Here is a 57,671-nt window from a genome sequence, read left to right as displayed (position 1 = left end):
TCGAGTACTGGTGCTGGGTCGCAGCGTCCGTGCTCGCCGCGCGTGATCCCTCGCTCCCCCGGTTCGGGAAAGCGATTTCCCTTGAATCGTGTCAATCCTCGCCCGCGGCGCGCGGTGAGTCAAGGGGTGTCGTGAGATGACGGCAAGAGCGCACGTTCGGCGCTGGAGATCCTGAATCCGAGCGCGCCGGCGTGACGAGGCAGCTTCGGCGACCGCCGACCCCCCGACTCAGTGCGACAGCTTCGGTGACGCCGGGACCCGCGCCCCGTCGGCGACCCCGTCGAGCACCTCGCGCAGCGCGGACGTCGAACTGCGCCGGGGCTCCCACCCGAGCACCGAGCGCGCGCGCTCGGTCGACATCACGGGCACGTTCGTGGCGATGTCGATCCACCCCGGGTCGGAGGCCTGCAGCCGCAGCTTCCACGTCACCCACATGATCGACCGCAGCACGGCGAGCCGCATGGGGATCGCCCGGCGCGCGCCGACCACCTCCGCGAGCGCAGTGGGGTCGAGCACCGGCTCGCCGGCCACGTTGAACGCCCCGCCGGCGCGCTGCTCGAGGATGCGCGCGAAGGCGTCGGCGAGGTCGTCGGCGTGCACCGCCTGCGACACGACCTGCACGGGAACGGGCAGGACCGGTGGCCGAACACGACCGAGCCACCGCGATGGGAAGTGCGCGCCCAGGAACAGCCGCGCGACCTCGCTCGCCGCGTCGCGCTGGAAGACGAGCCCCGGTCGCACGCGAGACACGACGACCTGCGGATGCCGCGCCTCGAACTCGTCCAGCGCGCGCTCGTTCGCCGCCTTGTGACGGCTGTAGTGCGAGGTGTGGATGCCGCCCGTCGGCCACTGCTCGCTCACCCGCGACCCCTTCGGCCCCCGGCTGTACGCGCCCACCGATGACGACACGACGACATGGGGAACCCGAGCGGATGCCACGGCCGCGAGCAGGTTCCGCAGTCCGACGACGTTCGTCGCCCAGAGCACCCGCTCGTGGTGGTTCGGCTGCAGCAGCCAGGCGAGGTGCACGACGGCGTCGGCGCCGACCAGGATGCGGGTGAGCCGTTCGACGGCGTCGGGCGCGGCGACATCCGCTTCGTGCCACTCGACGTTCGCATACGGGACGACCGTGTCGTCGGGCAGGTGGCGGGCGATGCCGACGAGCTCGTGCGCGCCGACGTGGCGGCCGGAGCCGGTGATGCCGGCCTCTTCGCCAGGAGACCCCGCACCCTGGGCGCCCGCCGCGCCCGTGCCGTCCGGGCCGTCTGGGCTCGCGACATCCTGATGCAGCCGCCGCAGGATCGCGGTGCCGATGTTGCCGGTCGCTCCGACGATGACGATGCGCATGGGGGCCTCCGCTCGCGTACCAGCACGCTACGTCACGAGACTCCGGCGCCCACGGGGGTTGACGAGCCGCGTCCACCCGTTGCTGCACGGATGCCCCAGCGTTGGTGATATCACCGCGATATACTCGCCCCATGACCACCCGTGAACCGGATGCCGCGACGCTCGTGCGCCGGGCGCGAGAGGACGCGGGGCTCTCGCAGCGGGCACTCGCGACCCTGGCCGGCATCAAACAGCCCAACCTCGCGATGATCGAATCCGGGGCCCGAGTCCCCAGCGACGAGCTCCGCGAGCGCATCCTCCGGGCCGCGCGCATGCGCCCATCCATTCCCCTCGAGCTCTTCGCCGAGCGCATCCTCGAGCTCGCCCCGAAGTACGGCGTGAGCGACATCCGCGTCTTCGGCTCGGCCGCTCGCGGAACCGACACCGCCGACAGCGACGTCGACCTGCTCGTCGGTGCCGGCCCCGACGTCGACTTCCTCACGCTCGCGGCGTTCCGTCAAGAGGTCGCGAACCTGATCGGGTTTCCGGTCGATGCCGTCGTCGACGACGACGCGGATCCGGTCGTCCGCGCACTCCGACGCGAGGCGGTTCCGCTGTGACCGACGGCGACGCCGACGCGCCGCGCGGCCGCTTCAGCGCACGGCCGCGCGTCGAGCCTCAGGGCTCGGAGCACTCGCAGTTCTCGGAGCGCTCGCGCGAACGCCTCTCCGACGAGGTCGCACGACTTCGCTCGCGCTTCGAGCGCGCCACCCGCGACGGACGCGCGAGCTTCGCGGATGCCGACTCGGACGCCTACGACATCGGTATGCTCGCGGTCATCCACCTCGCCGATCTGGTGAACCGCCAGCTCCCCGCCGAGATCGCGGACACCCTGCCTCGACTCGCGCGCGACGGGCTCCGGGCAACCCGCAATATCGCCGCCCATAACTATGCCGGCCTCGACAACGCCCGTCTGTGGGAGACCGTCTCGACGCATGCACCCGCGCTGCTCGACGCGATCGAAGCCGCGCTTCAGGCGCCGTCGGCATCGAGCGCCCCCGGATAGAGCTCGTCGAGCAGCCCGAGCGCCAGCTCACGCAGCACCTCCTCGAGCTCACGCTGCACACGCTGCACCCGCTCCTCGCCGTCGCCGCGCCGCGCCCAGATCGCCGCGAGCCGTTTCTGCTCCGCCACGACCGCGTCGACCACCATCGGGCGCCAGTGCTCCGGGTACTCGCCCTCGCGCCAGGCGCCGCGCCCGCGGCCGTAGTGCGCGACCGCGAGGTAGCGCAGCAGCGCGGAGGTCACGAGCCCGTCGAGGAACGCCTCCTCCCAGCGCAGGCTCGACTCCGTGCGGCCGCGCACGACGTTGACGCCCTGCGCGACGCCCGCCCCGCCGAGCGCGCCGATGATCGCGCCGGCGACCATGCCCGCGCCGAACGTGAGCCCTCCGGCCAGCAGATCGGCGCCGAGTCCCGTCAGCGCCCCCGAGACGACACCACCGAGCGCGGCGGTGCGGGTGCCGTCGAGCGGCGCGTCGAGGTGCACGCCGTCGGCCACGCGCTCGAGCACCTCGTCGGCGGCCCGCCCCTCGAGCCGGTGGATCGCGATGAGCTGCTCCATGCCCCACCGCAGGTCGACCTGCAGCCGGGCGGCCATCTCGTCGGTGGCATCCGATCGCGCCTTGGTGCGCGCCGCATTCGGCAGGCCGAACGATCCCGTGACCCGGTTGGTGAGCGGTTCGGCCGGCAGCACGACCCGGTCGGCCGCGGCCCGCGCGATCGGCCCGGCGAGCGCGGCCATGGACGCGTCGAACTCGCCCATGCGCAGGTCGCGCCACGCGGCCGAGAGTCGCGCGAAGGCCCGCTCCGAGGCATCCGGAACCAGCGGTTCGATCGCCCGGAACAACGTGAACTCCTGCACCCAGCAGCGCGCGAACGCGTCGAAGGCGAGCACGTCGCGCACGTTCGTGGACGGGCCGAGCGCGGCACGCCAGCGCGCGGCATCGGCTTCTTCAGCAGCCCGCTCGCGCGGCGGACCCGTCTGGTTGAGCAGCACGAGCACGGGCTTGCCGATCCACTCGAGCACCTCGAGCTCGGGGGCGAGGTAGCCGGCGTCGGCGGGCGCCTCGGCGGCGTTCACGAGGTAGAGCACGACGTCGGCCTGCTCGGCGACGTTGCGCACGGCGAGCTGGCTGAGCCACAGCGCGCGGTCCTGGTAGCGGTCCCACACCTGCGTGAGGAACCAGCCGATGGGGTTGCGGTCCTGCCGCAGCCGCCGCGCGAGGCGCACGCTGTCGCCGAAGCCCGGTGTGTCCCAGAGCGTCAGCAGGTCGCCGTCGGAGGTCTGCACGAGCGGGAACGGCGTCGCCTCGACGGTGACGTGCGGGGCGTCGCGCACCTCACCGACATCGCGGCCGAGCAGCGTGCGCGCGAGTGTCGTCTTGCCCGCGTTGGTGTGCGAGATGAGCGACAGCGACACCGCCCCCGCGTCGAGCCCCGGCACCTCCGGCGGTCGAGTAGGCAGCGAAGCAGCCGTATCGAGCCCCCCCGGCGGTCGAGTAGGCAGCGAAGCAGCCGTACCGAGACCCATTTCTCGATCCCCATCGGATGCCCCGTGCCCACTCATGCCAGCCACCCCGCCCCACTCGCGGCACTCCCGCCACCCTCACGAGCGGATGCCGCGGCCACGAGCTGCGCCTCGGCCGCCGCCAGGTCGGGGTCGGCGAGGTCGACGAACACCGGCACGGCGCCCCGAGCCTCCACGAGCTCACGCCAGGCGACCCGGCGCTCCTCGCGGCGTGGCGCGTCGTCGCCCCAGCGGGCGAGGAACGGCGACTCGTCGACGAGCACCACCGAGGGGGCGGATGCCGCGAGGAACGCGCCGTGCGCATCGTCTTCGGGCGTCGCGGTGAGGTTGAACAGTGGCAGCAGGGTCTGGGTCGTGCCCGCGGCATCCGGACCCGACCAGGCGTCGTCGCCCCACGCGACGGGCTCGTCGATGGTCGCGTCGGCGTTGCCGTACGCCCGGGCGACGATGGCCTCGAGCCCGGCGCGCGCCTCGGGCTCGAGGGTGTAGCTGTACGGGATGACGCGCACGCGCGCCGGCTCGCCCACCCACCCGGCGATGAGGCGGCGGTAGTACGGCTCGTCGAGCGGCAGCGCCACGTTCCTCGCGCGGCGCCGCTCGACCAGCCCCGCGGCGAGCGCGAGCACCAGCCGCGGAATGATCACGACGACGGCGACCGTGCCGGCCATGAGGTGCATCCAGATCGCGGCGTTCTCGCTCGCGGGCGCGCGGATCGCCTCGATCGCCGCGACGTCGGGCACCGGGATGCCGGTGAGCCACGATCCGGGCGCGAGCGTCACCGCGAGCAGCGCGTGCACCTGCTCGGCCCCGAGGAACGTGCTCTCCCACGACGCGCGGTACTCGAACGCGAGCCCGCGCAGGTAGAGCCCGGCGATGAGGCCGAGCGCGGTGGCCGCCGCCGCGAGGTGCAGCACGCGCGCGGCGCGCGCTCCGTAGAGCGGTGCGGCAACGCGCGCCCAGTCGCGGGGCAGCGCGGCGAGCACGGTGCGCCTGGCGGCGGTCGGGGCATCCGCCCGGCTGCTGTCGCTCATCGACGAGCGCACCGACGCGACCCGGATCAGCACGGACCTCACCGGCCCGGCCGCCCCACGCCGGAGCACCAGCGGACGCACGAGGAGCCACACGTAGACGACGAGGTTCCACGCGACGAGCGCGAACACCGGCGGCGCGAGCAGGTTGATGCTCGACCCACCGCCGATGCGGTCGATGAGCAGGCCCAGCACGAACGCGGCGATCACCGTCACGACGCCCACCCACGGACGCCAGCGGATGCCGCGCACCGTTCGCGTCACCGCGGGCTGACGTGTGCCGACCCGTTCGAGCACGAGCTGCGCGCGCCGCCCCAGGAACGCCTCGGCGCTCGCCCGCTCCCCCACGATCGCCGCCGCCGCGCGGCTCGCCCACTCACGGTCGGCATCGGACCACAGCACCCGGTCGCGATCGGCCGTCTCGACGGCGCGCGCCGCGGTCGTCTCGAGGGCGGCCGACTCGTCCATGCTGCGGAGTCTATGCCGCGGCGCCGGGTAGCTGCGTCCTTGCGCAGCTCGCCGATCACGAGCCCCGGCGTTGCCGAGCGGTTGTCCAACGCCCGTCCCTAACCCCTGAGTCGTCGCTTTTCCGCGCATGAGGAAGGTGGGACCTCAGCCGGATGATCGTCATTTTCGACCTCCGCGGCAAAGCCGCGGAGGTCCTGCGCATGGAGCTCCCAGAAGGAGACTGTTTCCTGCGATGCGACACGGTCAGAGCTTCTCGTAGTACGAGCGGATGACGTTCGCCATCAGCTTTCGACGCTCCTGCAGGAACTCCGGGTACTCCTCCGCGGTCAGGGCTGCAAGGCGCGAGGGGATCGCATTCTCCACGAAATTGCGTTGCAGCTCGTCGGCATCCGTGATCTCTCCGAGCGTGAGCCGGCCCGACCCGATCTGAGCCTCGACTTCGGCTAGATAGCCAGCCGGGGGCTTGTTGCTGATGCTGATGTTGATCGACGTCTCGGTCAGCGCGAAGTTCGCGACCTGGTTGTAATCGGCGCGGTCGGGGAACCCGTTCTTTTGCAGATAGTCCTTCGGGACGATGTGATGGATGTCGCCGGACTGCTGGTGCATCGCCGCGATCGTGATGCTCTTCGAGAGGAACCCGCGAACCCCGGTGGCGACCTGAGCCGCAAGGAACGCCTGGAAGAAGGGGCTGACGGTACTCGTCGTCTCGAGGGAGTTCGGCAACGAGACCTGCCAGAAGCCGTCGGAGAGATCGGATTCCTCGATCTGCGTGAGGTACTCGGCGGCCCCCTGCGCCGAGATGCGACGGATGTCCTGCTCCCAGGTTCCCTCGAAGCTGCCCGAGTGTCGCCCGGTGAGCATCGACATGACGAACCAGCGGCGGACGATCCGCTTCCGCTCCCCTTCTGACATGGAGTCATCGGCACGGAGCCGCAGGTACAGGGCGTACGCAAAGTTCAAGGCGTTCTTCGAGCCGACCATGTCGGGCGCGATGAACCCGGCAGACTTGATCAGCATGATGAAGTTCTCGTAGTGGTACTTCTTGACGATCTGAAGGAGCGCTGCTTCGAGCTTGTCGTACGCCACGGGGATGCGCGATTCGTCGACCTTGCGCGTCTCGGGATCCCGACCGGAAAGCTCGCTGACGATCGAGGACGCCCTGCCACGACTGAACCCGAGTAGCCCTGCGACACGGATGACGTCGCCGTATGCGGGGTCGTACAGGTCTTCGGCGTCGTCCTTCAACCACGAGATCGCACTGATGAACTTCGATGCGGCGAACTCCGAATCGTTCTCCTGGATGTCGGCGAACGCGTGCGGTGCGACGGCGAGATGGCAGAAGTAGTCGATGAGCTTTCGGAGATTGCGACCGCGATCGCCGTAGGTCGCGATCTTGCTCATCGCGAAGTCGGCGCTGCTGAGCGGCACTCCCTTGGAGTTGATCCTGATGAAGATCTCGGAGACGGTTTCGACGTCGAGGTCGTCGGCCAGGGCGATGATGCCGATCTGCGCGTTCTTGATGCCCTCGAGCCGTGCGATGTTCGCCTCGACCGCGGCATGGTCGATGTTCCCGTTCGCCTCGAAGTACGACTTCACGAATGTGTAGGTGGAGTTTGCAGTGAAGAGCTCGCTGATGTCCGAGATCCACTCCGGATTCTTCGCGATGACCGGTGTCAGGGTCGCGAATTCTTCCGTGACCGGATTGAACGCGATCGTGATCCGGATCTGCTTGTAGCGCTTGTTGATCACCTTCAGACCGGCGACCGCCGCGCGGAGCGCGGTGATGCGCTGCTGCCCGTCGATCAGAATCTGCTGGTGCGCCGCGACCTGACCGCCCTTCAAATGTGCGCCGACCGACTGCCAGGTGATCAGGTACCCGACCGGATACCCCTTGTACAGCGAGTCCATGAGGTCGCGGACTTTCACGCTGTCCCATACGAATGGGCGCTGAAGCTCCGGGATCGCGATGTGCTCGCGTCGCACGTCTTCGAGCAGCTGGGTGACCGCCGATTGGGTGACTTGATACTTCGCCATCGTGATCCTCTTTCTCATCGGCCACGCTCATCGACGCTCGGGCAGACACGGATGCGCCGATCCCGGGTGCTGCAGAGCGATGCGACTCAGGATATCCGCGGCCTACTCTGAGCGGAGGAGCAACTCCGACGGCTTCCCCTTCCAGGTCACGACGAGCTCATCACGAGCACGGCTGGCCGCGACGTACAGCAGCGAACGTTCCCTCAGCATGACATCGTCGCGGTCTTCGGCCGCGACACCCTTCAGCGACCACGGCGTCGGGAAGGAGCCTTCGGAGATGTCGAACAAGATGACCCGCGAGAACTCCAGGCCCTTCGCGATGTGCATCGTGAGGATGACTGGTCGATCGCCGGACTGCTTCGCGTTCGTCAGAATCGTGCTCGCCACGCCGTGATGGTCGAGCGCATCGTGCACGTCCTTAGCGGCGTTGTTCGACGTCGTCAGAACGGCAATGGTCGCGCCGTCGACGCCTGCGTCGAGCCAGGACTTCACTTGGGCGGCCAAGACGGCAAATTGCACCGACGCGGACTGCGTCGGGAGCGACTTCGGTTCCGGGCCTAGCCTGGACGACCGATACCCCGCCACACCTTCTTCGCCACCCTGGGCATCGATGAAGGTCCCTCCTTCGAGCAGCCCGAGGGCATAGCGGAGGTTCTGTTCGGTCGTGCGGTAGTTGAGCGTCAGCCTGCGTGATCGGCCGACGATGGCGATGTCGAGGCGCGAGAGCACGACGGGTTGACCGTAGATGCGCTGGTGCGTGTCGTCGGCGATGAACATGTCGTCGGGCCCCGAGGCCGTCACGGCGCGAAGGAACCGCCAGTGCGAGGGCGTGAGGTCCTGCGCTTCGTCAATGAGGATGTGGTCGGCGAATGTGCGGGGCGATTCGCCGTCGGCGCCCTCGAGCCACGCGGCCGAGACCGATGCAACTTCGGCGAATGACAACCTGTTGGCGATGCGCGCGTTCTTTCGATACTGCTCGACGACCGCCCACACCTGGGCGCGCTTCGCTCGATCGAGTGCCACGCCGCGCCCCGGACGCCGAACCGTGAAGTAGTCGTCCTTCGTCACGATCCGGTTGGCGAGGATCACCTGCAGGTACTCGACCGAGAGGAAGCTCTTCGAACGGAGCGCCGCCGGCAGATCGACGTCGGCGTCGTCGACCGCGTCATCCCAGCCGGAGTCGTTCGCGACGACGGCGCCGCGCGATTCGACGACTGCGCCGAGCACGCTCTGCGCGGCGGCGCCGAACCCGGTTCCGGCGGCATCGCGCACCGCGGCGACCAGCTGGTCGACGCCTCGTACGAGCACACCGGGGTGCCCTGGTGCCGACGCCTGCGCGAGGTCGGGGTCGAGGCGCTCGAGATCGCGGCGGAGGTTGTCGGCAAGGGCTCGCGTGTACGTCGTGAGCACGACCCGGTGAGTCGGATGCTGCTCCGCGAGGTGCTTTGCGCGATGGAGCAGAACGACCGTCTTGCCGGTGCCCGCGCCGCCGGTGAGGCGGAACGGCCCCTTGTACGAGCGCGTGGCGTAGCGTCGCTGGTCGGGGTGGAGGAACACCCGCCATGCGCCGAAGTCGCCTCCGTCGATGACGCGCTGCAGTTCCTCCTCGCCTTCGATGAAGGTGAACTGCATCTGGGCGGCCGGGTGCTTGAGCGCCTCGACGAGTCGCTCGTCTTCGGTGCGATCAGGCTCGGCGACCTCGTCGGCGACGGCCGGCTCCGTGACGACGGCGTTGTCGTCGGCCTCGGTGATGCCGAGCGACTCTTTGATCTGCGAGATGGCGAGGTTCATCGCCATACCGAGCAGCACCCCCGACTGCCATTCGTTCTCGAGGTCGCTCGCGAACGCGAGGAGTTCGTCCTCGGTCGCGGCCGCGAATGCCTCGGCGGCGAGATCGGCCGGGAAGCCGAACTCGTCTGTGAGGTCGGCAACGAAGTAGCTCTTCTCGGTGAGGAACGATGATGGTGCGGCCCCGGCCTGTGCGGATTCCGTCCAGACCTTCGGCGCTGCCGGTGCGGGTGCGTCGACGGCCGGCTCGGCCTCGATGAGTTCGGCGATGCCGTTCACCGGATTGATCTGCAACTTGCGCGTCCGCGCCCGTTTGATCGCCTCTTCGTGCTCCCAGGTGCCTGCGTACACGTAGGTGCGCTCGCCGGCGAGCGGTTCGAGGCAGTAGAGCACCGCCCGCAGGTGGATGTCCACCCGCCCGGTGCGCGCTCGGGAGTCGAGCGGTTCGTTCATCGGCTCGATGTGCAGGCCGGGGAGTGTGTCGTCTTCGGTCAACTTCGAGAGGAACGACATGATCTTGGCACGAACGGCCTTCTCATGGTCTTGGCCCTTGAGCTTCGTCATGATGAGGTTGGGCATCGGTCGCCTTTCGGAGCGGTCGTCGGTCAGACGGAGGTTTCGAGGGCGGCGGCGATCGCGGACGCATCGGCCGGGACGACCTGCCATCCTGCGGCCAGCAGGTCGTGAAGGTCTTCCTCGGCGAAGTCGAACCCGGAGGCGACTCGGCGGTCGCGCCACGCGAACGGCACGGGGATGCCTTCGGCGACCTCGATGCCGAGCTCGGGCACGGCGACTCCGCCGATCTTCGCGAGCTCCCGGATCAACGCCTGTTCCGCGAGCGTCGCCTGCGGCAGCAGCGCGCCCCATTCGACGGAGATCTCGTCGTCGAGCACGACGTCGGCGGGGCCGATACCGGCCTGCGGCACCGGAACGTCGGTCTGACTCAGCGCGAGAATTCGCGCGGAGTCGACATCGAACCGCGCACCGAGCAGATTCGCGAGTTTCAGCCACAGCCGCCACGCGTCCCTGAAATCGCCGGCCGCGAGCGCGGAACCGCGATCGTCGAGCATCACGACCACCTCGGTCTTGCCCGCCGTGATGAATCGCGTGGTCATTGCGAATGCTCCGAATCGAAGCTGCCAGCTCATCGGCGACGTCCCGGTCGACGCACCGGCTCGGAGCGTTTCCGCCGTGAACTCGACAAGCGGTCGTGACCCGGCGTCGACGAGCTCCGCGGCGGGCAAACGGGTCAACATCGGCAGTGCATCAGCGATGGTCTCCCACCTCGATTGCGCCTTGTCGGGGTTCTGCATCCACTCCATGAGTTGGGAGACGGGGTTCGCGAGCACGTGATCGAGCGCCGCGAGCGGCAGGTTGTACATGCCGAGGAAGTCGCCGGCGGCCGCCGGGTCGAACCAGGCGGCCTTCGGTTCCGGTTTGCCATCGCGCGCACGGATGAGCTCGTCCCAGTGGATGCCGAGCACGAGGTATCCGTCGTATCGCGCGAGGTCCCGCTTCTTGGCGTCGTCGGCGATCCGGTTGTGCTGGGGCGTCGCATGGAACGCGAATCCGTCGGTGTAGATCGCGATCGGCTTGGCGCCGCCCCCGAACTGCTCCAACACGAAGTCGGGCGTCGTGTATCCGAGCTCGACCTGCGGCCGCAGCATCCAGATGCGCCGGTTGCCCGGGAACGAGACCTGGATCTTGTTGCCCTTGTCACCGGGGATCTCTTTGACTCCGGCGCCGAGCGCCTTCGCCCGGTCCATGAACACCTGTCGGAAGAGCTGCTCGATGACCGACTCGCCGACCTGCACCCCGGGGTCCTGACGCGTGACGACCCACTCGGTGGGCTCGCCGTCGTGCACGCCGAGCAGCACGGCGAGGCTTCGTTCGGCACTCGCACGCGACACCCGGTCGGATGCCGCGCCGGGGGCATACGGCAAGAGGCACCGGTGGCAGGAGGAGCGCCCCTCGGTCTTGCACGGGCAGTCGCGCACCGTCTGCCAGGCGACCGTGAGCAGCTCGCGCATCTGCGTCTCGTCGGCGAGTTCGGCCAGATAGCCGGTTCCCCCCGGAACAGAGTCGTGCACGAGCAGCGCCGGCACGTTCTCGGTCCCGTCGGTGAGCACCGGTTCGACCGTCTCGACGATGCGCAGGTGGTCGGGGTCTCCTCCGATCACCTCTCGAAGCCCGCGAAGCAGGGCGGCCGACAGGCTGGGAACGGCGAGGGTGTCGCCGATGGTGAGTTGCGGCGGCAGACGCAGCAGAATCCCCTGCGTCGTGAGCGTGCGACTGAGCGCGAGCGACGTGGTGCTTTCGGTGCTCGCGTCGCGCACAGCACACCAGGGCTTGTGCTCGCGGCGCGAGTTGGTGTTCGCCTCGCCGTCGAGCTTTCCGCACACGGAGCACACCCTGAACAGCGGCGCCTGGCGTTCGTCGCCCGCGATGAAGCGGGTCTCCCCGAATCCGCCGACGCGGCCGAGATTCAGCCAGCGCACGGTGAGGTCGCGCAGGTAGGTGACGCCGAAGGCCTCACCTTCGACGTACCAGGCGTCGGTGATGCCGGCCGGATCCACGTCGGCGGCAACCTGCATCACGAAGCGCTCGCGCCGACGCTCATCGCGTCCGTCGCTGATGGATGCCTCGTCGCGCCGCACCTCGGCCGACACCTGTTCGAGCTCGACGACCTGTAGGTGCTGTGCGGTATCGGCGATGGCGGTGCTCCCACACCGGGGGCAGGACGTTCGGAGGGCTTCGGCTGTTCCATGGTCGTACCCGTGGCCGCAGGCAGGACAGAACGACCAGGTGCGCACGGCCTCACCGCCGCTGCCGAGATCGATGGAGTCGATGCCGATCTCGAGGCCCTGGGCGTAGAACACCGCACCCGGCGCGAGTTCGCTGATCGCCACGCCCGCGCCGCGCTCGTAACTGAATGCCCGATCACGATATTCAAGGCTGTCTGGGTCGATCCAGCTGAGCGCGACATCGAGCCGCACCGAGTCGTCGATGAGCGAGTAGTTCGGCAGCAGTCCAAACCGCTCGAGCGCGGAGACCCAGTGCTCCGACCGCAGATCGGCGAGCTGCTTCGTCGCCATCGCATACGACGCGCGGGCCGAGCGGTACTCGCGCTTCTCGTCGTCGCCGGCCGTCGGATGGTCGGCGGCGCGCTTGAGCTCGTCGAGCGAATCCGCGACGGCGTCCTTGCGATGGCGCACCAGGTCCACTTGCTCGGTCCAGCGCTGCACGGCGTCACGCACCGCAGCGGCGAGGCGACTCGAACCCGCGTCTTCGCCGGGCGTCGCCCACGCGCGCACTGCGTCACGAGCCCAGGTGCTCAATGCATCGACAGGGAACGTCGAGAGGAACGTCTCGACCCTCTCGAGGTGCTCGGCTTCCGCATCCGCGACGATGTCGCCGAGCAACGTCCCGGGCTCCGAACTCTTCAGCACGTCTCGAGCCTGCCGAGGCGGGTCGGCGAGGTCGGCGGCTCGACGGTCGACGAGCGCGGCGAAGTACTGTCGCCGCAGGATCTCTTCGGCGTTGAGATACGTCGCAGGAGGGCGCACCGCTCCGTTGATCACCGAGAGCGGTTCTCCGAGCTTCGGCAACTGTTCGCCGCGGCCGGTGACGAACGCGAGCGAGAGCGCGTTGCCGGTGAGTCGACCCGCGCGGCCGACGCGCTGCAGATACGACGCGACCGACTTCGGCAGACCCGCGAGCATCACGGTCGACAGGTCGCCGATGTCGATGCCCATTTCCAGCGTGGGGGTCGCGACGAGCACGTTCGGCGTGTCAGGGTCGGCCCCTGACGACTTGAATCCGTCTTCATAGGCGAGCCTGGTCTCGTCATCGAGCAGGCTCGTGTGCTCGCGGGCGACGACGCGACGCATGTCGCCGTCGTTGTAGAGCGTTCGGTAGTAGTTGACCGTGCCGTCGGTGCTTCGCAACCGCCCGGGGCATCGAGCCGATGTGCACGGGCCGTCGACGAGTTGATCGATCACGGTCGTGCTGACGGGCACGGGGTTCTGGCAGACGTCGCACACCAGCAGATGACGCCCGGATTCGAGGTCGGTGAGTTCCACCGGGTGCACCATGACGGATGCCGCGGCCAGGCGATAGACGGTGGCAGACCCCGAGCCGATCGCCGTCGACGTGATCACCCCCTCACGGTCGAGCTCGGCGAGGAGCGCACGCGTGAGGTGCGCGCCAACACTCGCCGGGACGCCGAGCACATCACGCGCCCAGACGGCGAACCAACTCTGGCTCGAGTTCGCGACGTCGAGGTTGCTCTTCTGCCCTCGGCCTGCGCCGGTCGCGACGCTGCCGACCCGGGGAAAGCCGGGGGCGTCGCGGCCGTCGGGGAAGGCGGGCATGCCGACGCCGCGCGGACGTCCGCCCCAGAGGTACCAGCGCCTGCCATCGTTCTCGATGTATTTGCGGAACCACTCGTGGTCGATCGCGCCCCGATCGCGCATGCGCTCGAGCACCCCGCGCACCCACCGCACGACCGTGTCCTTCGGCACCTCGGCCGTCGGCTCCTCGTCGAGCGGCTGCGAACGCGAGTACCCGGTGAGGGTGGCGCGGCCGATCGCATCGAGCTTCGCCGCGGCACCGGCGTTCACCTCGGCGGCGAGGCTGCCCGTCAGTTCGAGGGTGCGGCCCACCCGTGATTGCAGCCCGAACTCCATCGTGAGGTCGAACAGCAGTCGCTGCCGCACCCGCTCTTCGACGTTCGGGTCGACGTCGGCCGCCCGCTCCGCCTCCCAGAACTCACGGAAGTTGTCATGCTCGACGATCTCGGGCGCCAGCAGTCGATACCGAGCGGATCGGTCATCGCCTGCGTCGCTGAGCAGGAGTTCGACGAGCTTCGGCAGGTTCGCGGGCCGGGAGCCGATGGCACGGCGGATCGCGTTACGCAAGGAGAACACGTGCGAACGGCTCTGCACGAATCCCGCGCGGTGCGCGGCATCCTGCACGCTGTCGGTGAAGACGAGCGCCTTCTTCTCTGCGGGGTCGAGCCCTGCCTCCCCGAACAGCGTGGTGACGGCCACCGAGAGCATGGTCGCGATGGCGCTGCCGAGAAAGCGGATGCCGTCAGCGCGACCGCACGACGGACAGTCGTCGTTCTTCGATCCGTCTTCGGCGTCGGCGCCGGTGAGCACGAGCACGGGCAGCACGACCGTCTCGTCGTCCTCGTCGGCAGGCGCTTGGTCGAGGATGATCCGGTCGCGCACATGGAACCAGCGCAGTCCGTCGACCTCGTGGGGGGCGTCGAGGCGCGCCTCCTTCGGCGCATGGATGAGGGCGCGGAACCCGCGCTCACCGTGCAGGTGATTGCCGCGGACGTCGACCTCGTCGTGGTCGAGATAGCTGCCCACCGGGGCGAGCTGCACGCCCCATCCGCTGCGGCCGCAGTGGCGGCAGTACACGGCGGGGAACGCGGGCGCCGCTTCAGCATCCGCCGCGTCGGTTTCGATCATCCCGTCGTCGCTCCACCGGAATCCGACGACGGGATCGGCGTCCCGGTCGATTCGGGTGAGAGCTCGCACCCAGAGATGCAGGTCGATCGAGAGCGCGGCGCGCTGCTCGATCGCACGAATATGGCTGAGAGCGCTGAGCAGCGTGACCAGGAATCGTCGACGAACGACCGCCCGCTGCTCGTAGGTCTCGTCGGCCGCGAGTCCGGCCGGGAGCAGCGCATCCGCGAGCTGGTCGATCTGGGCGGCATCTGTGGCGAGCTCGGACAGGTTGTGAATGATCGGATGCGCACGAACAAGCGCGAAAACGTCGGCTCGGGTCAGTGTGGCCGACGCGACAGCATTGCCGTCTTCTCGCTCGTAGAGCGACGCGACGATGGCGGCTGTCATCACGTCGAGGTCTTCGGAACCTGCTTCGTCCAGCGACGCAAGCACGTCTTCGACGAGCGGCGTGCCTACGGGCTTCGCCAGGAGACCGAGTCTCGCCACGACCTCGCCGGCGTTGCCGGCCCATTCGTCATAGGTCATGCGCGTCTCGGTGACGACGGACGATTCGTCGAAGTCGTCGCCGAACACGGTGCGCGCGAACTCGATCATCGCGCTCGGGTCGCCCTTGTCGCCGAGGGTCGCCGAGGTGGCGACAGCGGTCACGTCCCCGAGCGGGCGCGGCGGCGCACTGCTCGGAAGCGGATTTGCGCCCGCCGCCGACCGGAACCGTTCGAGCGTGAGACCCAGGCGACGCAGCAACATGGCGACGTCGGTGCCCTGCGCCCCGTCGTACGTGTGGAACTCATCGAGCACGAGGTATTGCAGGCTCTCGGCGCTCTGCTGCCACAACGGCTGGTCTTCGGTGCGCAGCAACAGTTGATCGAGCATCTTGTAGTTCGTGAGCAGGATGTCGGGTGCCTGCGCCCTGATCGCGGCGCGGCTGGTGATGAGCCCGTCGGTCGTCACCGAGGAGCGCTCGGCACCGCCTTGGCCGGTGTAGATCGCCGCTCGGATGCCGCGGAGCTCGTCGTGTGTCGTCAACAACTCGGTCAGGCGTCGGGCTTGGTCGTTGGCGAGGGCGTTCATCGGGTAGAGGATGAGCGCCTTGATGCCCTGTACTCCGTCGCGTTTGGCGCGCAGCACGTGATCGAGGATCGGATGCATGAACGCCTCCGTCTTTCCGGACCCCGTGCCGGTCGTCACGAGCGTCGGCAGCGGTCGACGTTTCTCGGCGGACAGATTCGCGCTGCTCAGCCGGTCGAACGCGGCCGCCTGGTGACCGTACGGCGTCGGACCGTCGTACCAGTCGAGACTCGTACGCCATCCATCGGAGGCGGGCTGGAACGGAAGACGCACCCGGACATACGGCCCGCGGAAGATGCCATCGCGGGGGTCGTCGAGGAACGACTCGAGCGCCCTGCTCGCATCGCTGTCGGAGAGCGCGAAGGTGGTCGTGAGATACCCGAGCAGGCTCCGGCGAACCTGTTCGGCCTCCACGGAGGGCAGGAGCTCGCTCATGACCGTTCCTCGAGAATCCGCTCGAAGTGCGCATACGCCTGTCGCATGTCGGCCTCGCGATCGAGCGTCACGAACGGCAGTTCGTAGGTGTAGTCGACGCCCGAACCCGGATGCGTCGCGGTGCGTTCCCCCTCGGAAATGTCGTCGCCCTTCTGGCGCCAAAGGGTGAGCACCGAGTTTGGCACCAGGCGGCCGTTCGCGTCGTAGTACTGACCTGTTCGGTCGTACCCCGCAAGGACCGGGAACTGAGTGCGGAATATCGCACAGAGTTCATCGCTCGAAACGCCAAGTTCAATCGCTGCCAGCACGTCGATCTCGATTTGGGCTGCCCTCCGCGCAATGGCGCGACGAAGGGGTGTGCCATAAGTCCATCTGACCGAGAGCTCGCCGCCTTCCACTAAGGCCGACTCAAGCGCCCACTGATCAGTAGTGAACCGGTCATGGAACGCGCTCGACCAGAGATCGGCATATGCATCTGTCAAGGCGTTTAGTCGAAGCCATCTCAGAGCAATCGCGTGCGGGAAACGCGAGCCGATGAGCGGTAGCCGGTCGAAGGTGGGCTGTCTGATGTGCTTCTTCGGCGCCACCCGGATTGAGAAATCCGCCAATAGGCAGGACGACACGGCCAGCGCAGCGATCTGCTCGACGTTTGGCTGGATCTTGGCGGAGTAAACACCGTCCACATGCGCGGCCCCCGGCGGAATCACAGTCGCAATGAGCGTTCGCGCTCCCGTATTTGCAGCCATAGTGCGCCAGGCGATGCGGTAGTGGTTGCGCGCAGGATCCCGGTCTGGGCCCCAGTGTGTGTAGGCGGCGTCGTACTCGGCAGGGGATTTGGCAGGTTTGTACGCGGTGACCGGAAGCGCATCGGGCGCGAGCGCCTCCAGGTCGACCGACGACCAGTCCTGGTTGTGGAGCATGGTCGGGTTCGGCGACTTGTAGAACGGGTTGGCGACGAAGAGATGGGGGCCCTGAAGAATCGCATCGCGCCAGGAGTCCACCTCACCCCAACGAACCTCGAAGACACCCTTCTTGCGGTCGATGCTCTCATCCCAGCCTCGAGAGAACTCCAGCCCGAGCGAGCCGATGCGCGGCGCGGCTGAAAGCTTGCGCAATACCTCACTGGTTGCCCGGTTGACGGCGTAGACCATCCGCGTCTGTCTCACGGGCACAGCGTCGCTTTCCAGCACCGCGTGCCAGGTCGCGAGGGTCTCGTCGGTGACCATCGTGATCCGCGAAGCGTGCGGCCGCAGATCCCATTTGCCGTCGCGATCCTTGAGCCCGGGCTCCTCGCCGGAACCGTCGTGACGCAGGGAAGCGACCGCGGTCTCTGGATGGTAGAGCGAGGTGGCCATCAGGAAGCCACGAGCCGACGCTTGCCCGTACACGTGAACGCCATACGAGACCTGATCGTGCACCTCAAAGAGGAATAGCGCGTTCATGAACTGCCAATGCCGGCGCAGCCGCTGGTAGGTCGCGGCTCGAAGCACGCCGGCCTTCTCATCGGTGAAGTGGGTTTCAGGGTGGATGAGTCCGATCACCCCACGTGGGCTCTGACGGTTCCACGTCGCTTCCATGAAACATCGGTACAGGTCTGGTTGGAGCCCCGCGAGATGCGGATACACAGTCGGGTCGCCAACGAATGCTGCGGTGACCGCGACGTCCGCTGTCCCGTCGACGACGAGATCCGACACACCGGGGAGGTCCAGTGTGATCGCGCGTTTCGCCGTGATCTGCGATTGAGTCGGCTTCACTGCCAGCTGCCACCACGGGTCGCCCTCGGCCAGCAGCGCGTCTACGTCACTCCGCGGCCGAACCCACGGCGGGTTTCCGACTTGGAGGTCGAAGCCACCGCGCTCGAACACCGTCGCGAAGTCGAGTTCCCAATGGAAGAACCCCTGCTGCGCGGCGATCTGTTCGACTGCCCTGAGCCACGGCGTCGACTCGACGAGGTCGGTCACACGCTCGGCGCTCGCGAAGGCGAGGTTGTCGCGCTCCTCCTCGTTGAGTTCCTCCCAACCACCGCTCGCGTAGGCGAAGGTCGTCTGTCCGTAGCGGGCAGCGACGCCTCTCGCCTCGGTGTGCTCGCCGAGGATTCCGCGAAGTCCTGCGATCCACTCATCGAGCGAGGGCGGCGTTGCGCCACCCGTCAGCGTGTCGGTGAGCGGCCAGAACCACATGGCGTTCCAGGCGTCCATCACCCGGCGGAGGCGCTGGAACGCACCTTCGGGATCGTTCAGCTTGCGTTCGATCTCAGCGCGACCCACGGCTGCACCGCCGGCTGCGTGATGCTCTGCACCCTCCCAGAGGGGGATGTCACGCCGAGCCTCGCGCTCGGCGATCGTCAGTCGGCGAAGCGCGAGCTGCCAGAGTGCCTCCACACGATTCGAAAGGCTGGCTAGCTGATCAAGCTGTTTCTTGCTCGGCTTGGCGAAGATGGACTTGCGCCACGCTCTGAGCCGTGCCAACGCCTCGGGGGCGAGCTCCTTCGCCTCCTTCGCGTCGACGGCAGACCCCCACCCAGCTGCGGGAAGCAAGAAGTGGTGGATCGCACCCGCAGTGCCCTGCGCGAGACGACCGGCGGCGATGTTGTCGGCGAGATCACGAACAGACACCGGCCGCGGAGCATCCTTCAACCACGACTTCTTATTCACCTGATCGCGGGAGTACACCGCCCGTCGAGAACCGATGAGCGAATTGCCGCGCTTCAGGTGCAGGCCGAACCAGGGGGCCGAGAGCCCCTCAACCATCGTGTCGAGCCAGAGCGAGATCTCCGCCAACTCGACCGCGGTCGCATTGAGGTCGACGCCGTAGACCTGGTGCAGGGCGATCGAGGCTTTGACCCGCTGCAGCTCGCGCGGCCGCTGTTCGGGATCGACCTTGGTGCCGACCTCTGCCTCGCGGCGCTTCAGATACTCGTCGGCGAGCTGGCGCACCGCCTCGATCGCGAACGCGCCCGATCCGAGGGCCGGCTCACAGACCGAGAGCTCGAGGATCTCGGCCGCCGTGGTCGCGTGGCCGTCTTGATCGAGCAGCTCTTCGAGCGACTGGCTCACCACGAACCGGGTGAGCACCTCGGGCGTGTAATACGAGGCCGACTGCTGACGCTCACGGCCGGCGAGGCGATACACGAAGCTGCCCCGCTCGTGCAGTACCGCTTTGCGCGCACCGGTGATCGGATCTTCGGTCTGCACGAAGTCCTTGTGATCGATGCCCTCGGAGCGATCAACGGGCACGACCCACGAGCCCTTCGAGGCGTCGCCGTCCTTCGCCACCTCGAACAGGTCGGTGCTCGCGAAGAACCCGGTATACGACATGAGGCCCTCGTACACGGCGCCGAGCTGGTTGATGCCGAGATCGGAGTAGCTGATGAACCCGCGGTCGCGCCCGCGTTGCTCCTTGCTCAGGAGCAGGTGCGCGAGCACGCGCTGCATCGCCTCGTCGCCGAGTCCGACCTCGTCGACGTGCGCCGTCGCACTCGGCAGGAAGAGGTCGGCGGTGAGCCGGTTGAACACGAGACCTTCGGGCAGGTCGGATGCCGTCGCGGCATCCGATGCCGTCGTCACCGGTGCGTGGCCGCCGTCGACCAGGCGGAAGAGCACGCCCAACGACTCGTGCAGGTGGGTGCGGTCGGCGGCGTCGCCGGGCAGCTCGACGAGCACGAGCTCACGAAGCCGGTCGAGGCTGTAGCCCTCTTCATATTCGCCGCTGCCGACGGGCACGACCTGCAGTTCGGGCGAGGCCTCAGCGTAGAGGAGGAACAGGATGCGATAGAGGTATCGCAATGCCTGCTTCGCGAGCGGCTGCGCCTCACTCGACGGCAGCGGGTCGAGACCGTGTCTCGCACGACGGCGCACGACCTCGTTCGCGATGATCTCGATCGAGGACCGCACACCTTCGCGCAGATCTTTCGAGACGCCGACCGTGTGCTTGATCGACTCGTCGAAGACCGTCGCCCACCACACGGTGCCTTCAGCATCGGGCAGCAGCGACTCGGCGGCGAGGCACGCGAGGGCGCGATCGAGCTCGCCACCCTTCTTCTGGTCGTTTCGATCGACTGCGAGTTGCAGGTTGACCGCGAGGTAGCGCCCCTCGGCCCACCGCTCACGTTCGGCGAGCATGACCCACCGGCCCGCAAGCACCAGCGCGAACGCCGGACCGTCTTCATCGGCGAACAGCACCGAGAGCAGTCGCGCGGCCGACGCGATGGGATGCTTCTCGTCGTCGACCGGCACGAACGGCTCCGACAGCGTCTCCGCATCTCGCTGCAACAGATCGTCGACCTCTGCGACGGGCGCGGCATCGACGATCGCCACGCGGGCCGGCTCATCGAGCCCGCGCTGGGTCACGAAGCCGACCGGGCCGCGCTGCTCGAGCTCATACAGGCCCGAGGTGAAGCCGAGGTTCTGTTTCAGCAGCCGAGTGATACGGGCTGCCGCATCACTCACGACGCCGGCTTCCTTGGCGACCGTCTCTTCGAGTCCTGCGAATCCGTTCACCAGCTCACGCTGCACCGACGAGAACACGTCACGCGCCGAGGTCTCGCCCGCGTCGTGCGCGGCATCCCACGCCTTGCGTCGCTGGGTCACCCTCGCCTGAAACGACTGCTTCGCGGCATCCGTGTTGAAGTAGTGCTCGCTGATCCACTCTTCACCGACGATGAAGGCATCCGAAGCCATTCACTCCACCTCTTCCTGGGGAACCACGAGCAACAGCGGGCGTACGAGACGTCGGTTGGGCTTCATCGATGCGGCGATCGCGCGCTCCTCTTCGACGGTGACTCGGCGCTGCTTGAGATCGCCGCGCTGCGCCAGTGCGTCGGCCTCGAGCTCCCACTCGGCGACGCGCTGCGACCACGCCTCGATGCTGTCCTCGATGCTCGTGGCCGAGGCCTGTGCGAGTTCGGCGACCAGCACATCGGCGTGGCGAACTGCAGGTGCGACAAAGGCCTGCAGTGCCTCGATGTCCTCGACGGGACCGGGGTTCGTCAGCGGGCCGGTCAGTCCGACCTCGTCGAGGGCGGACCTGGCGCTCGCGTGGGGCTCGACGAGGACGAACTCGGGGTTCGCCGCATCCGGCATCGCCGCAGTGAGGAACGAGGACGCGACGACCTGTCCACGATTGTTCGTCAGCGTGCCGATCAATAGCACCGTCGGGTAGTCGACGGCGCTGCGCACGACGAACACCTCGTTGCGCCCGAGCTTCGCGAGCGCCCGATCACTCGCCCATTCGAGCACGGGATGCAGCGGACCGAGATAATGCGCCTCGGGCCAGAGAGAGTTGCTCGACCGGTCGTCGATGGCCTGTTGCAGCACGCTGCGCGCCTGCGTCTCGGTCACGGCGAGCTTGAGGTGGTCGGTGACGTGCTGGTCGCGCAGATAGCTCTGTGGAAGCACCGCGAGTCGCTGCACGAGATCGCGGGGCGGCGTCATCTCGACGAGCCCGTGCGCCGCGTGCCTGCGATAGTCGACGCCGCCACCGCCGCTCGCGCCTGGAGCCGCACCCGGCGTCGCGTAGACCTCGTCGAGCGCCGCGGCGAGGTACGCGTCGTCGTTCGCGTACAGCCCCGACGAACCGTCATCCGAGGATTCCGGCGTCTGGGTCGTGGTCTCGGCGGGCTTCTGGGCAGTGGCGAGGAGCAAGGCCAGCCACGGGTCATCCGCATCGTTCTTCACATCGTCGAGCCCCGGCACGATCTCGTCGATCTCGGCGCCCTTCGCCAACGCCTTCGCGATCGCGTCCTCTTCGGCGGCCACGTCGTACTTGCCCATGAGCGAAGCGACGTCACCCAGCGCCGCGTGCGCCTCCTGCTCGCGCTCCATCAGGCGCGTGAGCACCCGGATGTCGCCCGCGAACCGCTCATTGCTCGGCTTCAGCAGAATCGTGGTGATCTGGGGATCGTGCCGCTGCCCGTACCGGTCGATGCGGCCGTTGCGCTGCTCGATGCGGATGAGGCTCCACGGGATGTCGAAATGCACGAGCTCATGACACTGCGAATGCAGGTTCACGCCCTCGGAGGCGACATCGCCGGTGACGAGAACGCGGATCGGCGACGACGACTGCTTGAACGACTCGACGATGCGCTGCTGCGCCTGGTCGTCGAGTCCGCCGTGCAGCACCTCGATCTGATCGGGCTTGAGCTTCAGGTCTTTCTGAAGCTTCGCACGGAGCCACTTGAGCGTCGGCACGCGTTCGGAGAAGACCACGGCACGTTCGGTTCCGGCAGGACCGACGCCGATCTGCTTCAGGTACGCGACGAGTCGGTCGTACTTCGCCGAGGCGTCACCCTCGGCCTCGGCGGCGAGAGTCGCGAGGCGCTCGAGCGCATCCCGTTCGCCGCGCTGTTTCGTCGTGAGCTCGGTGCCGAGCCGCTTCATCCGCTCGCTCGCCGTTTCTCGAAGGGCCGCGGGCGAGGACAGGAACGCCTTGGCGAGCGTCCAGGGGAACAGCCCCTTGTTGTCGCCGGAGTACGGGCTCCCGCCATCATCGGGATACAGCCAGACGTCGGCGAGCTCGTCGGCGATCTCGTTCTCGATCGGACTCGCGTCGACGGTGAAGTGCTGCAGTTCCTTGCGCTCGGCCCAGTCGCTGCCGACCTCACGGTCGACCTCAGGGCTGTGCCGGTGGCGCCGGATCACCAGACGCCGCAGTTCGTTCTTGTCGATGTCGCCGTCTGGTGAGACCGCGGTCGGCTCGAGCAGTCGGATGAGCTCGGCGAACGACTCCTTCTTGCCGTTGTGCGGCGTCGCGCTGGCGAGCACGAGCGCCTCGGTGTTTCGAGCGAGCAGGCGCGCGAGCGCGTTGTTCTGCGTGGCGCCCGTGATGTTGTGCGACTCGTCGATCACGACGGCATCCCACTTGTGCTTGCGAAGGTGCGCCCGGTACTTGTCCTGCTTCAGCGTGTCGATCGAGATGATCGCGCGCTTGTACAGGCTGAACGGATTGCGCGTCGCGGGCAGCTTCTGCCGCACACGTTGGATGCCGACGGAGTCGAGGCGCACGAACGGCAGCGCGAACCGGGTCCACATCTCGTACTGCATCTGCTCGAGCACGTGCTTGGGCGTGACGATCAGGATCCGATCGCCGCGACCACGCCGCGTCAGCTCGGCGAGGATCATGCCGATCTCGATCGTCTTGCCCAGCCCGACGGCGTCGGCGATGAGGATGCGCGGGCGCAGGTTCGCGGGGTCGAGCGCCTGTCGCACGGCGGACTGCTGGTAGCCGAGCGGATCCGAGAGCATCCGCGTGCTCACCGTCAGACCGGGCTCGCTCAACGGCACAGGAGTCTTGCGGAGCGTCGCCTCGAGCCACAGTTTGGCCTGGCGGTAGCCGGGCGAGGCATCCGCCTTCAACTTGGCCTGTGCCGGGTCGAGCACGCGGATGTCGTCGAGGTGCTCGTAGAACGACGCCGTGGTGTCGCGCACCAGCTCGGAGAGCCCCTGCACGCGGATCAGCATGCCGTCTTGGGTCTGCGTTGCCGAGGTGACGACCCAGTCGGCGTCGCGCACGGTGACGAGGGAGCCCGGAGCGACGTTGAGCGTGCGCTCGACCTGGGCGAGTTCGGTCGGCAATCGATGCTCCTTCGTGGCGCTGTGCAGGCCCTCGATGGGCGCCCCTCGATGCTATCCGTCGGAGGCTCGACGGGCGGGGTTGAACAGGCCCGCGGCCCCTGGACGGGGGGTATCTGCAAACGCATTCCGAGTGGTTGCCTTGCAGGGAAACTCCGCTCCAACAGCCGCCGATCGGTTCCATGTCGGTGGGCATCCGTAACGTCTGTCGGCTGGTCATCCGACGGTTCGCGGGATGCTCGGCCCCGGGCTCAACCATCCGGGTCGGCCGGGCGCGAACCCTACGAAAGAGACATGATCATGGATTGGCAGACGGGCGACGACGCCCTCCAGGAATACGTCAAGGAACGCCAGGCGACGGCGCTGCGCAATTACGAGAACGACCCCGACCTCCTCGAAGAACACGTCGGGCAGGAGGACAGCTTCCGATCGGGTGGCTACGGCCAACGACAGATCAGCGAACTTCTGCAGAACGCGGTCGACGCGCTGACAAAATCCAAGACAAGCGGGATCATCGAATTCCGCATCGCGGACGGTGCACTGTACTGCGCTAATGAGGGGGTGCCGTTCACGGAAAAGGGCGTTCGATCCGTCTGCGCCGCATTCCTTAGCTCGAAGCGAGAGGAAGACCTCATCGGGCGATTCGGTCTCGGCTTCAAGTCGGTACTCGGCGTCTCAGACCACCCTCAGATCTACAGCCGAAGTGTCAGTATCGAGTTCAACGCTCCCGGCACCGAGGAACTGTTCGCAGGGATTCCCGTACCCAACGGACGGCTCCCCTTGATGCGTGTGCCGAGCCTCGCCGATGCACATGCAGCAGCGGCCGCCGATCCGCACCTCGCTGAGCTGATGACCTGGGCGACCACCGTCGTGAAACTCCCGCTCCGTCGCGATGGCGATCGCATCCGGTCGGAGTTGAGCACCTTTACGACTCAGTCGCTGCTTTTCATGAAGTGGGTCTCCGCGCTCAACGTCACCATGCAGGGAGCCGACCGTTCGCTCGCCACCTCGTCGCACCGACGCGAGGGGGATCTGGCTTCGGGTGAAGTCATTCTTCATTCGCCCGATTCCAAGCCGGCGACATGGCTCTACGCCGAGCGGGTGCATGAACCTTCAGAGGATGTGCTGGCCACCCTCCCCGCAACCATCGCACGTCAGAAGCTCACCGTGTCGTATGCCGTCCCGAAGGCCGGGCAGTCGAGCCTCGGTGAGGTTTGGGCATGGTTTCCGCTGCAAGACAAGACCACCGCACGTGGCATATTCAACGCACCCTGGCAGGTCAACGACGACCGCACGACGCTCATCAGATCTCCGCAGACCGGGCGGACCACACCACTGAACGAGTCGATGCTCGAGATCTGCGCAGGGCTCTTCCTCGAAGTTGTCGCACGAGCATCTACCAAAGCGGATCCGTCGGCTCACCTGGACCTGTTCCCTGCGCGTGGCAAGGAGTCGCGCGGCGTCGCCGACACCTACCTGACGAGTGCGATCCAAAAGGGTGCGCGTCAGCGCAAGCTCATTCCAGACGCCGACGGAAAGCTGCGCGACCGAAGTGAGTTCACCGGGGTTCCGATGCTCGACGCCCCCGTCATCCCGATCGCGACGGTCTCCAAGTGGCAGTCCGTGGTGCGGCGTCGCTCGATCCCTCACGCCAGTGCATTCACAAACGGCCACGAGCGCTTCTCACGCCTGCGATCACTTTTCCGTGACGAAGACAAGGTCTCCAGCCGGTGGGAACAGCCGGTGGCCGACTGGCTCGGCGAGGCTGCAGCGGTGCGCACTACGGCCGCCGTGTCCGCTGCGTGCGAGATCTACTTCGAGCTCAGGGCAGCGGGGTTCCCTCCGCACGATATCGACCACGCTCAGATCATCCCGACCTCCAGTGGTGGATTCGCGACACCGGGCCAGGCGAAGTCCGTGCTGATTCCCAGGGAGGGCCAACCCGTTCCGGATGGAATCACGCTCGTCGACATGGCGCTCCTCGACGAAAAGTCGGTCTCACTCCTCACACGCCTGGGCGTGGGCGAGATCTCCAAGGATCAGGTCGCCCGAGCCGTCGGATCGGGCGCGTCGAGAAGCTGGGGGGATGCCGACTGGCAGCGACTCTGGCAGACATTGTCGGCGGCGTCTCCCGCAACCGCGCAAGAGATTCTGACCGCGACTCGGGCCCGTGGATTGGAGGTTCTGGTCCAAGATTCCGGTGAGCAGTGGCGTCCGGCCGCAGAGATCCTGATCGACAGTCGGATCGTCGCCGACCTGCCGCACCGCACTGCCTCCGCTGAGATCTCCCGACGTCCGGATCTGCTTCGCGCGGCCGGTTGCGTGGAGGGACCTCAGACGGACTATCCAATCTGGCGAGAACCCGTGTACGAGGACTACCGTGGCTCCGCCACCAAGGCGATCGCGAACGCAGTTCGTGAATCCGGCCATACGGCGCGCGCTCTTGTGATCCCGGAGGATCCAGGAGTCGGGCCGCTACAGCTCCTGGTCGAACTCGATGGGAACAATGGAGCGCTTGCCCGATGGACAGAGCTCGTTCTCCGCGTGATGCCGTCGAAGACGCGGATGATCGGCGTGCCGCTCAACGGTACGGGCCAGGTGGGAGATGTGCCCGTTGCAAGCCCCGAATGGTGGGCCGTGGCCACTCACGGGCGGGTGGTGACCTCGAGGGGCATCGTCCGGGTGCCCACGGCGGTCGGGCGGACTCTCGCGGAGTACGGTGATTTTCTCCCGGTGCTCGGCGCAGAACTCGACTACATCGTCGATGCTCCCAAGCGTCTGCAATCTGTCGCCGACTCCGCGCTGAAACTGTTCCTCAACCGACAGCCGGGTGACGAGATCACGGATGAGAACGCTGCGCGAGTCACAGAGCTCCTCGCAGAGACCACGCGCCGAGAGCTCATCGGGCCCGATACCGAGATCCCCGCGGTGCTCTCCGGGAGGCTGACTCGGGCGCACACGATCGACGTCGTCATCACGTCGTCCAAGGAGGATGCCGACCTTCTTGACGAGCATGGAATTGCACACGTCCCGGCCGTGGACGATGCTTCCGAAGTCCTCATCGAGGCGTGGGGGCTGCGATCCAGCAGCGATGCGCTGGCTCGATCGCTCGAAGTGCGCGAAAGCGGCGGTGATCAACTCGTGACAGACCGCTATCCGACCTTGGCATCGCGTGTGTCAGTACCGATCGCGAGGATCATGTTGCGCCCGTGTAGCGCGATCATCCGACGGTCGGAAACGGCGAGTGGGGTGGTCGAGCGGCGCGAAATGAGCGCTCGTATCGACGACGTCGTCGCGGTCGACGATGCACTCGACGACATCGCGATCCTCCAGCACCTGTCGAGCCGGCTCGGACTCGGGCTGGCCCGAGGCGACATCGACAGTGTGCTCGCGGACGACGAGGCGCTTCGACAGAACGAGCTCGTTCAGCGGTGTCGTGCGGCAGCGCATGACCGAGACCGGCTCCTGCTGCTCTTCGGCACGAAGACGCTGAAAGCCGCCCTTCCACAGGGCCTGCTCGATGCGGTCGAAGAGAAGACTGGTAGCCAGACGCCAGACCAGATCGCTGAACTGTACTGGAAGGTACGTGGCTTCGACAGCCTCTGGCACCTTCGCGAGGAACTCCGGGCGCGCGGCTTGGCGGTCCCCAGCTCGTGGTCAGGCTCGCCGCAAGCGCAAGCCTTCGTTGCGCGACTCGGCTTCGCGACCGGATACGCCGGGACCAAGGAAATCAGACCGCCGGCACTCCATCAGGTGCATGGTCGTGTCGAGCTGAAACCACTACATGACTTCCAAGAGACGCTCGCCCGTGACATCCGCCTACATGTCCTCGATCCCGGAGCCGACGGACAAAGCCAGCGCGGGCTGCTCTATCTGCCCACCGGTGCGGGAAAGACGAGAGTCACCGTCGAAGCGATCGTCCGGATGTTCACGGACGATGAGCTCGCCGGCCCCGTCCTGTGGATCGCGCAATCGCAAGAGCTCTGCGAGCAGGCGGTACAGACTTGGACCGAGGTCTGGCGCGCCATCGGCGACGAACGCGTACTCGACATCAGCCGATTCTGGGGTGACTACGAGGTCGACGAATCCCGCGAAGAGCTCCAAGTCGTCATCGCGACCGACGACAAGATCTACGCGCGCATCGACAAGGATTCGCGGGCATACCCATGGCTCGCCGACGCAACCCTCGCGGTGATCGACGAAGCACACCGGGCGGGGACGCAGACATACACCGCGATCCTCCGATGGCTCGGCATCGTCGCCGGTCGTGGACAAGCCTCAGCCCGGACCGCCCGGCCTCTCCTCGGGCTCACCGCCACCCCCTACCGCGGACGCAACGCCGAACTCAATCGGCTCTTCGTCGAGCGTTTCGGCTCGAAACAGCTGAAAGCACTGGACCCTGACGACCCGATCGGCGAGCTTCGCCGAAAGGAAGTCCTCGCTGAGGTCGACCACAAAATCCTCGATGGATCGATCGTCCGTGCCACTGAGGCAGATCTGCTCGGCTTCCGGCAGATGAGGGACGTGACCAAGACGATGCTCGACCGAATCGGCCAGGACATGACGCGGACGAGCACCTTGGTGAACCATATTCGCAGCCTCGACCCCAAATGGCCCGTGCTTGCGTTTGCGGCGTCCGTCTCATCCGCGCACACCATCGCCGCACTCCTGACCCTGCAGGGAACCAGGGCCGCGGCCGTGGACGGTTCGATGCGACCCCAAGAACGCCGTCGCATCATCGAGGACTTCCGTTCTGGGCGCATCCAGGTCCTGGTCAACTGTGATCTCTTGACCCAGGGATTCGATGCGCCCGAGGTCCGCGCTCTCTACATCGCCCGGCCTACGTTCAGCCCGAATCGCTATCACCAGATGATCGGTCGAGGGCTCCGCGGTCCGAAGAACGGTGGTACGGAGCGCTGCTTGATCGTGAACGTCGCCGATACATTCGAAGAGTTCGGCGAGGATCTCGCTTTCACCGAATTCAACTACCTCTGGGAGACGCGATGACCACGACCGACGCTGTAGGGGCAGATGAACCTCAAGAAGCTCCCGACGGACGCGACCTCATCGTGGACGAGCTCCGGCGCGCCTGGCTCGGCCCACGGAACGGTGACGAGGAGTTGCTGCAGCGCAGCCCTGTATACGCCTATCTCGTGGGAGCGCTGTATCCCGTCGAATCCGGTGAGGTGAAGGCGCAGCCCGTCGTTCTTGACGAAGAGATCGATCCGGACTCCGAGATGCCCGAGCACGAACTTGGCGCCGATGCCTTCGACGATGGAGACGCGACGACCGAGGACGCCGACGAGGACCCGGGTCTGAACCTCGCCGGGGCCTTCGGCTGGGCGCCGCAGTCGATGGGCATGTCGTTCATTCATGACGGAGCGATCACGGTCACGATCGATGCCGGCGTCTACGCTCCCGAAGACGAGTCGACGCCGGCACGCTCAGCCGATCAGCTCGAGAGCCAGGACTCGCCTGACAATGTCGGCACCGACGCCGACCAGCATGAAGCCCCAGATGGCCCCCAGCACCGCCGCGAACTGTGGCGTCGCCGGCAGCTGTCGAGCTCATTCGAGATCCCTCGCACGGACGCCGGCAAGCTGTCCGCGTTCGACGACCGTGCCACGGTGGCCTGGCGCTCCCGCGTGGTCGGTGGTCTGCGGCTCACCACCATCGCCATCTCGAACGCCGCAACCGCGAACCCTGGCAAGGCGAAATCTTCCCCTGAAGACTGCCTCTTCCAGGTTCGCCTTCAGGTCGACGTCGCAGGCGGTGCACTCCACCCGTACCCCACGGGGAACCCCGTGAATGCCTCTGATGAAGACCTCGAACTCGAACTCCGCTATCGCGACAAGGCGACCTATGCGATCGGCCACGGTGTCGCCGTCGACTGGCAGGTCGGCACCGCACCCACGACGGCATGGACCGAATGCATCCCGACCGAAACCGTTCCGGCCGTTCGTGCTCGCGTCAGCTCGGATGCCGCACTCGAACTGAAATGGCTCGCGGACGAATCGCGAAGCGCGTCAGAGTTGGCGTCCGGCCTTCGCGGGTTCCTTGCCGGGTACGGGGAGTGGATCGTGGAGCAGCGTGCGAGCGCTGATGCAGCCCCTCAGCGCTTTGTCAAGACCGCCGGTGCGATCGCCTCTCGGGCTCAAGAGGCGCTCGATCGGATGTCGGCCGGCATCGACCTGCTCGAGACCGGCGGCAACACACTCACCGCATTCCGTTTGGCGAACGCCGCGATGCGTGAACAGATGCTCCAGCAAGGGCTCGTTCGCGCCGCTCCGGGACGAATCGGTGTCCCGTTGGCGAGCGTGGCCGACGACGCGAAAGAGCCGCGCTGGCATCCGTTCCAGCTCGGCTTCATCCTGCTCGCACTGGAGTCGACCGTCGACCCGTCGCATGAAGACCGGGAGCTCGTCGACCTCATCTGGTTCCCGACCGGTGGCGGTAAGACGGAGGCCTACCTCGGCCTCGCCGCGATCGAAATGATCCGCCGCAGGCTGGATCGCGGCGTCAGTGGCGGCGGCACCGCCGTGATCACTCGCTACACGATGCGGCTTTTGACTGCGCAGCAATTCCAACGCGCCGCCACGCTCATCTGCGCGCTCGAACTCATGCGCAAGCGTGATGCGCGCATGGCCGGGAGCCCGCCGTTCTCGATCGGGCTCTGGCTGGGCAATACGACTACGCCAGGGTCGTACGAACAAGCCGCCGACATCATGAATCGCATCTACAAGGAGCGGTCGCCCGGCAACCCGTTCCAGATCCGACAGTGCTCGTGGTGCGGCACGGATCTGATGCCGACTCATAAGTCCACCCACAAGGAGCTGTACGGCATCCGCGCCACCAAGTACTCCTTCGACGTCTTCTGTCCGCACAAGGACTGCCCGTTCCACGCCAAGCTGCCAGTACAGGTGGTCGACCAAGGCATCTTCGACGAGCCGCCGACGATGCTCGTCGCCACAGTCGACAAGTTCGCAAGGCTGGCGTGGATCGAAAACGGCCAATCGCTTTTCGGGCTGGGCGGCTCCCCGTTCGATCCGCCCTCGTTGGTGATCCAGGACGAACTCCACCTCATCGCCGGCCCGCTGGGCACCATCGTCGGCGTCTACGAGGCGGCCATCCGCGGTCTCATCGCGTGGACGGGCAAGCCGGCGAAGGTCGTCGCCTCGACCGCCACCACTCGCGCCGCGGGTGATCAGATCCGAGAACTGATGGCATCGAAGGTCGCCGTCTTCCCGCCGAGCGGGATGAACGCCGACGACAACTACTTCTCCAAGCCGGATCCGACACGGCCCGGACGCATGTACGTCGGCATCATGCCGCAGGCGCACACTCCGTCGTGGGCCATCGGCCAGCTGTCGTCCGAACTGCTCCAAGCGCCGATCGAAGTGGGGCTGACCGGCGCAGAACTCGACGCATACTGGACACTCGTCGTCTACCACAACAGCCTTCGCGAGCTCGGCCGGACGATGACCATCCTTCGCGACGATGTACGAAGCGTGCTCGAGCGATGGAGGTCGCAGAACCCTCAAAAAGAAATCCGCGAGCTCAGGCGGGACGGAATCGACGAGCTCAACGGCAACGTCTCGTCGGACGACCTGCTCAAGATCCTCGATCTGCTCTCGAAAGGTCCCGAGCAGAACGATGCGCTCGACGCACTCGCCACGACGAACATCATGTCCGTCGGCATCGACGTGAGCCGGCTCGGACTCATGCTCGTCAACGGACATCCGAAGTCGACATCCGAGTACATTCAGGCCACCAGCCGCGTCGGTCGCGGCAAGGTGCCCGGACTCGTCGTCACCATGTTCCGTTCCGGCAAACCAAGAGACCGGTCGGTGTTCGAGTCCTTCACGGCGTTCCACCGCGCGTATTACCGGTTCGTCGAGCCCGGGACCGTCACCCCGTGGTCGCTGCAGGCCCGACGCCGTGCTCTCAGATCTGCCCTCGTCATCCTCATGCGGCACGGAGGCGGACTCACAGCGAACGATCGGGCCTCGCGATTCGAGGCGGACTCGGCGTCCACAGAGAAGGCTGTGCGCCTTCTTTCCGATCATGTCGGCGTGGCAGACCAGCGCGAGGCCGCCGTGGTCCGCGACGAGCTGGACAAGGCCGTCGCCGACTGGGAGAACCGGATCGAAGCCGTCTCCCTCAACGGGAACATCCTGAAATTCCAATCCAGAACCCCGGAGGAGCGTTTGTTGAAGCAGTTCACGGATCCGGGAGCCGGCTGGGCCACGATGAACTCGATGAGATCCGTCGATCGAGTTGTCCGGGTCCGGGCGGACGGTGAGCGCTGATGGCCACCCAGAAGCCTGTCATTCGTTCCATCCGGCTCTCCGAAACCGTCTCGCCATTCGGGCCGGGTGCGCTGGTGGACATCCTCGGTGAATCTTTCATGGCTGTCACTGGCGATGAGTGGCCACCCACATCGATTCGCACCGCAGTTCCGTGCGACCGCCTGGCTGAGAAGCTCGGGGTCGACGAGTTCTGGGCCGCGCCGAGTTCGGGAACGCCGGACGCTCCGAAAACACCCGGGCTTGAATTCGCGCGGTTCCCCGCCTGGCTGTTCTGCCAGGAGTGTCGCCGCATGACGCAGTGGCGACGTTCCCTGGAAAAGGGCGCGGCACCAACGTGCCCGGAGTGTGAAGGGCGGATGGTGCCCATGCGATTCGTCGTGGTCTGCACGACGAAGAGTCACGCCGACGACGTGCCCTGGGTCGAATGGGTGCACCGCCCGAGCGACGGCGGGTGCCGGGTGCGGGACCGTCTCCGATTCAAGTCGGCCAAGGGTGGCGGTGAAGGCCTGAGCTCACTCGAAGTCTCGTGTGAGGCATGCAAGTCGAGCCGATCACTCGGCGATCTTCGCGGTGACATCCTGAGCCGCGAGGGCCTCCTCTGCCGCGGCCGCCAACCGTGGCAGTTCGAGGGTTCAGGGTGCGGCGGCAAGGTCGAGGTCCTGCAGCGAGGCGCGACGAGCCTGCACTTCGGCGACTCCGTCTCGGCGATCGATATTCCGGAGGTGGAAGGGAGGGCTGCGGAACTCGAAGAGCTCATCCGAAACCACCCGCTTTTCGGGGTGATCAAGACCAATCCGTCCGGCGCACTGCTCGACATACTCGTGGACGAGCTGGCGACAAACTCGTCGGCAAGTGCCGATGCCATTCGTGCCGGTGTGGCTGCTCTTGTCGGCTCAACACCGCCGTTGGCGCAAGCGAAGAGCTCGCTGTTGGCCGAGGAGTACGAGGCCTTCGTGGCCGCGGCGAAGGGGGCCGCACCCGCGCAGGACTTCGTCACGCGCACGTCTGCGATCGCGGACGGTTCGAGCAACGTCGCCGACCTCGTCGGATCTCTCCTGCCGGGGGTCGTGATCGTCGATCGTCTGCGTGAAGTGCGCGCCTCGACCGGGTTCAGGCGGTACACACCAGAGGCCGATCCTGTGCCGTCCGTGCCTCCGAAGCCCTATGAGAAGAAGTGGTTCCCTGCAGTCGAGGGATACGGCGAAGGTGTTTTCATCCGATTCGATGGAGCACACGTCGACGGCTGGGCCTCGGACACGCACGTTAACGCCCGGACAGCCCAGATCGCCGCGCATCAAGAGGGCTCGGTGCTGGGATCCCGGCTCCATGAAGCCTCGGCGCAATACATGCTGCTCCACTCGTTCGCACACGCGCTGATGCGCGAACTGGCGTTCCGGAGCGGATACTCCGCGCCATCACTGCGGGAGCGGATCTACTGCGAGGCCGCAGGCGACTATGCAGTATTCATTTACACGACGTCGACCGATGTCGAGGGCACGCTCGGAGGGCTCGCACGCCAAGGCGAGCAGCCGTATCTCGGGCAGGCCATCGTTCGAGCCTTGGAGCAGGTGGCCTGGTGCGCGAACGACCCGGTGTGCTCCGAGACCGAGGCTCAAAGCATCGACGGACTGAACCTGGCCGCGTGTCATGCGTGCATGCTCGCCCCGGAGACCTCGTGCGAGAGCTTCAACCTCCTTCTCGACCGGGCCCTCCTGGTCGGCACGGATCGGGCGCCCGGCTACTTCTCGAGCATCATCGCCGCGGTCACGGAGGCGATGATCGAACAGGGCTGATCGCACCCGACTCAGCGGTCACGCGATTCAGCTCGTTGACGATTTCGGCCACGACCTCGTCGGCTGGTCGGTGCTCCCAGAATCGGAGCACCGACCATCCCGCCTCCGTCAAGAGCCTGGTGGTCTCTGCATCACGGTCGACGTTCGCCGCCACCTTATGCGCCCAATACGCGGCGTTCGCCTTGGGGACTGTGTAATGGGTCGGACAACCGTGCCAGAAACATCCATCGAGGAAGATGGCGACCTTCTTCCGAGTGAAGACGATGTCCGCCGTTCTGCGCAGCGTCGCCACAGGTCGGTAGTTCACCCGGTACCGGTAGCCGAGCCTGAACAGGTCTTTGCGGATGCCGAGTTCCAATGAGGTGTCGCGCCCTTTGTTCGACTGCATCGACCGCCGAACGCCAGCCGTGCTCGCCCAAGAACTCTGGTCTGCATCCACGTGAGTACGCTACGCCGCCGTGATCCGCCGGCGAGCCGGCCGCTCGTGGTCGGTCGCTGCGGATACCATCGAATCCATGCCTCCCCGCCCCATTCGCGTCCTCGATCTCTTCGCCGGCGCGGGTGGCTTCACGCAGGGATTCCATGAAGCCGACCCCCGATTCGTCACGGTGCAGGCCGTCGAGATGGACGTCGCCGCGGCCGCCACATTTTCGCTCAACTTCTCGGATGCCGCGGTGTTCGCAGGTCCGATTCAGGATTGGCTTGCCGCGGGCGAACTCCCGACTGATATCGACGTCATCATCGGCGGGCCCCCGTGCCAGGGCTTCTCGACGCTGGGCAAACAAGACGTCGACGATGAACGCAACTTCCTTTGGGAGCAGTACGCCGAGACGATCCGCCGAGTGCGTCCGAAGATCTTCGTCGTCGAGAACGTCGCCGCGTTCGCGAAATCACCGCAGTTTCGCCAGTTCCAGACCACGCTCGCCGAAGACCCCGAATTCGCCGAATACGCGACTGAACATCGCATTCTCAATTCAGCGGATTACGGAGCACCGCAAGCAAGGAAGCGGGCGGTGATGATCGGGCATCGTCGTGAGATCCTGGCGCCCGCGTGGCCTGACGCGAGCCATGTCGGTCGCCCCCTCACGGTGGCTGATGCGTTCGACGGCGTTCCGCACGAGGCCAAGGCATTCGATGCGCTCGATGAACGGTCCATCCATTTCGCCGGCGTGAAGCTCAACGGTCCGTTTGCAGGGCAGGAGCTTCATGTAGGGCGAAAGTACACGCCCCTTTCCCTAGATCGCTTCGCCGCCATACCCGAGGGCGGGAACCGCTTCGATCTGCCCGACACGTTGAAGGCGCCCTGCTGGTTGTCGCATCGCAGCGGGTCTGGGGATGTCATGGGCCGTCTTCATTGGACCAAGCCCTCTGTCACGATCCGAACCGAGTTCTTCAAGCCGGAGAAGGGTCGCTACCTGCACCCGGTGGCGGACCGCGCGATCACCCACCACGAGGCGGCTCGGCTCCAGGGCTTTCCCGACGACTTCAAGTTCGTCGGCTCGCGCACGGCGATCGCGCGGCAGATCGGCAACGCCGTGCCCGTGCCCCTCGGGCGTGCCATCGCGGCATCGATCGCAGCAGCCCTCACTCAGGACCAGCTGGCGGGTACCCGTCTCGGCTGCTGACCGCATCCGCCTGGTCGTTCAATCACGACTCAGGCGAACCAGTGCGAACGGACCCTCACATCCGGCGCTTCCGGAAGACCTTCCATCAGCTTCCCCACCGCCCGTTGCATATCGAGCGACGGTGTGAGTACTCGTGTGATTCGCCGCAACGGAACAAGATCCTCGACGAGGAATTCGGCGTTCTGCGCCACGGGATGCTCGGCGAAACCACCGCCGGCCATATCCCGAGTCCGATCGATCAGAAAAGCCAGATCTTCAGACCGGCTTCTGAATTCGCCCGCCTCATCACCGGCGTCTCGCGCCTTGACGGCCCAGCGAGCCTGAGATCGTTCTGGAATGCCCTCGAGTCGTCGAGTGAGCTGCCAGAAGGTCGCCTCTAGCGCGACGAACCGCTCGGGGGACGGCAGCTCGTCCGGCGGCGCCAACCGTTCGTCGTGGGCTCCGGAACAAAGGGACCGCATGAAGGCAGGGCGATGACACAAGCTGAAGGGAACATGATCCGCAACGCTCTTGGCTGTGTCGGGCAGCGTCCGGCTCTCGCGCTGCTCCCGAGCGCGAGTAGAGCTGATGTCATTTACGATCTCCGGACCCGATCCGCGTGAAAGCAAGGTGCGTTCCATCACGATGCCGACGAAGTTGTCGATGGTCGTGAAGTGCACGAGCCGCAGTTCCTTGACGTGCTCGATCGCAGGCTGCCGACGGCGCCACCTTCTCGGGTCGAACGGCGTGCAGTCCGGGCATCCGATAGCGCCCCCACGTTCCGCCCGAGCGAACTCGACGCGGTTCCGCCGATATGGATGCTTGGAGTATGCGCCTCGCCCCGGACCGGGCTCCCGCCGATCGCAGTCGGGCCGCCCGTGAAAGTGCCGCTCTGTATCGGTTACCCAGACCTGCGCGGCCTGGAACTCGGCACAGAACAGACACGCGTCGACATCGATCCCGTGGCCACAACTCACGATTTCCATCACGATCGCGCGAAATACAGGAATGCCAGCGCACCGACGACGTCCCTCAGATCTCCCAGGAGCTCCTCAGTCGTCGGCATGGCCTCGACCCGGTACTCGTACGCCGCAACGATGCTCCGTTCGTAAGCAGCGGACACCTTGGACTTCGGTGCGCGAAGGGCGATGTCGGTGAGAAGTCGTTCATCATGCTGCATCCATTCACCGAGCTCCCCTCTCGCCCAGTCGACAGCCTCGCGAATCGCGCGCGCGTCGCGTGGGATGAGCGCGTCACCGTTCGCATGAGTCGAAGCATGCATCAAGGCGAGAACGACACTGGCCCCGTCGCCCGTGAAGAGGTAGACGGCATACCATCCGTCAGTTGCCGAATTGCTTTCACTCGGTGAAAAGAACCGCACCCAGGGGACCTGGCTCTTGCGACCGATGCCGTCCTTGCCCTGCACATCCATCGGGAACGGAGACCAACCGCCTTGGGCGACCGACAGCGCCCCGTTCCGGCGGAACAGCTCAGGGACGACGTCTCGGATCAATACCCCGCGCCGCTGCATGGCGGCCGTGGCCTGGTCGCTCCATCGGTGCTGCAACGCAAGAATCTCGATGAAATGTTCGCGGATCAAACTGGCATTCCTTCTCTCCTGGATCCAAGATCTCGACTCACATTGCCACCTTCAATCGAGCACATGCGGCACGGACGCCCCTTCCGCCCCAGAAATGGGGCCGCCGGGACACTTATCCGAGCGGGCGCAGCCGTCCAGACAAACTGACTTCTGCGACCTCGAGGGAGGGTGCTTCCGGCACGCGCTTCTCGGCGAGATAGGCCACGATCTCCTTCATCGCGTCGAGGTAGCTCGAATCGCGACCTCCGCGCTGCACGGCGATCACGGGCGTCACCGTGGTGAGATCCTCGAGCTCGAATTCGTCACCGTCGAGCAGCCCGAGACGGCGTCGCTGCTCGGCGAGCCGAGCGAGGATACGGCCCGCTTCAGCGTCCTCGGCCAGCCATCGGCGCACGAGGCGGGCGTAGACAAGGACCTGCAGGGGCGCCCAGACGATGCTCGCTTCGCGCTTCGGCTTCACTTCGATCGCCTGCAGGCGTCCGTCACGCACCGCGAGCACGTCGAGTCGCTGACCGAAGCTCGACGGGCGCGGCATCGTGACCGGGGCATCCGGAAGCAGGTTGAGCAGGTCGTACGAAACTTCGCTCATCACACGCTCCTGAACCGTGGCGTCGAGGAACTGCGGTGTGAACTCCCGATCGAGCACCTGGCGGCGTAGGGACGGGTCGCCGCGCCGCGACTGGAACGACGAGATGGCAGACTGCACCGCACCTTCCTTCGCAGCCGACGATGTCTTCGGAATCACGAGTTCGAGGTAGTCGTCGACCTCGTCGGCGACGTCCTTGTAGTCGTCCGCATCCATCCACTCGTCCCACGTCGAGTCGAATCCGAAACGCTGATAGCGACCATATTTGCTGTGGCCTGCCAGACGCAGCTGACCCGATCGCCAGTACACGGCGAGTACGCGCTGCAGGCCGACGTACAGCTGTACACGTTGAATGCCGGTGCGGATATCGCGACGGAACTGCAGGTCGACGGGATAGCGGGCTTCGCGTGCATATTCCGACAAGGACTGCAGCGGCCCATCGCAGAGCAAGTCGAGGAATTCGTCGTCCACGGTTCGGTCGTACCGGAACTCGAGGTTTCGCCCAGCGGTCTCAGCCGTGGGCCATCCGAACGGTTCGACGGACATGTGGGACCCCCTCGTCGCCGCTCGTCATGCTACTCCGACGGATCGATCAATCGATCGATCGACGATGCATCCGATCCTCTACAAGGTTGCGTTGGACGCCTCCGGCGATTGCCAGCTCAAGAGCCGTTCGCGCTCAGCCGAAACGACCTCTCGGACGAGTTCCCCGTCGGAGATGTCCACCGCCTCCGGCGCCCACTCGGCAGCGTCGCTCACCGCGGCGAAATCCTCGAACAATGCCTTTTTCTTCGCGAGGATCTGCGTGACGCGAACATCGGCGCCCTCGTCGGAGAGCAGACGATGCACCTGAACCGACCGAAGCTGGCCCATTCTCCGTGACCTGGCGATGGCCTGCCACTCGATCGTCGGCTTGAGCTGCGGTTCGCAGATGACCACCATCGATGCCGCCTGGATGTTGAGCCCAACCCCGCCGGCGATGATCTGGGAGACGAGCACCGCACCCCTGCCGGCCGACGAGAACTCATCGACCAGCTCTTGTCGCTTGGCCGCGGGAACGGACCCGGTCAGAGGCCCGAAGACGGCACCGGGAAGCGTACGGGCGACCTCGCCGAGAACATTGAGGAAATGGGAGAAGACAATGACCTTGCGGTCGTTGTCCTCTGCCTCTTGAACAAGCTCCCTCAGACGCTGCAGCTTCGCAGACTGCTCGCCTCCGAGCATCGCGGCCTGCCTCATCGAATGGAAGTTCCCGCTCATGACCGCCTCCCGATACGCAACCTCATCGGCGTTCGACATCGGAATCCACTCGTTCACCTCGACGAGCTCGGGCAACTCCGTGAGAACGTCCTCGGTCGTGCGCCGGAGGTAGGCGGGTGCAACCTGCTGCCGGAACAATCGAGGCCGGACGTCGGTCGCGTCGATCACGAGGTCGGGCCGGACGTACGCGACGAGATTCCGGAATTCTTCGACGCGGTTCTCGAGTGGGGTGCCTGTCAGCAGGATCGCGCGCTCCGCCGTCTCGATCAGATTCGAGGTTCGTCTCGATCGTTGCGCCGCCGGGTTCTTGACGTAGTGCGCCTCATCGACGACGACGCAAGCGATTACAACCGCCGAGGACAGCTGCGCCTTGACCCAGCCCAGGGACTCGTAAGTGGTCACCGCGACACCCCCGCGAAGCACCCACCTCTGCATGGCGGCGTACCGACCAGACCCATGAATGCGATGAGCGGGGAGCTTCGATTTCGCCTCGATCTCCCGCATCCAGTTCGTGACGACAGCTGCCGGGCAGACCACGACGCTGTGCTGAGAACCCTTCGAATACAGATGACACAAGACGGCGAGCGCCTCGACGGTCTTGCCGAGCCCCATCTCGTCGCCGATGATCACTTTGCGTTGGACCAACGCGAATCGCGCAGCGAAGCTCTGATATCCACGAAGCGACGCATCGAGATGATCGGTCTCGAGCTCGAAGCGCCGGATGGCTGCAACGACGTCTTCAGGCAACCCGCCTGCGACGACATCCTCGTTCTCGAGGACGAAGCCCAGCTCGTCGATCATTACGAAGTAGTCCGACGGACGTGACAGGAAGTCCCGCCAGAAATCGCCGTCGAGGCCTGTTCTCGACGCCGCCGTGCTCGACCTCGCGCGATCGATCACTGTGTCGGCGGCATCGAGGAGCGCCTGGTGATCGTCATGGGGCGCCATGACCACGAGGTGACTCACGTCCGACCGAAGGGCCGCAGCGAGCGGCCTGAGCCGCTGCAGGTTCGCGAGATCCTCTTTGGCCTTCTTCGTCGCACGGATCGCGTCCCAAGCACCCAACTGGCGCAAGAGATTCTCCGTGCCGGAGAGCGGCGCGTTCACGTCGATCCGGATCGAGGTCTCCTCGTAGGTCGCCTGCCAGAGCGTCTGCGCTGCGCCTCGGATTCGCGCCGCGGTCGTAGCTCCGATGCCTGGAAGGTGCGCGAGACGCTCGGCGTTGGTGAAGACGTCTTGGACGGAGACGATGCCGGCATCTGTGAGCGGGGCGATGCGTATTCGTTCTCGGGTGGTGTCTTTTAGTCGCTCCACGGGCATGTCGGCGATCAATCGCTGCGCTTCGGCTCTCCGCATCGCCGATCCCGCCTCGCCTGCACGTCGGCGGACATCCGCCTCTCGGCTCAGGGCTTCATCGATCGCTGAGATGGCGGCTGCCAGCCCTCCGAATCGGTCTTTCGCGGCGAGTCGCGGTGAACCCAGCGCGGCGAATGATTCGGTCAGACCGACGCGCTCATCGAGCACGGCAGACGGATGGATCTGCTCTGGAGCGCGCTGCTGGTCATCGATCCGCTCGATGAATTCAGAGATTCGGGCCGTCCTGCCCCACTCGTGGAACTGCGCGAGGAACTCACCTGCATCGATGCCCGCTGATCTTGCTTTCGCGCTGCTCACGAAGCGCCGTGCTCCTGTTATCGACTTCACGAGGTCCAGCGCGCGAGGGACCTCGTCCGTGAGGCGAGTGAGCGACTCGAGTTCCACCGGGTGGAGGGGCGGGAGGGCTCGTCGACGAGCCATCCAGCCGATCGAGGCGCCGTCGCCGGGGCCCAACGGCAGGACGCGCCAGTGAGGGACTCCGTGAAGCGCGACGTCAGCCACGCGGCTTCGAAGCGTCCGAGTTGCCTCCTCGGCTCGGCGCTCGACATCCTCACGGTGCGCCAGAACGATCTGGGCACGGCGTGACCAACCGCTCACTTCGTCGCTTGCAGCGCGAAGCCTGATCAGATCATCCCGATCCAAGGTCGTCCATTCCCAACTCGAGCGCAGGCCCACTCGATCCACTCCGACGCGCGAGTCCGGAGGTTCTTCGTTTCTTCGCAGTTCGCTCAGACTTCATCTTTGGGTTCGTCGCGGCCGCCGCGCAGTCGAAGCGCCCGATCGGCGAGGCCGCTGGACAGCTTGCCCGACGCAGACTTGGCTCGTTCCAGAGTGCCGTTGCCGACGCGCCTCGCAACGTCGACTCCCCCAGCTCCGGTCACGAGCACCTTGTCTTTGACTTCGGTGGCGGCGTCGACCCATCGCTTCGCCTCGAGCGATTCCAGACCTCGATCGATGCCGAGTCGTCCGTGGAAGTCGACGATGACGGTCGAGACGTGGTTGCTGGAATGAACGACGGCTCGAGATGCAGTCGGGTGGAGGAGAACCTTCGTATTGGCCGTTCCGGCTGCTGCATGCATGCGTGAGACAAGACCTACCGTGCTTCTCGAAATGAGATCCAGCCGGTTCTTCCTTGCCGCCCTCAGTGCAATGCGGTGTCGGTGCAACTCGTCGGGTGAGGCGTCGAGCAAACGATCGAGCTCCAGCACGGCGATCGCGTCCTGCAACTGGAAACACCGAGCAAGCACCGCAAGCCACTCCTGTGTTTTCACCTCAGCATCCTTCGCCGCCTTGGCCAGGTCGCCGACTTGGCTCTTGCTTTCCAGCTTCTCCGCGAGGGCATCGAGCTGCCGCAGTGCATACGCCTGCGTCCGGGCGATCGTCGCCGGCGTCGCCTGCACTTTCGACCAGGTGACGTCGGAAACGCGCCCGGTGTGCTCACGGATCGTCATCGACTCCTCGATCACGAGATGAACGCCGATCATGTCCGCGAGAACGGCGTCCTTCTGCGCACGGAGCACGTCGTCGACCTTCTCATCGATGATCGCCAGATACTCCGTGATCTCTTCCATCGCTTGTTGCATCGCGATCTGCGCCATGAGGCCCGCGGCGCCGGCGAGAAGCGCCGGGTTGGTGAGGAGCGAGGAATGGCCCTTGACGAACTGGAGGTTCTTCGCGAACTGGCCGTTCTGCGACCGCAGCGTGGCGTGGACATTGCCCGACGCCGAGTTCTGCACCTTGGGGAGTAGCTTCGCGACCCTCGCCGACTCCTCCGTCAGCTTCATCCATCGCCCCGAGTTCGCGGCGATCTCGGAACCGACCTGTGCCATTCCGGCTGCGGTGCCGAGAGCAGGGCTGAGCCGCTGCATTCCCAGGTCCTTCGCCTGCAGCCCCTGAGAGACGAGGAAACGGTCGATCGCCATCGGGTCCCCGATGACTGCAAGACCGTCGCCGTCGCTGATCAGCTGAATCTCGTCATCCATCATCGGCTCCTGGAGGCTTGGGAAAGCGGCACCTCAGACTCTAGGGCTCGCGCGATCGTGAATTCACCGACCTTCTCTGAAAAGCGCCAGACCCATGTCGCGGCAGTTCGTGAGCGAGCGGTGGAGCGGGTTGATTACTCGGCTCGACGGCTATGAAGACGATGAGAACGCCCCACTACCCCAGAAAGGGGGTGCGGTCGATCCAGTCCGACGGCTGGGCGCCTCCCGTCGGCGCCGGCGGATCGGGTGGGTCGTCAGTTGCCCACGCTGTGGAAGCGGTGACGACCGGAGAACCAAAGACCCGTGGATCGTGAGCGGCGGTATGTTCCAAGGAATCCGATATCGCGAACATAGACATCGACCCGCCAGGATGCGTTCGATAACGGCGGCAATCCATTGCCGAGTTCTGCCAACCCGCGATACCAACCACGCGGCACTTCGGCGGCGTAGATGGCGCGACGTTCCGTGTTCGGCACGACGACGAGGTTCGCCTTGAAATCCCCTGCCGTCGGGCCGGCAGCATGATCACCCGCCTCGAGATGCTTCCCGTACGGAGTAGTCGGGTCGACCGCCGGGCGCTCCTTCGTTGCCCGGAAGGACCGCTCCCACGTCGGCGACAATGCGTCCCGCGAACCGTCGAATCGAGTCCACGTTGTCAACGCCTGGTGGTCGAACCAGTCGAGACGATGGTGGAACCATCCCGCGTAGGCAATGAGGTTTCCGTCGCGTCCCCAGACGGCGTCGAGGAGTGCGAAACGCGGATCGTCTGTCGGCCTGCCTGCGTCGTACCACCAACGCAGGCCACGATCGTGCCGCGTCCACCCGAACGAATGGGTGAGGAACCCCTGCAGCGAGCACCAGTATCCGAGATACAGCATGGAATCCCCGCCAGCGCGAGGGGCCGCAGGCACCGGTGCGCCGATCGACGGTTGCGCCAACGCCCTGTAGGGGAGCGCACTCGCCCACGACCATTCCCATTGCCCGCCGGTCAAGGCTTCGACCTCGGAACGGTACGAGGCAGTGATCTCGGGGCGCTCAACCCGCGTCAACTGAAACTCAGGCACCGGCCCGGCGCTCCATCCGTCGTCCATATGCTGCTGTTGCCGACACTGCCAGTGTGGCCAGATCGTCATCGCGCAACCCCGGCCACCCGTGCAGCTCACGCCTCCACAACTCCGGCACCGCCGAGCCGCCCCATTTCGCGCCCGCGAGGGAGCCGGCGATCGCGGCGACGGTGTCCGTGTCGTTGCCGCAGCGCACAGCACGCTCGAGCGTTTGCTGCAGGCCCTCGCCGGCCAGCTCGGCGTGGTGGATCGCCGACCAGGCGGCCTGCATCGCGGCGACGACCCATCCGTTCGATCCGGGGATGTCGCGGGGCTGGGTGCGCTCGGCGACGTCCACGAACTCGTGCCAGCGGGCGCGGCGCTCCACGGGCAGGGCATCGATCGCGGTGCGCAGGTCGTACGTGCCTGTGCGGATCGCGTGCCGGATCGCCAGCGACCAGATGACGCAGGCGTCACCGGCATCCGTCTCGAAATGGGTGAGCGCGCTCACCCGGCGGGCCGCGTCGGCGAGCGCCTGCTCCTGGCCGTCGCCGAGGTAGCCGAGCGCGACCGGGCCGGTGCGCATGAGCGAGCCGTTGCCTGCCGACCGGCCGGTCGAGTCATGCACGCGCGTCGCGGCCGAGCGGATGTCGGCTTCGGCCACCGAGTGCGGCTCCCCCGCCTCGAACGTGGTGATGGCGAGCACCTGCCGGGTCTGGATGCCGACATCCTTGGCGTCGACCGCCCAGTGCTTCCACGCGCCCGCGATGCGGCCGAGCACCGCGGCATCCGCCAGTGAATCGCCGCGCGCGAGCGCCTCGAGGATGGGCACGGCCATCGAGGTGTCGTCGGTCCACTCGCCGAGCTCCCACGGGCCGCCGGCCTTGAACACGACCGGCACGTCATCGGGCAGCGACGGCTTGAACTCGTAGGGCGCGCCCAGGGCGTCGCCCGCGGCCGAGCCGAGCACCGCGCCGATCGCGCGGTCGAGGACGGGGGCGGGGAGGGTTGTCGGGTCGGTCATGGGGGCTCCGATCAATTCCACGGCGGCGGGCGTGCGGGTCGACGCTTCGACCGTACGGCGCTTCGGGCACCGAAGTCGAAACGGTCACGGTATGGCCCGCCTCCGCGCACTGCGCGCGCATGTACATATTTATGTACGTATTCGGTAGAATACGTGTCATGCCAAAGACCCAGCCGTCGGCCGACGTGGTTCCGGTCGCGGAAGCACGCGCCGCACTGTCGGGCGTGCTTCGCGACTTCCGTGCCCACGGCGCTGATGCTGCTCCAGTGGTGATCGGGTCGCACCGGCGGCCCGAGGCCGTGCTGGTTCCCTACGAGCAGTTCGTGCACTCGACCGGCGGTTCGGCAGCCCCATCAGCGCCCGAACGGGCGGCGAACCGGTTGCTCGATGAGCTCCGACGTCGACGGTCACTCGTCGAACGACTCGCGCGCGCCAACCGCATCGCATCGGTGCGGGTGTTCGGGTCGGTCGCCCGCGGGGAGGAGACGTCGTCGAGCGACGTCGACCTACTGGTCGAGCCGGAAGATGACGCCTCCCTGTTCGACCTCGCCCAGTTCGAACTCGACATGGAGGCGTTGTTCGAACGACCCGTCGACGTGGTCTCCGCACGATCCCTTCGCTCCGGCCGCGATCGAGTCATCCTCGACGAGGCGATCGCGCTGTGAAACCGGCCGACCGCGTCGAACGCTGGCTCGCGGACCTCAGCGCGACGCTCGACAGCGCGGCCGACCTGGTCGCTCGAGGACGGGAAGCGTTCGGTACCGACCCGGCATTGCCGCTCGCGTTCGAAGCGCTCTCGAACCGGGTCGGCGACCTCTCGAAGCGACTGACGGCTGCCGACCCGGCGCGCTTCGACCATCCGCTGTGGTCGCAGGCGGCACGCAACCGCGATTTCGTGGTTCACCACTACGACCGCATCGATGAAGACGCCCTCTGGGTCACCGTGTCGCGCAGCTTCGTCGAGCTGCGCCTGCTGCTCGACCGCGTCCTCGAGGACTGAGCCGGCCCACGTCTTCGGCCCCGGCGGTCGGCCACGGCCGACGGTCACCGCGCCGACATCCTGCGGAAACCTCATCTCGATAGGCTCGCCGACGCGCCACCCGATGCAGCCGCCCGCTCGAGCCGGAGGAACCATGCCCGATGCGCCATCCAACCGCCGCTCCATGAATCTCACCGGTCGCCCGCGCACCGCGCTGGCCGTGCTCGCGCTTGCGTTCGTATGCGCGGCGGTCGCCACGACCGGGCTCGCCACCACGGCGTCGGCTCGGGATGCCGAAGCGGAGCGGGCGGCTCGGGCCGTCGCGATCGCCAGCCAGGCGGGTCGGGTCGGCATCGGCGCTGCGGCCTTCGACACGTCGGCGGCACGGATCGCCGCCGACATCCGCGGCGCGGAGAACGCGCTGGTGCTCGCACGGGCGACGGCGGCGGATGCCACGGGCAAGGCCTCGGCCGAGTCACTGCGTGCGCTCGTGGCATCCGCCGACGAACTCGAACGCGACCTCGCGGCGGCACGGACCGGCCGGTGGCTCTTTCCACTCGCGCATGAGGTGCAGCTGCTCGGTGGGGAGGTCGTGACGTCGGCGGCAGCGTGGCAGCTCGCCGAGGACGCGCGCCTGGCCGAGGAAACTCGGCTGGCCGAGGAAGCTCGTCTGGCCGAGGACGATGCCGTCCTGGCGTCCGACGAACAGCCATCCATGCCGCCCCACATCGTCATCACGCTGGAGCCCGGGTCGTTGATTCCCGACAAGCCGCCGAGCGACCCGTCGGTCGTCGACTACCAGTGCGAGTTCGAAGACGGGTCGGGCACCTACTGGTCGGAGACACCGTGCGGTGAGGAGATCTTCTGGTGGTGAGCTGACGCGCAGGCGTTCGCTCCTGCGTAGCACGCGGCTGGGCCGGCGGTTGTGCGGCTGGCGGCGGCCGCGCGGGGCGGCTGCGCGGGGCGGGTGCGGGACCACATCGCCACATCGCCACATCGCCACATCGCCACATCGCCACAGAGTTTCACAACCCAGACCCTCCACCCGGGTGCGGAACAGCGCGGGGGCGCCGATCACGGAGGGCGGCGCGGCGCTCGTCGAGCGCGACGATGCGGGCGCGGATCGTCACGAGCACGGCCGCGACCCGGCGCCGGTGGTGCGCCTCGATCAGGCCGTCGGTCTCGAGCGATCGCGCCCGCACGGCGAGGTCCCGTGCCTTGGCGACCGTGTCGCGACGCCAGGCCTGGTACTGGTCGTCGCCCCGGCTCGCGAACCGCTCGAACCGGTCGTCGATGAGTGCGAGCCGCAACTCGAGCGCGTTGATGTCGTCGAGCAGTCGCGCACGGTCGAGGCTGTACGCCGCCCTGCCGAAGGGGAGGTCGATCGCCTCGCGGGCCGTGCCGGCCGCATCGTCGGCCCCGGCCGCACTGGCCGTGTTGCGCCCGATCGCCGTGGTCGCCGCAGTCGCCGTGAGGTGAGAGTCCGAACCCATGAAGTGTCCTTGCCGACTCCAGCCGATGGCCGAAGATCACGACGCTAGAGGCGGCCACCGACATCGCTGCGCGGGCCCCGCCCCGACGAGCGTGACCCCCGCACTGGGGGTCATGGTCCTGAAGCCCAGTAACGGCGCGGATGTCGCGTGCGCGACGGGCCCGGAAACGCGCTCTCGCGGCAGCGAGCGGCATCCGGTGTCCTCGGTCATCGCTAGCTTTCAGAGGGCTCCCAGTTGAGCATCACTTCCCGCACAGCAGCATCACAGCTCTGCAGCGCGCCCAGCAACGCGGCGAGCGCGAAGCCCAGCACCACATCAGCACCACACCTGCACCCACGCAGTTCAGCGATCACCCGTTCCATCGAGAGGCCGGCTCATGTCAGATCCCACGAATCCCCCCAGTCTTCCGCCGCAGCCCCCGGTGCCCGCGCAGCCGCCGGTGGCGTCGCAGTACGTGGGCGCACCGCCGCCCGCGGCATCCGCTCCCCCGCAGCCGTACGGCTCTGTGCCGACCCCGCCGCCGCCCGCCTCGCCCGCGGCCTACGGCAACGCGCCGTACGGTGCCGCGCCCGCGCCGGCGATGTACCAGCCGCCCGCGGCATCCGTGGGTCAGAAGTCGTTCATCGCGACGTGGCTGTTCGCCTGGCTCCTCGGATTCTGGGGCGTCGACCGCTTCTACCTCGGCAAGGTCGGCACGGGCATCGCGAAGCTTCTCACGCTCGGCGGGCTCGGCGTGTGGGTGCTGATCGACCTGATCCTCGTGCTCTCCGGCGCGCAGCGCGACATCCGCGGCCAGCGCCTCGCGGGCTACGACCAGCACAAGAAGCTCGCCTGGATCGTCACCGGCGCCGTCATCGCCCTGAGCCTCGTGCTCAACATCATCAACGGCGCCGCCGCCGGCGCGGGCGGAGCATTGGATGCCTCGCGGGACAAGCCCGCCGTCGTCGCCGAAGCGGATGCCGCAGCCGACGAAGCCGCGGCCGCCGATGCCGAGGCTCCGGCCGAGGAGGCCGAGCCGGTCGCCGAGCCTGCCGCCGAAGCCGGCACGGCGACGAGCCCCCTGCCGCAGCCGTACATCGCCAAGGGCATGCTCGGCGGCGAGAAGTACTCGCTCACGGCATCCGTCACGGCGGATGGGCAGGACGTGACCGAGTACAACATGTTCAACGACCCGGCGCCCGCCGGCTTCAAGTACGTCATCGTGGAGGCGACCATGACCGGCATCGACGAGGACGGCGTCGAGCCGTCGCTCGCATCGTTCGACCTCACGCTCGCGACGCCCGAAGGCAACCAGTACACGACCGAGATCATCGTGCTCGGCGAGGGCATGCCGTCGATGTACGAGGGCCCGACCCTGTACCCCGGCAGCGCCTTCACCGGCTACATGGCCTTCCTGGTGCCCGAGGCGTCGAGCGGCTTCATGCTGCACGACAACGGCAACTACATCGCACTCTGAGCCCCGAAGGAACCCGCATGGAAACCGCACCCATCCTCGCCTGGACCCTGCAGACCGAGATCCCCGTCCCCGCCGACGTGCAGGCGCTGCTCGTCGAGGGCGAGCAGGCCGTCGCGTCGTTCAAGACGTTCCGCGACTCGGCGACGTTCACCACGAAGCGCCTCATCGTGCGCGACGCGCAGGGCCTCACCGGCAAGAAGGTCGAGATCACTTCGCTCCCGTACAGCTCGATCCACATGTGGTCGAGCGAGAACGCGGGTGGCGTGCTCGACCGCGACGCCGAGATCGAGCTCTGGACGAAGGCCGGGCACATCAAGGTGAAGCTCAAGCGCGGCGCCGACATCCGCCGCATCGACAGCCTGCTCGCGTGGGCGGTGTTGCAGCACTGACGTCGGGACGGCGTGGGCGCGGGCGCGGGCGTGGGGGCGGCACGGCGCGCGCCCGCGCCGGCAGCAGGCCCGAAGGACCCGGAGGCCTCAGTCGCCGTCGACTCCACCGGCGATGTCGCCCGCCTCGGCCGCCGACGGCTCGCGATCCTCGGCCACCTCGGCGGTCGACGTGGCCGGCGAGCCTCCGGCACGCAGGTTGGCCGCCTCCAGAGCCCGCTCGATCGCGAGATCCGCATCCGACCCGAGTTCGTCTCGATCGCTCATCGGCACATCCTCTCCGAGCCCACCCTAGGTTCGGGCGCACCTGAGCGTCCAGCATCGAGCGGATGCCGCGAGGCGGGCGGATGCCGCGGCATCCGCTCGCCGTTGCGCCACTCGCACGTCGACGCCGACTACGCGCCGATGAATGCCCAGACCAGGCAGAGCGTGCCCGAGAGGGCGAAGATCAGCCACGACGGATGCCGCCAGCGGGTGTAGACGGCCGGCAGCACGGCGCAGAGCACCAGCATGCCGCCGATGGAGCCCACGATCGCCTCGGGCGAGGCGCCGAAGCCGAAGAGCGCCAGGGCGACGCCGATCGCGATCGCCAGCATCGAGGTGACGTGCCACGCGAAGCGGATCGTTCCCGCGGCGATGGCTCGGCCGCCGCTCATGGGCGGCAGCTCATCGCGCTCGAGCAACCACCCCACGACGAACCGCTCGCCCAGGATCGAGTGACCGATTCCGAGCAGGACCATGAGCACACCGGCGACCAGGAGCATGACGCGAGAGTAGCGACTCGACGGCCGCGCGTCGCGTCGGGCGGCGGCGGGGTCGCGGAAATGAAGCGACGCGCGTTCGCCCGGGTGGGACGATCAGGCCCAGGACATGCGGCGAGGCCGGGACTCGGCCCGGTTCCGCGCTCGCACCTCCTCGATGTCCCGCCGCGCGAGCTGCGTGGATTCGCCCGCCAGCGCGGCGACTCGTCGGGCCATCGCGAGGAGACGATCGGCGTGGCGTTGGTTCGATGTGGCCGGCGTCGCCGTCGCCCCCGCCGCGCCCGTCGTCGCCGTCGTGACGGTCGCCGTGACCGCCGTCGCGAGCGCGTCGGTGCTGCCGAGGCACTGGGCGAGGTCGATGCGGAGGCGCTCCGCCTCGGCCAGGCGCGTCTGCGCGGCCGGGCCGACCCATCCTCGATTGCCGGTGACGGCCTCGCGAGCGGCGTCGAGGATCCGGTCCGCATCGTCGATCGCGTGGTGCAGGGCGTTCGCCGCCGAGTCCTGGCGCGTTGCGCGGGCGGCACGGGCGGCGCGGGCGGCATCGTCGCGGGCGCTCGCCGTCGCAGCCTCGAGCGCCGATCGCGCCTCGCGCACTCGACTCAGATGCGCCTGCGGGTCGGCGTCGGGGTTGGCGTCGGCATCTGCATCGGCGTTCAGGCCGGCCCCGGCTCCCCTCGGGGGCGCGAGGACGACGAGTCGGTCGGCGGTCTCATGAAGGGCGCGGATGCCGGCGCGCTCGCGCGTGACATCCGCCCGGAATTCGACGATGACCTCGGGAGTCGCGCGTGACCACGCGACCCGGTCGGCGAGGGTCTCGGTCAGCGCGTGGAGCACGTGTTCGGCCCACTCGCACAGCCGCAGGATGAGCACGGTGCGCGCCCGCACCTCGTCTGGCGTGCCGGGCGATGCGTCGTGGTTCAGCCGGTTCAGTCGGAACGCGTCGGTGAGGTGCCGGCGCACCGCGGCGATCACGGCCGCGGCGGCCTCGACCGATTCGCCGCCCAGCTCGGCCTCGGCGAATCCGAGCTCCTCTGATGCCGCGCGGATGCCCTCGTCGGCGGCGAGCAGGGCGGATGCGGCCCGCTTCGCCAGCTCGGCATCGTGGACCTGGAGTTCTTGCGCGGAGTGCCTGCGCCTGACCACGAACCCGGCCATGCGTCGATCCTACGTTCGTCGCTCGGCGGGCGCCATGGATCTGGCGGGGGTGTGCGGGTCGGGGTGAGAGTTGGAAACCGCCGCCACTTCGCCACTTCGCGACTTCGCGACTTCGCGACTTCGCCACTTCGCCACTTCGCCACTTCGCCACTTCGCCACTTCGCCACTTCGCCACTTCGCCACAGCATTGTTGAAGCGGACTCCGCCTTGCCGCGGCATCCGCCTACCGTCGCTGCACGGGCGCAGCCGCGCGCATGCAGCCGCAAAAGCTCCAGCCACATGCCCTCACGCGTTCAGGGGCTCGCAGCCGCGCGCCGACGGGCGTCAGTCGAAGATGCCGTCGAGGACGCTGCCGATGACGAGGCCGCCGAGGATGCCGCCCATGAGGTCGTTGCCGCCGCCGCGGCGACCGCCGCCGCCCCAGCCGCCGCCCCACTGGTCGGGTCCCTGCGGGCGCGAGTTGTCGATGTCGCGCTGCGCGAGCTGCAGCGCCTCGCCCGCGAGGTGGGCGACCCGGCGGGCCATGGTCATCGACTGCTCACGGTGGTCTTCACCGATGACGGAGACCGTCGCCGCAGGCGCACCGAGGAAGCGGTCGAGGTCGATGCGCACGCGCTCGGCCTCGGCGAGGCGGGTGCGGGCGTCGGCCCCGATCCAGCCGCGGTGGCCGGCGATGACGTCGCCCGCGATCGCGAGCTGCCGGTCGGCGTCGTCGATGGCGTGGTGCACGTGCTCGAGCGGCGGGATCGGGCGCGCGGCGCGCTCACGGGCAGCGGCGATCGCGGCGTCCAGCCCGGTGTTGGCGTCGCGCAGGCGGCTGAGCTGCGTGAACGGATCGGTGTTCACCCCGGCCGGCGGCAGCGCCGCGAGGGCGGCCCGCAGCTCGGTCATCGCCTCGACGACGGCGGGCGTACGGGGCTCGTTGACCGCGACCTCGAGGTCGCCGCGCGAGTCCTCGACGATCGCGGCGAGCGTCGCCTCGGCGCGCAGCGCCTCGACCTCGAAGGTCTCGACCGCGTCGAGGAGCGTCGCCGCGCGGCGCACCGACTCGGTCGCGGCCTCGAGCGCGAGGTTGGCCTGCTCGCGCTGCCCGGCCTCACGCCGACGTTCGGCGACGCCCGCGCTGTGCTCGGCGAATCCGAGGAGCTGGTCGGCCTGGCCGGCGTTCTCCTCCACCCGGGCGAGGGCCTCGGGCGCGTAGCGGGCGGCGAGCCGCTCGATGGTCTCCCGGGCGTGGGGGATGCGGGCGCGCAAGCGCGTGACATCCGCTCGCACGCCGGCGATGATCTCGGGAGCCCGCCGCGCCCGCGCGATCGTGTCGGACAGGGCGGACAGCCGCTCGTCGAGCAGGTCCTCGGCCCAGTCGCACAGCTGCACGATGCGCGCGTTGCGCATGCGGAGCTCCTCGGCCGTGTCGGGGATCTCGTCGTGATTCAGCTGGTTCAGCTGGAACGCCTCGGCCAGGTGCTGCTTCACCGCGGCGAGCGCCTCGCTGAGGTCGTTCGTGGCCTCGCGGCCGAGCTCGGCCTCGGCGAAATCGAGCTCGTCGGCAGTGACGCGCACGCGCTCGTCGGCGGCGACGAGCGCGCTCTTCGCCCGCTGCGCGAGGGTGGCGTCCTGAGCCTCGAGCTCGAGCGCCTGCTGCTTGCGTTTGCCCCAGAATCCGGCCATAGGTTCGATCCTAGGGGCGGCGCTGGGAGGCGGCTGAAGGGTGGGGGCCAGGTGGCCTCCGGACGGTGCCGCCGGGGTCGAAATCGGCGACCGGAGCGAGGGTCGGGCGAGGTCGGGACGCGCCTCCTAGCCGGCCCAGAGCATGATCGCCGTCACGAGCCCGACCCCCACGAGGTGGTATCCGCCGGTCACGGCACCGTAGGCGAGCGGATGCCGCATGTTCGGCGTCATCGCGTTCGTCACCGACACCGCGGCGGCGATGCCGAGCCCGAGCGCGAGGGTGAAGAGCACGGCATCCCAGAGGCCGGCGAGCCCGACCGCCTCGGCCGTCCACGCCGTCGCGACGGCGACCGCGACGCTGCTGACGAGCGGCACGAGGTAGTACGAGAGCGGGAACCGCTCGCCCTTCCGGCGCTCATGGCCGACGGCCCGATCCCACGCGCGACCGAACAGCGGCGTGAACCACAGCGCACCGAGCACGAAGTACGCGACCGCGCCGAGCGCCGCCGCCCACCAGTTCACGGCCGTGAATGCCTCGATCATCGGCTTCCCTCACTTCCCCTCGGCGGAATCAGCCACCACGCCCGCCCGTCGGGTCCGTCGCGGACGTGTCGGCTGCGTCCTCCGTCGATCGTCGCCGAGGCCGAGCCGCCATGTCTTGGAGAAATCCGACGGCGCGATCGCGAGAATGGGCACATGCCCGAGCACACCTCGGCCAGGCCGGCCCCGCCGGCTACGTCGGCCGCGCCGGTCGCGCCGGTCGCGCCGGCCACGCGGTATCCGATTCGCCCTGACGAGCGGTCGGGCATGCTGCATCCGCGCAACGTCGAGCGGTTCGCCGCCGCCTGGATCGACCCGCATCCGTCGGTCGCCGCCGTAGTCGACCGCTACTGGCACGTGACGTGGAACCTGCCCGAGGGCGAACACATCGACCAGCGCATCATCGATCACCCGGCGGTCACGCTCACGATCGAGGCGGGCGACGTACCCGCGCCGCTCCTCGTCACCGGCGTGCAGCGCGGCGCGTGGCGGCGACGCATCACCGGATCTGGATCGGTCTTCGCCATCCGCCTCCGCCCGGCCGGGCTCGAGGTCGTCAGCGACCTCGCGGTGCGCAGCGTCGCGGATGCCGCGACCCCCGTGATTCCCACCCTCGACGCGCGCGTGCATCGGCTGCTCGCCACCGTCGAACCCGAAGCGGATGCCGCGGCGCGAGCGGCCGCGGCCGACGACGCGATCGCCACGCTGCTCGTCGAGCGACCGCTCGATGCCGAACAGGAGCTCGCGAACGCCGTGCTCGTGGAACTCGCCGAGCGCGTGCACGAACGCACCGGCACGACGCTGGGCGCCGGGCTCGGCGCGAGCGATCGTGCCGTGCAGCGGGCCCTTGCCCGCACCGTCGGCCACGGCCCCAAGTGGGTCACACGCCGCGTGCGGCTGCAGGAGGTCGCGCGAGTGCTGTCGACGGATGCCTCGGTGCAGATCGCCGACCTCGCCGCACGCCTCGGGTACGCCGATCAGGCGCACCTCGGCAACGACTTCCGCGGTGTTGTCGGGTTGACGCCGGGCGCATACCAACGGTCGGTGCGGACGGCGATGGCCGGAGTGGGTGGTTCGTCGAGCTCGTAATGCGGGGGCGGCGGCGCGGCTCGTCGTGTTGGGATGTGCGGCGGGGGTCGAGTGGGCCGCTCGTCGCGCTCGGAACGTACGGGGCGACGGAGGAGCGCGCGGCTCGTCGCGTTGGGAGGCGCGGCGGGGGTCGAGTCGGCGGCTCGTCGCGTTCGGGACGCCGGAGCGGGCGTCCGCTCCGGCGAACCGCGCTACTTCGCGACATCGCCACTTCGCGACTTCGCCACATCGCGACTTCGCGACTTCGCCACTTCGCCACTTCGCCACTTCGCGACATCGCCACATCGCCACATCGCCACATCGCCACATCGCCACTTCGCCACTTCGCGACATCGCCACATCGCCACATCGCCACATCGCCACATCGCCACATCGCCACAGAGTTTTCAGTCAGGACACCGCCCCCCTTCGAGCGCGATCACCCCACCGACCGGCACCTCAGCGACGCGCGACGTGCTCCGACCCTCTGCTCAGCTCGCCGATCCGGTGATCGCGGCACGCCGACCGAGCAGGTAGTCGCGCACCGCGGCGTCATCGGCGAGCTCGGCGGCGTGTGCGAAGGCGTCGGATGCCTCGCGGGAATGACCCGCACGAGCGAGCAGGTCCGCGCGCGCGGCCCACCACGGCTGGAAGCGCGGCGCCTCGGCCGCGGGCGGCAACGCCGCGAGGCCGGCCGAGGCGCCGTCGACGCGACCGATCACCGCGGCGAGCGCGACGCGCGCGCCGAGGCTCGGGGCCACGCCGTTCAGCGCGAGATAGAGCGTGCGCAGCGCCGCCCAGTCGGTGACGCCCGTGCGGCGGCGGTCGCAGTGCACCGCCTGGATCGCGGCCTCGAGCTGGAACCTCCCCGGCGGGCGACCCGGCGCGGACGCGCGGCGGAGGTACTCCTCGCCCTCGGCGATGAGGGCGGCATCCCACGCGGTCGGGTCCTGGTCGTCGAGCGGCACGAACGGCGGCGGCGCGGGCGCGTCAGCCCGCGCACCCGCCTCGGCCCCAGCACCCCCGTCGGCCGAAACATCCGCGTCGGCCCGAGCACCCGCATCGGCCCGAGCACCCGTATCCGCATCCGCATCCGCATCCGCCGGAGCATCCGCGTCGGCCCCGGCACCGGCGTCGGGCCGAGCATCCGCGCCACCCGGAGTGTCCGCGCCGCCCGGGCCGTCGACCGCCCGATGCCGCGCCGGCCGCCGGGCGAGCGACAGCGTCACGAGGGAGGCGAGCCCCCAGGCCTCCGTCTCGTGCTCGAGCAGCGCGGCGAGCGTCACGGCGAGGTACTGCGCCTCGCCGGCCATCGAGTCGGGGGCGTCGGCGGGCGCGCGCCACGTGATGGCGTGGCATCCGTAGACCGCCTCCAGTACCGCGGGCAACCGCTCGGGCATCTCGCGCCGATCGGGCACCACGAACGGGATGCGCGCATCGCGGATGCGGCGCTTCGCGCGCACGAGCCGCTGCGCCATCGCGGCCGGCGGCACCGCGAAGGCCGTGGCGATCTGCGCGGCCTCGAATCCGAGCACGACCTGGAGCATGAGGGGCGTGCGAACGGCGGCATCGATCGCCGGGTGCGCGCACACGAAGAGCAGCTCGAGCCGCTTGTCGCCGATCGCGAACGGGTCGACCTCGGCGAGCGGATCGACGGATGCCCCGCGCACTGCGCCCGCGCGCACCGCGCCCGAGCCCGCGACCGCGCCCACGCCCGCGGCGCCGACGGACGCGCCGCCCGCCCAGCCGGCCGAGCCGGCGGCCTCTGCACCGCCGGCGTCGCCGCCGCCCCGGACCCGCTCGTCATCGAGCGACGCGGTGAGGCGGCGCTCAGCCGACTTCCACGCGTCGCGCTGCCGATTGCGAGCCACGGTCAGCAACCACCCTTCGGGATTGTCCGGCACACCGGCATCCGGCCAGGACCTGAGCGCCTGCTCGAACGCGCCGGCCAGGGCGTCCTCGGCGAGCGCGAGGTCACCGGACGACGCCGCGAGCAGCGCGATCAACCGGCCGTAGGACGCACGGGCGGCCAGCTCGACGGATGCCGCAGCCGCCGCCCGCGCGTCGTCGACCGAGTCGTCGGCCGGGTCGGGAGCCGAGTCGGCCGAGTCGGCAGCCGAGTCGGCCGAGCCGTCGGCCCGGGGCGCTTTCACGCGTTGGGAGTCCACACGCCGTCGACCGTGTACACGGCGCCCGGGCGCACTTCGACGGCGCCGGCGCCGTAGTCCATCGACGGGGCGCGCTTGGCCCACTCGATCGCGGCGTCGAGGTCGGGCACGTCGATGACGAACGTGCCGCCGAGCTGGTCCTTCGTGTCGGCGAACGGGCCGTCCTGCACCTGGACGCTGCCGTCGACGCCGCGCAGCGTCGTCGTGCTCGACGAGGGCTGCAGCACCTCGGCGCCGAGCAGCACGCCCGCCGACTGCAGCGTCGCCGCGTAGCTCGTGAACGCCTGCTGACCCTCGGCGAGCGCCTCGGGACCGAGGTCCTCGGCCGTCATCTCGGGGTAGTGAAGCAGCAGTGTGTAACGCATGGTGTTCCTTCCTCGGCCCGATCCAGCGTCAGGGTACTCGCGTACCGGCGGCGCCGCCCGGGTCATCCTCGGCTCTCCCCTGCGGGAGCCGGCCGGATGTCGGCCTCTACTTGGATGACGACCGAGCTGAGGGCCGATCGACAGGAAGCGCAACCCGTCGACATCGGGTCGCGCAGCGGCCAAGATCGACCCATGTCACCGCACGACGACGAGCCCCAGCACGACGACGCACCGCATGACGACGAGCCCCAGCATGGCGCACCGCAGGTCGTGGCGATCACCGGCGCATCCGGACGCATCGGGCGCAGCCTCCTTCCGCGCCTCGACCGGCCCGGGCGCGTGCTTCGCCTCATCGACACCGAGCTCCCCGACCGCCTCGGCGACGACGACCGATGGGGCATCGGGCTGAGCCCCGACCGCGTCGAGCTGCGGCGCGTCTCGATCGAGGATGAACACGGCATCCGCGAGGCACTCGACGGCGTCGATGCGGTCGTGCACTTGGCGGCCTTCCCTTCCGAGCGGCCGTGGGCCGACATCCTGCGGGTCAACATCGACGGCACGCAGAAGGTGCTCGAGGCCGCGCGGCTCGGCGGCGCTCGCCGGGTGCTCCTCGCGAGCAGCATCCACGCGGTCGGGTTCGCCGAGCCCGCGGATGTCGCGTCGACGGAGGTCCCCGTCCCGCGGCCCGACACGTACTACGGCGTCAGCAAGGCGGTCGCCGAGGCGCTCGGCAGCGTCTACGCCGACCGGTACGGCATGAGCATCGTGTCGGCCCGCATCTGCGCGTTCGGGGAGGAGCCCGGCCCGCGCCGCGGACTCGCGCACTGGCTCTCACCTGACGACGCCGCGCGGCTCGTCGAGGCGGCGCTCGCGCTCAACGACGGGCGGCACCACATCGTGTGGGGCGTCTCGGCGAATGCGCCCGACGCGTTCGACCTCACGTCCGGGCGGGCCATCGGGTTCGATCCGCAGGACGACGCCATGGCCTTCGTCGCTGAGCGCGACGGCGTGCGGCCCGAGGCGCCCGCCCCGAGCGGACCCATCGGGGGCGTGTTCGCGGCCCCGGAGCATCCGCTCGGCCAGACCTGGCCGGACTCCTGACGGGTCTCGATACGCTTCGCTACTCGACCGCCGAGTGCCTGACGGGGGTCTCGATACGCTTCGCTACTCGACCACCGGGACCTCCTCGAGGCGGGCGAGCGCAGCGCGGACGGCGCCGCTCAGTAGACGGGTACGCGGTCCTCGCGCTCGTCGAGGGTCCAGAGAT

At 67.8% G+C, this 57,671-nt stretch carries 37 protein-coding genes; 13 read left to right on the top strand and 24 right to left on the bottom strand.

What is annotated here, in order from left to right; genetic code table 11:
* Positions 1-228: 228 nt before the first annotated feature.
* Positions 229-1,347, bottom strand: coding sequence for an NAD-dependent epimerase/dehydratase family protein (locus GQQ95_RS17295; protein ID WP_157428850.1), 1,119 nt, complete (start codon positions 1,345-1,347; stop codon positions 229-231).
* Between the two features lie 131 nt (positions 1,348-1,478).
* Here GQQ95_RS17295 and GQQ95_RS17290 point away from each other — a divergent pair, with 131 nt between their 5' ends.
* The gene (locus tag GQQ95_RS17290) at positions 1,479-1,946 is read left to right on the top strand and encodes an XRE family transcriptional regulator (protein ID WP_157428849.1); all 468 of its coding nucleotides are present in this window, start codon (positions 1,479-1,481) and stop codon (positions 1,944-1,946) included.
* Positions 1,943-2,392 (top strand): HepT-like ribonuclease domain-containing protein, encoded by a 450-nt coding sequence (locus GQQ95_RS17285; RefSeq protein ID WP_157428848.1) that lies wholly within the window; start codon positions 1,943-1,945, stop codon positions 2,390-2,392. The genes GQQ95_RS17290 and GQQ95_RS17285 overlap by 4 nt, the downstream gene beginning before the upstream one ends.
* Here GQQ95_RS17285 and GQQ95_RS17280 read toward each other — a convergent pair.
* From GQQ95_RS17280 to GQQ95_RS17250, 7 genes are all read right to left on the bottom strand, one after another.
* Complete coding sequence (locus GQQ95_RS17280) at positions 2,359-3,831, bottom strand: DUF3482 domain-containing protein (protein WP_212275547.1); 1,473 nt, start codon at positions 3,829-3,831, stop codon at positions 2,359-2,361. The genes GQQ95_RS17285 and GQQ95_RS17280 overlap by 34 nt on opposite strands.
* 119 nt (positions 3,832-3,950) lie before the next feature.
* Positions 3,951-5,411 (bottom strand): DUF2868 domain-containing protein, encoded by a 1,461-nt coding sequence (locus tag GQQ95_RS17275; RefSeq protein ID WP_170297114.1) that lies wholly within the window; start codon positions 5,409-5,411, stop codon positions 3,951-3,953.
* A 243-nt stretch (positions 5,412-5,654) separates the two neighbouring features.
* A complete protein-coding gene (locus GQQ95_RS17270) occupies positions 5,655-7,445 on the bottom strand; it encodes a GmrSD restriction endonuclease domain-containing protein (RefSeq protein ID WP_157428845.1) in 1,791 nt (596 codons plus the stop codon).
* Positions 7,446-7,547: 102 nt separating this feature from the next.
* Positions 7,548-9,812, bottom strand: coding sequence for a UvrD-helicase domain-containing protein (locus tag GQQ95_RS17265; protein ID WP_170297113.1), 2,265 nt, complete (start codon positions 9,810-9,812; stop codon positions 7,548-7,550).
* Between the two features lie 26 nt (positions 9,813-9,838).
* Entirely contained in the window at positions 9,839-16,216 is a 6,378-nt protein-coding gene (locus GQQ95_RS17260) for a DEAD/DEAH box helicase (protein ID WP_157428843.1), read from the bottom strand.
* Positions 16,213-20,895, bottom strand: coding sequence for an Eco57I restriction-modification methylase domain-containing protein (locus tag GQQ95_RS17255; protein WP_157428842.1), 4,683 nt, complete (start codon positions 20,893-20,895; stop codon positions 16,213-16,215). The genes GQQ95_RS17260 and GQQ95_RS17255 overlap by 4 nt, the downstream gene beginning before the upstream one ends.
* Complete coding sequence (locus GQQ95_RS17250; RefSeq protein WP_212275545.1) at positions 20,896-23,787, bottom strand: helicase-related protein; 2,892 nt, start codon at positions 23,785-23,787, stop codon at positions 20,896-20,898.
* Between the two features lie 291 nt (positions 23,788-24,078).
* On the opposite strand from GQQ95_RS17250, the gene GQQ95_RS17245 reads away from it, so the two are divergent.
* Genes GQQ95_RS17245 through drmB form a run of 3 tightly spaced genes read left to right on the top strand, consistent with a single transcriptional unit; the run spans position 24,079 to position 33,886 of the window.
* Positions 24,079-28,791, top strand: coding sequence for a DEAD/DEAH box helicase (locus GQQ95_RS17245; protein ID WP_157428841.1), 4,713 nt, complete (start codon positions 24,079-24,081; stop codon positions 28,789-28,791).
* Positions 28,788-32,093: a helicase-related protein gene (locus tag GQQ95_RS17240; protein WP_157428840.1), complete on the top strand. Its 3,306-nt coding sequence runs from the start codon at positions 28,788-28,790 to the stop codon at positions 32,091-32,093. Before GQQ95_RS17245 ends, GQQ95_RS17240 begins: the two co-directional genes overlap by 4 nt.
* Positions 32,093-33,886: a DUF1998 domain-containing protein gene (gene drmB, locus GQQ95_RS17235; protein ID WP_157428839.1), complete on the top strand. Its 1,794-nt coding sequence runs from the start codon at positions 32,093-32,095 to the stop codon at positions 33,884-33,886. The genes GQQ95_RS17240 and drmB overlap by 1 nt, the downstream gene beginning before the upstream one ends.
* Here the strand turns inward: drmB and GQQ95_RS17230 are convergent.
* Positions 33,858-34,325: a very short patch repair endonuclease gene (locus GQQ95_RS17230; protein WP_246205750.1), complete on the bottom strand. Its 468-nt coding sequence runs from the start codon at positions 34,323-34,325 to the stop codon at positions 33,858-33,860. The two genes, drmB and GQQ95_RS17230, sit on opposite strands and share 29 nt — an antisense overlap.
* Before the next feature lie 76 nt (positions 34,326-34,401).
* Between GQQ95_RS17230 and GQQ95_RS17225 the strand changes: the two genes are divergently transcribed.
* Entirely contained in the window at positions 34,402-35,511 is a 1,110-nt protein-coding gene (locus tag GQQ95_RS17225) for a DNA cytosine methyltransferase (RefSeq protein ID WP_157428838.1), read from the top strand.
* A gap of 29 nt (positions 35,512-35,540) precedes the next feature.
* On the opposite strand, the gene GQQ95_RS17220 is transcribed toward GQQ95_RS17225, so the two are convergent.
* The 7 genes from GQQ95_RS17220 to GQQ95_RS17190 form a co-directional block, all read right to left on the bottom strand.
* On the bottom strand, positions 35,541-36,170 hold the full coding sequence (locus GQQ95_RS17220) for a DarT ssDNA thymidine ADP-ribosyltransferase family protein (RefSeq protein WP_170297112.1): 630 nt from the start codon (positions 36,168-36,170) through the stop codon (positions 35,541-35,543).
* 305 nt (positions 36,171-36,475) lie between these two features.
* Positions 36,476-37,090 carry an MrcB family domain-containing protein gene (locus tag GQQ95_RS17215; protein ID WP_157428836.1) on the bottom strand — a complete coding sequence of 205 codons (615 nt, stop codon included), beginning with the start codon at positions 37,088-37,090 and terminating at the stop codon, positions 36,476-36,478.
* Positions 37,091-37,202: 112 nt separating this feature from the next.
* A complete protein-coding gene (locus GQQ95_RS17210; RefSeq protein ID WP_157428835.1) occupies positions 37,203-38,147 on the bottom strand; it encodes a hypothetical protein in 945 nt (314 codons plus the stop codon).
* Positions 38,148-38,300: 153 nt separating this feature from the next.
* Entirely contained in the window at positions 38,301-40,610 is a 2,310-nt protein-coding gene (locus GQQ95_RS17205; protein WP_246205748.1) for a DEAD/DEAH box helicase, read from the bottom strand.
* Positions 40,611-41,041: 431 nt separating this feature from the next.
* Positions 41,042-42,295 carry a hypothetical protein gene (locus tag GQQ95_RS17200; RefSeq protein WP_157428834.1) on the bottom strand — a complete coding sequence of 418 codons (1,254 nt, stop codon included), beginning with the start codon at positions 42,293-42,295 and terminating at the stop codon, positions 41,042-41,044.
* A gap of 254 nt (positions 42,296-42,549) precedes the next feature.
* Positions 42,550-43,173 (bottom strand): hypothetical protein, encoded by a 624-nt coding sequence (locus tag GQQ95_RS17195; protein WP_157428833.1) that lies wholly within the window; start codon positions 43,171-43,173, stop codon positions 42,550-42,552.
* Between the two features lie 178 nt (positions 43,174-43,351).
* Positions 43,352-44,362, bottom strand: coding sequence for an ADP-ribosylglycohydrolase family protein (locus GQQ95_RS17190; RefSeq protein ID WP_157428832.1), 1,011 nt, complete (start codon positions 44,360-44,362; stop codon positions 43,352-43,354).
* Between the two features lie 158 nt (positions 44,363-44,520).
* On the opposite strand from GQQ95_RS17190, the gene GQQ95_RS17185 reads away from it, so the two are divergent.
* From GQQ95_RS17185 to GQQ95_RS17175, 3 genes are all read left to right on the top strand, one after another.
* Positions 44,521-45,027: a nucleotidyltransferase domain-containing protein gene (locus tag GQQ95_RS17185; RefSeq protein ID WP_157428831.1), complete on the top strand. Its 507-nt coding sequence runs from the start codon at positions 44,521-44,523 to the stop codon at positions 45,025-45,027.
* Positions 45,024-45,362, top strand: a complete 339-nt coding sequence (locus tag GQQ95_RS17180; RefSeq protein WP_157428830.1) for a HepT-like ribonuclease domain-containing protein — start codon at positions 45,024-45,026, stop codon at positions 45,360-45,362. Before GQQ95_RS17185 ends, GQQ95_RS17180 begins: the two co-directional genes overlap by 4 nt.
* 163 nt (positions 45,363-45,525) lie before the next feature.
* On the top strand, positions 45,526-46,215 hold the full coding sequence (locus GQQ95_RS17175) for a hypothetical protein (protein ID WP_157428829.1): 690 nt from the start codon (positions 45,526-45,528) through the stop codon (positions 46,213-46,215).
* A gap of 151 nt (positions 46,216-46,366) precedes the next feature.
* On the opposite strand, the gene GQQ95_RS17170 is transcribed toward GQQ95_RS17175, so the two are convergent.
* A complete protein-coding gene (locus tag GQQ95_RS17170) occupies positions 46,367-46,834 on the bottom strand; it encodes a hypothetical protein (RefSeq protein WP_157428828.1) in 468 nt (155 codons plus the stop codon).
* Positions 46,835-47,210: 376 nt separating this feature from the next.
* On the opposite strand from GQQ95_RS17170, the gene GQQ95_RS17165 reads away from it, so the two are divergent.
* Both GQQ95_RS17165 and GQQ95_RS17160 read left to right on the top strand, forming a co-directional pair.
* Positions 47,211-48,290 (top strand): TM2 domain-containing protein, encoded by a 1,080-nt coding sequence (locus tag GQQ95_RS17165; RefSeq protein ID WP_281352040.1) that lies wholly within the window; start codon positions 47,211-47,213, stop codon positions 48,288-48,290.
* Between the two features lie 17 nt (positions 48,291-48,307).
* Positions 48,308-48,679, top strand: coding sequence for a PH domain-containing protein (locus GQQ95_RS17160; RefSeq protein WP_157428827.1), 372 nt, complete (start codon positions 48,308-48,310; stop codon positions 48,677-48,679).
* 87 nt (positions 48,680-48,766) lie between these two features.
* Here GQQ95_RS17160 and GQQ95_RS17155 read toward each other — a convergent pair whose 3' ends face one another.
* From GQQ95_RS17155 to GQQ95_RS17135, 5 genes are all read right to left on the bottom strand, one after another.
* Entirely contained in the window at positions 48,767-48,943 is a 177-nt protein-coding gene (locus GQQ95_RS17155) for a hypothetical protein (RefSeq protein WP_157428826.1), read from the bottom strand.
* A 128-nt stretch (positions 48,944-49,071) separates the two neighbouring features.
* Positions 49,072-49,440: a hypothetical protein gene (locus tag GQQ95_RS17150; RefSeq protein ID WP_157428825.1), complete on the bottom strand. Its 369-nt coding sequence runs from the start codon at positions 49,438-49,440 to the stop codon at positions 49,072-49,074.
* Between the two features lie 93 nt (positions 49,441-49,533).
* Entirely contained in the window at positions 49,534-50,592 is a 1,059-nt protein-coding gene (locus tag GQQ95_RS17145) for a hypothetical protein (protein WP_157428824.1), read from the bottom strand.
* A 324-nt stretch (positions 50,593-50,916) separates the two neighbouring features.
* On the bottom strand, positions 50,917-52,263 hold the full coding sequence (locus GQQ95_RS17140) for a coiled-coil domain-containing protein (protein ID WP_157428823.1): 1,347 nt from the start codon (positions 52,261-52,263) through the stop codon (positions 50,917-50,919).
* Positions 52,264-52,389: 126 nt separating this feature from the next.
* A complete protein-coding gene (locus GQQ95_RS17135; RefSeq protein ID WP_157428822.1) occupies positions 52,390-52,806 on the bottom strand; it encodes a DUF1761 domain-containing protein in 417 nt (138 codons plus the stop codon).
* A 153-nt stretch (positions 52,807-52,959) separates the two neighbouring features.
* Here GQQ95_RS17135 and GQQ95_RS17130 point away from each other — a divergent pair, with 153 nt between their 5' ends.
* Positions 52,960-53,892 (top strand): AraC family transcriptional regulator, encoded by a 933-nt coding sequence (locus GQQ95_RS17130; RefSeq protein ID WP_212275543.1) that lies wholly within the window; start codon positions 52,960-52,962, stop codon positions 53,890-53,892.
* Positions 53,893-54,362: 470 nt separating this feature from the next.
* On the opposite strand, the gene GQQ95_RS19715 is transcribed toward GQQ95_RS17130, so the two are convergent.
* Both GQQ95_RS19715 and GQQ95_RS17110 read right to left on the bottom strand, forming a co-directional pair.
* On the bottom strand, positions 54,363-56,024 hold the full coding sequence (locus GQQ95_RS19715; RefSeq protein WP_246205745.1) for an RNA polymerase sigma factor: 1,662 nt from the start codon (positions 56,022-56,024) through the stop codon (positions 54,363-54,365).
* Positions 56,021-56,404 carry a YciI family protein gene (locus tag GQQ95_RS17110; RefSeq protein WP_157428821.1) on the bottom strand — a complete coding sequence of 128 codons (384 nt, stop codon included), beginning with the start codon at positions 56,402-56,404 and terminating at the stop codon, positions 56,021-56,023. Before GQQ95_RS17110 ends, GQQ95_RS19715 begins: the two co-directional genes overlap by 4 nt.
* Before the next feature lie 192 nt (positions 56,405-56,596).
* Between GQQ95_RS17110 and GQQ95_RS17105 the strand changes: the two genes are divergently transcribed.
* Entirely contained in the window at positions 56,597-57,505 is a 909-nt protein-coding gene (locus GQQ95_RS17105) for an NAD-dependent epimerase/dehydratase family protein (protein WP_157428820.1), read from the top strand.
* Positions 57,506-57,671 lie beyond the last annotated feature (166 nt).

Source organism: Agromyces salentinus (genome assembly GCF_009749395.1).
Taxonomy (GTDB): Bacteria; Actinomycetota; Actinomycetes; order Actinomycetales; family Microbacteriaceae; genus Agromyces; species Agromyces salentinus.
This window is presented reverse-complemented; position numbering and strand designations above follow the sequence as displayed.

What these genes read in the sequence shown, in the direction of transcription:
- GQQ95_RS17290 (WP_157428849.1), top strand. Translation starts at nt 1,479, where the DNA reads ATGACCACCCGTGAACCGGATGCCGCGACGCTCGTGCGCCGGGCGCGA.
- GQQ95_RS17145 (WP_157428824.1), bottom strand. Translation starts at nt 50,592, where the DNA reads ATGGCCGGGTTCGTGGTCAGGCGCAGGCACTCCGCGCAAGAACTCCAG.
- drmB (WP_157428839.1), top strand. Translation starts at nt 32,093, where the DNA reads ATGGCCACCCAGAAGCCTGTCATTCGTTCCATCCGGCTCTCCGAAACC.
- GQQ95_RS17105 (WP_157428820.1), top strand. Translation starts at nt 56,597, where the DNA reads ATGTCACCGCACGACGACGAGCCCCAGCACGACGACGCACCGCATGAC.
- GQQ95_RS17260 (WP_157428843.1), bottom strand. Translation starts at nt 16,216, where the DNA reads ATGAGCGAGCTCCTGCCCTCCGTGGAGGCCGAACAGGTTCGCCGGAGC.
- GQQ95_RS17110 (WP_157428821.1), bottom strand. Translation starts at nt 56,404, where the DNA reads ATGCGTTACACACTGCTGCTTCACTACCCCGAGATGACGGCCGAGGAC.
- GQQ95_RS17275 (WP_170297114.1), bottom strand. Translation starts at nt 5,411, where the DNA reads ATGGACGAGTCGGCCGCCCTCGAGACGACCGCGGCGCGCGCCGTCGAG.
- GQQ95_RS17185 (WP_157428831.1), top strand. Translation starts at nt 44,521, where the DNA reads ATGCCAAAGACCCAGCCGTCGGCCGACGTGGTTCCGGTCGCGGAAGCA.
- GQQ95_RS17255 (WP_157428842.1), bottom strand. Translation starts at nt 20,895, where the DNA reads ATGGCTTCGGATGCCTTCATCGTCGGTGAAGAGTGGATCAGCGAGCAC.
- GQQ95_RS17140 (WP_157428823.1), bottom strand. Translation starts at nt 52,263, where the DNA reads ATGGCCGGATTCTGGGGCAAACGCAAGCAGCAGGCGCTCGAGCTCGAG.
- GQQ95_RS17175 (WP_157428829.1), top strand. Translation starts at nt 45,526, where the DNA reads ATGAATCTCACCGGTCGCCCGCGCACCGCGCTGGCCGTGCTCGCGCTT.
- GQQ95_RS17225 (WP_157428838.1), top strand. Translation starts at nt 34,402, where the DNA reads ATGCCTCCCCGCCCCATTCGCGTCCTCGATCTCTTCGCCGGCGCGGGT.
- GQQ95_RS17150 (WP_157428825.1), bottom strand. Translation starts at nt 49,440, where the DNA reads ATGCTCCTGGTCGCCGGTGTGCTCATGGTCCTGCTCGGAATCGGTCAC.
- GQQ95_RS17270 (WP_157428845.1), bottom strand. Translation starts at nt 7,445, where the DNA reads ATGGCGAAGTATCAAGTCACCCAATCGGCGGTCACCCAGCTGCTCGAA.
- GQQ95_RS17130 (WP_212275543.1), top strand. Translation starts at nt 52,960, where the DNA reads ATGCCCGAGCACACCTCGGCCAGGCCGGCCCCGCCGGCTACGTCGGCC.
- GQQ95_RS17265 (WP_170297113.1), bottom strand. Translation starts at nt 9,812, where the DNA reads ATGCCCAACCTCATCATGACGAAGCTCAAGGGCCAAGACCATGAGAAG.
- GQQ95_RS17135 (WP_157428822.1), bottom strand. Translation starts at nt 52,806, where the DNA reads ATGATCGAGGCATTCACGGCCGTGAACTGGTGGGCGGCGGCGCTCGGC.
- GQQ95_RS17165 (WP_281352040.1), top strand. Translation starts at nt 47,211, where the DNA reads ATGTCAGATCCCACGAATCCCCCCAGTCTTCCGCCGCAGCCCCCGGTG.
- GQQ95_RS17295 (WP_157428850.1), bottom strand. Translation starts at nt 1,347, where the DNA reads ATGCGCATCGTCATCGTCGGAGCGACCGGCAACATCGGCACCGCGATC.
- GQQ95_RS17155 (WP_157428826.1), bottom strand. Translation starts at nt 48,943, where the DNA reads ATGAGCGATCGAGACGAACTCGGGTCGGATGCGGATCTCGCGATCGAG.
- GQQ95_RS17160 (WP_157428827.1), top strand. Translation starts at nt 48,308, where the DNA reads ATGGAAACCGCACCCATCCTCGCCTGGACCCTGCAGACCGAGATCCCC.
- GQQ95_RS17170 (WP_157428828.1), bottom strand. Translation starts at nt 46,834, where the DNA reads ATGGGTTCGGACTCTCACCTCACGGCGACTGCGGCGACCACGGCGATC.
- GQQ95_RS17195 (WP_157428833.1), bottom strand. Translation starts at nt 43,173, where the DNA reads ATGCTGTATCTCGGATACTGGTGCTCGCTGCAGGGGTTCCTCACCCAT.
- GQQ95_RS17240 (WP_157428840.1), top strand. Translation starts at nt 28,788, where the DNA reads ATGACCACGACCGACGCTGTAGGGGCAGATGAACCTCAAGAAGCTCCC.
- GQQ95_RS17200 (WP_157428834.1), bottom strand. Translation starts at nt 42,295, where the DNA reads ATGGATGACGAGATTCAGCTGATCAGCGACGGCGACGGTCTTGCAGTC.
- GQQ95_RS17190 (WP_157428832.1), bottom strand. Translation starts at nt 44,362, where the DNA reads ATGACCGACCCGACAACCCTCCCCGCCCCCGTCCTCGACCGCGCGATC.
- GQQ95_RS17245 (WP_157428841.1), top strand. Translation starts at nt 24,079, where the DNA reads ATGATCATGGATTGGCAGACGGGCGACGACGCCCTCCAGGAATACGTC.